Origin of the sequence: Paenibacillus sp. MMS18-CY102 (assembly GCF_009789195.1) — a bacterium.
Lineage (GTDB): Bacteria > Bacillota > Bacilli > Paenibacillales > Paenibacillaceae > Paenibacillus_T.
On the sequence record NZ_WSTC01000023.1, the window covers coordinates 57,672 to 99,472 of the forward strand.

Consider the following 41,801-nt stretch of genomic DNA (forward strand, 5'->3'; position numbering starts at 1 on the left):
AACAACGTTCCGTTCGGAAACCGACCAAGCCCAAAAAATGAAATACGACGCAACTGCAGATGTTGACCGGATTATCGCGGACCGGGTTACTGCTATTGCAGAACGGCGCGGTGTGCCGCGTGTTCAAATTGCGCTTGCCTGGCTGCTGCAGAAGGAAGCAATGACGTCTCCTATTATTGGGGCAACGAAAGTGTCCCAGCTCGAAGAGGCGGTTGATGCGCTTTCGATCGAGTTAACGCCTGAAGAAATTATCTATCTCGAAGAACGGTATGTTCCCCATCCAGTGGTTGGCGCGCTGTAAGCAGCCATCCATAACCAATATTAAAATCAAAGGAGTAATGAAACGAATGTGTAAAACGCATGTTTTAAGTGTCCCAAGCGCAAAAGCGCCTTTCGAAAAGACGGCAATCGAACGTAGGGAATTACGTCCAAACGACATCTTAGTCGATATTAAGTTTAGCGGAATTTGCCATTCCGATATTCACAGCGCATGGGATGAATGGGGCGGCGGCATGTTCCCGATGGTTCCGGGCCATGAGATTGCTGGCGTTGTCGAAGCAGTAGGAGCGGCGGTTTCGAAGTTTGCCGTTGGCGACCGCGTTGGCGTCGGTTGTTTTGTAGATTCCTGCGGAGAATGCGAATATTGTCTGCAAGGTGAAGAACAGTATTGTACAAAAGGCTTCGTCGGAACCTATAATTCGTTAGACTATGATGGCAATCCGACCTATGGCGGATACAGCCAGAAAATCGTCGTAACTGAGCGCTTCGTTGTCCGCATTCCAGACAGCTTGCAATTAGAAGTGGCAAGCCCTTTGTTGTGTGCGGGAATTACGACGTACTCTCCGTTGAAGCATTGGAAAGCCGGTCCGGGCAAAAAGGTTGCCGTAGTCGGGTTGGGCGGGCTTGGCCATCTGGCTGTGCAATACGCGCATACCCTGGGAGCAGAGGTAACAGTGTTGAGCCAGTCGATGAATAAAAAAGAAGAAGCGCATGAATTAGGCGCAGATTTCTATTATGCAACGAACGATTCGGCAACGTTTAAAGCGCTGGCTAATCGTTTCGATCTGATTTTAAATACAGTAGCGGCTAATCTTGATGTTGATGCCTACTTATCTTTGCTCCGCGTAGATGGTACGCTTGTGAATGTCGGTGCGCCTGCCGAAGCTGACAAGTACAACGTTTTTTCTCTTATTATGCAGCGCCGAAGCATTGCCGGTTCACTCGTCGGCGGCATTCGGGAAACGCAAGAAATGCTCAATTTCTCAGCGGAACATGGCATTGCTCCGAAAATTGAGCTCATTCGTGCGGATCAAGTCGATGAGGCTTACGAGCGCATTCTTAAGAGTGATGTGCGCTATCGCTTCGTCATTGATATCTCTACTTTGTAATTTCTCGCCAACGCGATTTCGTACGATTTAGGAGATGAAGTTCCATGCGAATGGCTGAAGTAAGCGCCAAATTTGACCTGTCACAAGATACACTTCGCTATTATGAACGAATCGGGCTCATTCCACCTGTTAACCGAAATAATAACGGCATCAGGGAATATACAGAAGAAGATTTAAGATGGGTTGAATTTATTAAATGCATGCGCAACGCCGGTCTTCCGATCGAAGCTTTAATTGAGTATGTGAAATTGTTCCAACAAGGCGAGGAGACCGAAGAGGCTAGAAAAGAGCTCTTAATAGAACAGCGTGAGCAGCTTTCCGCAAGAATTGAAGAGATGGGGAAGACGCTGGAGCGTCTTGATCGGAAAGTTGAGAGGTACGAAGAGACCGTTCGGATCAAGGAACAATCCTTACAGCGCCTGAATGATTGATAAACGTTAACGGACCGAGCGGCCCTTATTTGATCAGAATGAGCCAGATTTGTTTTCTAAAATGGCGAAATAAAGGCTGTGGAGTCCGTCCCTCGTATTTAAAGGTTTATCTCACAAATGCTCTGCCATTCACAGGATTTCAACAACTTAGATGGCAGATACGGTGCAGGGTTGTAGGGGGGAGACTAGTCGATGGCACCCTTCGGGCATGCAGGAACAAAAGTTACGCGTTTACGCACTTTTCTTGACGTTCTGCTGCACAACTCCACTTGTCCCTTGGAGGTTCACCCTCCCATGTCTCGACGGGTCATTGCCCTTACATTCCTTCGTTGTACCTGGCCAAGGCGTGGAGGCCGATAGCGTTTAGTTGACGGGTCATATGCCCTGGCGGACCACCATACTCGGTTTCTCTGTGCGTTCTTTGTCATTGAGTCCGTAAGCGTCAAACCTACCCCACCTTTAAAGTCCCATCCCCACATGAGAAAATGAGGGCACCCCAATATAGGAGGCTGCCTCATGACTACCAAAGAACAACGTCTTCACGAATGGATTGCGCGCATCGCGGATTATATGAACAGTGGCCTTACGATGTCGGCATGGTGTACAGCCAATCACTTCACCAAAGAAAAACTGAGATATTGGCTCCGTAAAACGAAAGCAGCTTCTTCCACAGCCGCACTAACTCCGCCTACTCACTGGGTACCGCTTGCGGTTGCTGATCAAACCGAATCTCCCAACTCAGCACCTTCACTTGTTGTTTGCGTCGGACAAGCCAGCATTGAGCTTCGAATAGGCTTCGACGCTCAACTCCTTCGTGAAATCGTGCAGGCATTGGAAGCGCTATGCTAACGCTATCTAACACTCAGCGTGTTTATCTCGCTTGTGGATCGACGAATTTGCGCAAGTCTATCGATGGGTTGGCCGCAATCGTTCAAGAAGGCTTTGGACTTGACCCATTCTCCACCTGCTTATTCGTGTTCTGTAACCGCGAGCGCAACAAACTCAAAATTTTGTACTGGGAGCACAACGGCTTCTGGCTGTTCTATCGTCGCCTTGAACGCGGGACGTTCCAGTGGCCAATCGGCAGCAGTGATCCGGTGGCAGTCTCTAACCGCGAGCTTCGCTGGCTGCTAGACTGACTTGCGCTAAGCCAACGGCAAGCTCACTCTCAAGTCACGGCTAGCACGGTGATCTAACGCAATCATTTGCCATTTCGCCATACCTAACGGCAGGAATAGGAGGCTTTTCAGCGAAAATCTAAGGTATGGATACTTAATCGAATTCCCCACTTACAATAAAAGATCTGGAACAGAAAACAGCCAAGCTGGAACAACAAAATGCGGAGTTAACGGCCAAACTTAACTGGTACCAAGAGCAGTTCCGGCTTGCACAGCTGAAGCGTTTTGGCACCTCAAGTGAGAAGACGCATCCGGACCAGCTCGCGCTGAATCTGTTCAACAAAGCCGAGGTGCTGGCGACGCCTGCCTCACAGGAACCGGATGTCGAAACGGTCACTTACAACCGCAAGAAATCTGCCGGTACCCGCGAGGCTAAGCTCGAGCATTTTCCAGTTGAGACCATTACCTATGAACTCCCGGAAGATGAGCAAGTTTGCGCGTGCTGCGGGGGCGCACTTCATGGAATGAGCACCGAGACGCGAAACGAAATCACGGTGATTCCTGCTGAAGTGAAGGTGACGAGGCATGTACGTCAGGTTTATGCGTGCCGTCACTGTGAGCGAGAGGAAATTCGTACGCCAATCATAACGGCATCACGGTGCAGACCAGTGGCTTTCACTGCTTACAGAACGTATGCGGGAGCATCTACTTGTCCAGGACATCGCGCATGCTGATGAAACGACGCTGCAGGTACTGCACGAGCCGGGCAAGTCCGCAGAAGCGAAATCGTATTTGTGGCTGTATCGAACCGGCCGCATGAGTTCGCCGACCGTCTTGTACAAGTATCAGCCAACGCGTGGCGGTGAGCATCCCCGAAACGTTCTGACGGGATTCAGCGGTTATCTGCACGTGGACGGTTATTCCGGGTACCACAAGGTGAAGAGCGTAACGCTAATTGGTTGCTTTGCGCATGCGAGGCGGAAGTTCGACGAGGCGATGAAGGCACTGCCTGCCTCACAGGACAAAACCTAAACAGCTGCCGAGCAGGGCCTTCAGTTTTGCAATCAGCTTTTTGCGATTGAGCGAGAGCTAAAGAACGCTACACCGGAAGAACGTTATAATGTCCGAATGGCGCGCAGCCGCCCTGTTCTGGATTCTTATTTGGTATGGCTACGTCAGCAGCGATCTCGTACATTGCCCAAAAGTTTACTTGGACAAGCAATTACCTACAGCTTGAATCAATGGGACAAGCTGATCGCCTTCTTACAAGACGGACGACTGGAGATCGACAACAATCGCAGCGAACGGGCGATCAAGCCGTTTGACATCGGGCGAAAGAACTGGCTGTTCGCCAACACACCTCGCGGAGCGAAGGCCAGCGCAATCATTTACAGCGTGATCGAAACGGCAAAGGAGAACGGACTAAACCCGTTTAAGTACTTGATGCACCTGTTGGAGCAACTCCCGCAGCTTCCCGATCCGAAAGATCTAGAAGCACTGGACAATCTGCTTCCATGGTCGTCAACGATTCCATTGACCTGCCGAGTATTCAAATCTTAATAGCAGCTTATCTGAGCCCTCATATTCGTTACAAGGGTGGGGGGCTATTTGACGCTTACGAATTCGCTAGATATATTAATTGCAGATGATAATAAAACGATGCATGGTGTAACTCCTGTGCAAGTAGATAAAAATGGCGAGCAAGGGTATCGCGATGTTCTTGTTGTTGCATTTACAAAAGAGCAATGACCTATAAGTGTAAAGGGTAATGTGCTAGTTTGAGGGGAGAAAAACAATTGCCAAACAGCGAAGTTATACGTAAGCCCAAAAGTCGTTTTCATATAAACAACTTTCCTTGGGCAGCAGATATTATTTTACTACTAGTGGCTTTAGCCTGGGGATCAAGTTATATCACCGCCAAAACGGTTTTGAATAATTACGAGCCATTTATGTTTTTATTTTACCGTTTCTTACTGACTGTTCTCATTATGCTGCCTTTTACATGGAGGAATTTAAAGAAGGCTTCATCGGAAACATGGATAACCGGTGTGATATTCGGCTTATTTTTGTTTTCCATTTTTTCTTTTGAAACATGGGGAATTCATTACACCTCAGCCTCAAATTCAGCTTTTATTATAAGTCTGACTCTTATATTAACACCTATATTGGATTGGATTGTGAACAAGAAGTTTACGGGTTTCACTTTCTTTATGGCGGTTGGTTTGTCTATTATTGGAACGGGGCTCTTAACCTTCAAGGACACCATTTTATTTAATATAGGAGATTCTCTAATTCTTGGAGCTGCACTTCTAAGAGCGACACAGATGACCTTCACCAAAAAAATGACAGAGGGGAAAGTTCTGGACAGCAGCGCATTAACGGTTATTCAATTGGGTGTAGTTGCTGTATTATCTGGAGTATTCAGTCTTTCCGCTGAAGGGACATCCTTATTTCACATCCCCCAATCCTTGGAATTTTGGTTGCTTACGTTGTATTTAGCTTTGTTTTGTACGATTTTTGCTTTCTTTGCCCAGATGGTGTTCATTCGAAGAACGTCGCCTACACGAGTTGGTTTGCTGATGGGAATGGAGCCTGTGTTTGGTGCATTCTTTGCAACATTAATAGGAGGCGAAATTCTCACGTCGATAAACTGGCTTGGCGGAATATGCATATTAGGAGCAACGTTCTGGGGACGTTATTTGCTAGACCGTAGACTTAAATACTCAACACCCTGAAAGAACGACTTTGAAAATATTGCTGAATATTAGCAAAGGGGATCATCTAAACGTAATATCTGACAGCACGATACAAACGTCTGCAACCGTCCCAAGGACGGCGAAGCCGTTTTTCTTAAAGCTGTGATCACGCATAATCCGAGCCTTAATGACGATATCCCTTCGACTCAGGACCGACTTGTTCAATTTATTCTTCAACTGAGCGAAGGGGATACCGTCATAAAGACACCTTTTGGTTAGGCATATACTTACATGATGTACACGCATTGTCTCGTTAATGTAGGGAGTGGAGAGCTCTAGGTAACGTAACTGTTGTCCTTCGGTATGGCGATTCGATCGAAAATCTGTGCCAGGCGGGCAAGTCCTTGCCGCAGCTGATTCCCAAACATGGGTACACCGTGCCCGGTTATGGCAGCTTGTGGCTTAAGTGCTTCTAGCTTCTTGACGGAATTCCATGCATCCTGCCAATCGAACATGAAGTAAGCGGGAGGACCATGAATTTCTTCCTCTTGCATGAGAACGGCAAAAGCGGATTCTTGCTTAACTGTGATGAACGCGTCGCCTGCAACAATCACGCGATCTGCATCTCGGAAGAGAGAGACGTGACCTTCTGTATGTCCAGGGGTATGAATCCAGCGCCAATCCGGCAACGCGGGGATACTTCCATCTGATGGCAAGGCTTGAACCCGTTGACTAATGTCTATCCCCTTATGAGGGTATAGGGGGGTATACTTGCTATTTGACGCTTACTTGAGTCCCGTGAACGGGAGAGCATTCGTAAAGCTATTCAATGTGACGGATGCTGTTCGTTATTAAGCTGCTACGGAATGGGACACGGAGCTCTGGTACGTTTCGCCTCGTTGAATCATGCCAATTAAGATGCGTGCTAGCTTCCCTATAAGCTTGAAAATGGAGGATATCTTTGACATCCCTTTGAGCTGGTTGCGTGCATGCCAATGTTTAAAATCCGCGTTTTGCCGTACAAGGTTTAACACGCCTAAGTACAAGTATTTGCACAGGCTGCTGTCTCCCCGCTTGGAAAGCTTAATCTGGCCTCTGTGCTTCCCTGACGTTCGCTCCGCTAGATTGAGGCCCGCACGGCGCAGCAGTTGCCTGCCATGGGCATAGTGGCGAAGGTCGCCTTCATAAACATGCAGAAGGCGCAAAATATCTTGCCGCGCAGCATCGTTTGTATTGGAATTTCCAATACTGAGTGCAGCGGCCTGTAACAGCTCGACTGCCTTTGCCTTGCCGCTGGCTCCCGCCACGCGCCGCATCCCTTGATTGCGCCAACCCTCCAACACTTCATCGGCATTCAAATGCCGCAGGTCCTCAGGCAATGCAAAAGCCTTCAGCGTAGCTAATGGCCGGACGCCATCCCATTGCGGGAAGACGCTCCGGAACTCGGGAAAGTACAAGTCGATCCAACGGACGATGCGGTTGCCTAAGCTAATGGACTGCCCCACCCAATATTCGCGCGCGCTCATCATCGCCTTGATTTGGTCGAATACAGGCTCTTCGGGCGAATAATCGGTGTAGTAGCCCCGGCAGGCGACATCGGCGATAACGAGTGCGTCTTTCGGATCGTTTTTGGAAGGGCTGTTGTCGCGGTTTTCCTTATTGCGATGCGTCGTCATCGGGTTCACCAGCACGACTTCGATGCCTTGCTCCAGCAGCCAGTCTGCGAGATTATGCCAGTAGTGGCCGGTGGGCTCCATGCCAACAAGAAAAGAGGTTTTGCCGTGTTTGTCACCCGCTTCGCGCATCCAGTTGAGCAACTTTTCGAATCCTGCCTCTGTGTTTGAGAAGGAGAAGTGGCGTGGCGTTATTATCCGCCCACGGAAATCTGTGATTTGTGCGGCATGAACATCTTTAGCGATGTCGATGCCTACAATGGCGTGATGGCTGGTAATTCGTTCAATGCGTTGATTTGCCTTGTCTTTTCGAGTAAAATTCATAGTAAGCGCCTCCTGATGGGTTTTTTAGGGCATCCGACCCGTACACCCCCATCATACGAGGCGCTCCTTTTTTTGTCCAAGCTCAAATCTTAGACTCTACAGGAATGTTTAGAGAAAAGGTGTCCCTAAAGCAGAACTGCTTTTAGGACACCTCTTTTTTGTTTGTTTCAACTATTATTTTTGCGGTGAAATGGTTTGCGGGTTGCCCTGTTTAGCCACGACAAATGTCGTTATTTCCGCACGCTTGCGTTGGTAGAAGAGCCAATTAAGCGCAATCGCTATGATATAGAAGCCGATGAAAATATAGAAAGCTGTGATGTATGAGCCAGTAGTTTTGACGGACCAGCCGAACATCTTCGGAATGAAGAAGGAGCCATAGGCTGCGAAAGCGGCAGTGAAGCCAAGCACTGGCGCTGCTTCCTTGGCTGGGAAGATGTATGGGATCATTTGGAACGTGGAGCCTGAACCCGTACCAGCCGCAAGGAATAAAATGAGGAACGAGATAAGGAAGCCTGCAAAACTGCCTTGCTGGATAAAATAAATAACCGACAGTGAGCCAAGCCCCATGATGAACAAGACGATGGAAGTGACTTTGGCACCGCCAAATTTATCGGAGATGAACCCGCCGACTGGCCGTGCTGCCGCTGCGAGAAAGGCACCAAGAAATGCGAGCGAGGTGTGGCTAGGGAATTGCGATTTTAGCAGAAGCGGGAAGGCTGCAGAAAATCCGATGAACGACCCGAATGTTGCGACATACAGGAAGGTCATTACCCACGTATGCTTGCGTTTAACGATGACGAACTGGCTGGCGAACGATTGCTTCGCGCCGGGCAGGTTATCCATGCCGAAGAACGCGATGATAGCCATTAAAATAATCGGAATAATCCAGATGAAGGCGGCATTTTGAAGCCAGACCTGCTGGCCGTCCTTGAGCAACTGGCCGTCTCCGCCAATCGCTGCGAATGTGCCTACTGTCATAATTAGCGGGGTGACGAATTGGACGACGGACACGCCCATATTTCCAAGGCCGCCGTTAATGCCAAGCGCTGTGCCCTTCTCTTTCTTCGGATAGAATAGTGAAATATTCGACAGCGAAGAAGAGAAATTGCCTCCGCCTAATCCGCAAAGCGCGGCAAGGAGCAGCATGACGGCGTAAGGCGTATCCGGATTTTGCACGGCGATGCCGATTCCGGCTGCTGGGATGAGCAGGACGGAGGTGGAGATAACGGTCCAGTAGCGTCCGCCAACGATCCCGACTGCGAAGGTGTAAACGAAACGGAGCGTAGCACCGACTAGTCCAGGAACTGCCGCCAACGTGAATAATTGATTCTCGGTAAACGAGAAGCCGACATCATTCAATCGAACGGCGACAACCGACCAGATTTGCCAAACAATAAATGCAAGCATGAGTGATGGTACGGAAATCCATAGGTTGCGTGATGCGTGGCGTTTGCCTTCCAACTGCCAGAAGTCAGGATTTTCTGGATTCCAATGATTTATTCTTGCCATCGTAATTTCCTCCCGTAAGTGCGAGAGCCTTCCTGCTGGCTGGCTCTCTTTGATTTGATGACCTGAGTGTAGCAGTGCTGGAAGCCGGTGGCTGTGCCTTTTGTCACAGTGATGCCAATCACAGACAAAGCAGAGGCACAGGCTTTACGATAGAACTGTTCGAGTCGCAGCTGTGTTATTAAGTGAAAATTTTCACAACATCTTAAAGGAGTTGGCCGTATGTTTCATTTGTCCATCGAAGGATTGTTGTTACGGTTTTTTCTTGGCGGCGGGGCTGTGGTTGCTGCTTCGATAATAGCCAAACGCGTTGGCGGGTCGTTTGGCGGCATTTTCGCTGCATTCCCGGCAGTATTTGTAGCTGCAATGCTGACAATGCGATTGGATTATGGCGGGAGCGATTTGATCCGTCGATCGATTGACTTGTCCAAGGGGGCGATGGTCGGCATGGGAATTAATATGTTATGTGCTGTTGCAGTCGGGGCATTATGTGCCCGTAAAGGCTGGAAGAAGGGGCTTTCCTTATCCGTATGTGGCTGGTTAATCGTGTCGTTGTCCATTTCGTATGTCCTGTTCAACACATGAAATTTACTAATCAGTTTAAAACAATGACAAGGAGTGATCATAATGGGTTTAAAAGAGTCAGCACTGCGTTTCTTGCTCGGCGGCATGGCTGTTGTCCTCAGTTATTTCGCTTCCATGGCGCTTCCGTGGAAATCGCTTGGCGGCATTTTTGCTACATTCCCAGCCGTAATGGTAGTAGCCGTCCTGATGGTTGGCATTAATCAAGGTTCTAAGAAGGCTGCCGAAATCGCCAACGGTTCCGTGTTCGGCATGAGCGGTTGTGCAGTATGTGTGATGGTTGTTCTCTTTATGCTTCAGGCGACAGGCATGTGGTGGATAAGCATTGGGCTTGGCCTAATCTGCTGGTTCAGCAGTGCATATCTCATTTATAAGCTACGTTCCGCGGTGAAAAGCAGAGCCTATCGACACGAATGAGCGCTAAGTTGGATGAAGAGGAAGAACCTTGTGATTTGTATCACAGCCGGGTTCTTTTCTTTTGTGGTCTAATACGTGCATAAGGAAACTTCGAGAGCGAGGGGCAATGGGAATGGAACGTGCATTTGCTTCAAGATGGGCACGGAATGTGTGTATAACGGTATGTGGCTTGATCGTCTTGATGTACATAGGGTCGCGTTTTTTTACGCACATCGACCTGGCGCTGTACGGTTATATGGTTGGCACGGTTGTATTTATTTGCGGTTTTTTCTACCGTTTTATGGCTTGGGGGGACCGCCCGCCGACGAGAATCATTTTGCGTAAAGGAATCAAGCTTCTATTCCGCAAATCGACGCCTGCGACAGCGGCCGACCACTTAGTCGTGTACCGATTTATATGGAATCGTGGATGGTACCGCTGGCTGCAGCATATTTTGCTAGGATGGGGCTGCATCTTGTCCGCGTTCGTCACATTCCCGCTTGTATTCGGCTGGATGTATTTCACGATGGAGGACAATGGCTATTATACCGTCGTGATGTTCGGAATTAATCTGATGCATATCGCCGCAGATGGCATAATTGCTTATTTGTTTTTTAATGCCTTGAACATAACGGCTTTCATGGTGATTGGGGGCGTATGCATGGCGTTAAACCGCCGGCTGCGCAACATGCAGGCACGGGCGGAGCAATCGTTCGCGTATGATTTCCTGCCCCTGTATCTGCTTTTATTCATCTCGATAACTGGGTTAATTCTCACGTTCAATAACTTATTCTTGGAAGGATTCGGGCATCCGGTCATGTCGATGATCCACCAGTGGTCCGTTATTATCACCTTGATCTACCTGCCATTCGGCAAACTTGCACATATTCCGTTCCGACCGATGAGCTTGCTTGCAAGAAACTACCGAGAGCATTACGGGGCGGCAGAACCGAAAGCATGCAAGGTTTGTGGGGCGTATTACGTGTCTGCTGAACAAGCACAGGATGTCGTTGATGTATTGAAGCATAGCGAAATGGAGTTTAAAACTGAAGAAGGCAACCATCTGGCTGAGCTGTGCCTGCCTTGCCGCCGCAAATATCGCATAGCACGCATTACCGGCGTTCCAACCCATCAAATTCGCGTCAAGGAGGCGAATCAGAATGCCAAAGGATAAATTTTTTAAGGTGATTGCCAATAAGGAGCATCCGGGCGAACGGCTCGTGCCGACTCATTGCTCTTATTGTGGCATGCAGTGCGGCATGAATTTGCGGGTGGATACCGGCTCTAACACAATTATCGGCGTCGAGCCTCGATATGATTGGCCGGTTACGCTTGGCAAAATGTGCCCCAAAGGGGTTACGGCTTATCAGCAAACGAATCATGATGACCGCCTGATGAAGCCGCTCATTCGGGATGACCGTTTACTTCGAGGAACGAAAGAAGGCTTCCGCGAGGCGACATGGGAGGAAGCATACGATCTCATCGTCCAGCGGTTTCAAGAGCTGCAGCAAGGCTATGGGCCAGATGCCTTATCCGTCTTCAGCGGCGTTTCCATGACGAATGAAAAATGCTACCTGACCGGCAAGTTTGCGCGAGTCGGCTTACGAACGAGATACATCGACTATAACGGCCGCTTCTGCATGTCGAGCGCTGCGGCCGGATTTTTGCGAACCTTCGGCATTGACCGAGGCTCGACGCTTCCATGGACGGATTTGCACGAGACGGACTGCTTGTTCATAGCGGGCAGCAATACGGCGGAATGCCACCCGACATCGATGTTCCGCATCTGGGAAGTTCAGAACCGTGGCGGCTATTTGATCGTCGTGGATCCTCGGGAGACACCCATTGCAAGACGGGCAGATGTGCATCTGGATCTTCGTCCCGGCACGGATCTGGCGCTTGCCAACTGTATGCTTCACTTGCTCATCAAGGGCGGTTATGCCGACGGGCAGTTTGTTGCGGACCATACAAGCGGTTACGCGGAACTGGAGGAGCTGGTGAAAAGCTTTACGCCAGAATATACGAGCGAAATTACGGGCGTTGCGCCGGAGAAGCTGATCCGCGCTGCGGAAATTTACGGGAAAGCGCCGAATGCGGTCGTCATGTTCGCCCGTGGCATTGAGCAGCAGCATAAAGGGTCGGACAATGTATCTGCTTATACGAATATGTGCTTAGTAACGGGCAAAATCGGCCGTCCCAAATCCGGCGTCGCCACCTTTACAGGCCAGGGCAACGGGCAAGGGGGCCGTGAGCATGGCCAGAAAGCGGATGCATTGCCGGGCTATCGGAAAATAACGAATCCAAAGCATGTGGAGGAAGTGTCCAAGGTATGGGGCATTGAGCCCGAGGAAATGCCGCAGCCGGGCGTCTCGGCCTACGAAATGTTTGGGCTCATGAAGGAGAAGACGATTCGCGGGCTCTATCTGCTCTGCTCGAATCCAGCGGTGTCCGCTCCGAATTTGAACGAGGTTCGCAGCGCGCTTATGAGCCTCGACTTCATGGTATGCTCCGATATTTTTCTGTCCGAATCAGCGGAATATGCCGACGTGGTTCTTCCGTCAACGACGTGGAGCGAAGATGAAGGGACCGTGACGAATTTGGAGGGCCGCATCATAAAAATCAATAAGGCACAGGAGCCGATCGGCCAATCGAAGCCGGATTGGCTTATGCAGATCGAGCTTGCCGAGCGGCTCGGCAGGGGCCAATACTTCCGGCATTTGCAGTCCGCCCGCGCTATCAATGATGAGTTTCGACTCGCCTCCAAGGGTGGGTATGCCGATTACTACGGGGCAACGTGGGAGAAGATCGACATACAGCAGGGCGTCTTCTGGCCTTGCAAGGATGAAGCGGACGAAGGAACGCCGCATATGTTTCTCGATAAGCAATTTTACCATCCCGATAAGAAAGCGAAGCTGTGCGCACTGCCGTATCGGCCGCCAGCCGAAGAGCCATGTGAGGAGTTCCCGCTGCGCCTGACGACGGGCCGGGTCGTCTATCACTATTTATCGGGCAATCAGACGAGGCGAATTCCGTTTCTGCATGCGATGTGCCCGGAGCCGTTCGTTGAAGTGCATCCTGATACCGCCCAGCTTTATCAAATTGAGCATGAAGAGACTGTGAAGCTGGTTACCCGCCGAGGGGAAGCGCATTTTAAGGTGAAAATGACGGAGGCGATTCGCCCGGATACGATCTTCGTGCCTTACCACTTCGGCCATGACGAATCGGTCAATTTGCTGACGATCGCCGCGCTTGACCCGATGTCTCGAATGCCGGAGTTCAAAGTGTGCGCCGTTCAAATTTACAAAATGAAGCAGCAAACGCAAAGCGAGGCGGTTACCCAATGAAACAGCATTTATATATTGAAATGGACAACTGCATCGGCTGCCGGAGCTGCTTGGCGGCATGCACGCAGTGCGGCGGGCATGATGAGCGTAACCGGAATTACGTATATGACGTGAACCCGCTTGTTAATCGCCAGACGATTCCGCTCATGTGCTTGCATTGTGTTAACCCGGCTTGTGCGCGCAGTTGTCCGGCCCAAGCGATTCAGGTGACGCCTGAGGGCGCTGTCCTTTCAGCGTTGGTGGAGAAGTGCATCGGCTGCCAAAACTGCACAATCGCTTGCCCTTATGGCATTCCAAAGTTCGACCAGGAGCAAAATCTGATGTACAAATGCGACCTGTGCTACGACCGCACGAAGGAAGGCATTCCCCCGATGTGTGCGTCCGTCTGTCCGACGAATACACTCCAATGGCTGACGGAAGAGGAATTAAAGCATAAGCAGGAGCAGCATCAGCTTGGCAAATGGACAGCAAGCCGCATGCCGCTGGGCCCTCTTGAAGGGGAAACGAATGTGAAGATTAGCCTTCCGGGCATTTTGCAAGGCAAACAAAAGCTGTTCTAAGGCGAAGAGGAGGGCTTGCGATGAGCGAAGACATGAAAGATGTGAATCGTAAGGCTACGGTTCCATACGACGAGGATAATTACACCCATAATATCCATAAAGATAATGAACGGAAGCTGGACCGGCGAAGCTTCTTGAAAACGATGGCTGGCGCCGCTGGCGTGTTCGCCATCTCGACGCTGCCGTGGGGGGCAATCGCGGCCAAACATTTGGTTAACGGGGATAAACGCATCTATCCAAAAAATAAAATAACGGCGCTCACCGACATTCCAGTAGGGGAAGCGGTTGAATTTGCCTATCCGGGAGAGCATGATACGGCGTTGCTGGTCCATATCGAGGAAGGAACCTTCAAGGCTTACCAGAATGCGTGCACCCATTTGAAATGCCCGGTCTTCTGGAGCAAAGAAAAGAGCGAGCTTGTATGCCCTTGCCATCATGGCTTATTCGATGTCCATACAGGCAAGCCGGTCGCGGGGCCGCCGAAGCGGCCGTTGCCCGAAATTGAGCTGGCAGTCGAGAAGGGGACGGTTTACGCAACCGGGGTGAAGCGCTATGAAACGTAGCTACAGGGGCGTCATCTATTTAAGCTTTGTGCTGCTCGCTAACATTGTGTTTACACAGCAGGTCGTGAATGCTTTTTTCTATGAGCAATACGAGAAAGTGCTCTTGTTCGCGGGCTTGAATGTGATCTTGTTTCCGCTCGCCATCTGGATTTACCGCCGGGAACGGAATGTGGGCTAGCTGCTCATGAGGAGGGCTTAGGATGGGAGAATACGATGTGGAGCTCTGCTTTATTCGCCCTCGCAATTGGGGGGAAGCATCGCTGCTGGAAGAGGTTCGCGAGCTAGTGTGCCACCTGTTTGCAGGAGCCCGAACAGATGTGGAGCATGGCGAAGAAGATGGATTGGACGTGGCCGTCGCCAAGGTGAACGGCCTTGCCGTGTGGGACAATGAAGAGGATTTACTGGACTGGTTGGATGATGCATTGCCGGAGTCGTGGTGGGATTGGCTTGCTGGATACAAGGTGAACGTGATGAAGAAGGAAGATGCAGGCCCATGCCTGATTAAGAGGAGGGGAAGCTGGAATGGATGTTGAAGCAGCGCTTAGGCCGCTTTGCGGAAAAGAGGTGGAAGCGGTCATCGAAGACCTCGCGGGCCATGATCCCGTTGCCCCTCCGCGTACGTTTGAGCTGATGCGTGTAAAGCTGCTCCCAGAAGGGACGCATTTGCAATGTTATTTGAATTTGACGCAATTTCTATCGATTCCAGTGTTCAGCGACGAACGGACAAGACTGACGCTGGACGGGCCTAACGGGACAACGTTCGTATCCGAGGATTTGCAAGGGCAACTTCGTTACATGTTGGCCTGGAAATCGCCATAACTATTGTGACTCGGCGCACAGTTGTGAAATTCCCGCTGGGATATGATGGGGTTGCAAAACACGGTTATATAAGAGGAGGCAGGCAAGATGGAAACCAGATTCGACGGATCGAATAAGATTGGCGACATCGTAACCGCTTTTCCAGGTGCAAGCAATCTGTTTAAGGCTAACCGTATTGATTTCTGTTGTGGCGGCAATGAACCGCTTGGGGCGGTACTTCAGCAAAAAGGGATGGATGAGCGGGCATTCCTTGCTTCGCTTCATGAAAGCTTTGTAAGCTGGGAGCAGCGCCAGCATGAAACTAGAGATTGGCGCGAGGCAGAATGGTCTGAAATCATTGAGCATGTTGTAGGCAAGCATCATGCATACCTACAGGCGGAATTGCCGCTGCTTAGTGAATTCGTAACGAAGGTGTTGCGTGTTCACGGCCATAACGAGGAAGAAGGCGGTCGCCTTGCGAAGCTGCATACGCTATTCCATCAGATGAAAACCGAGCTTGAACAGCACTTGATTGCCGAGGAGTCGATCGTCTTTCCGCTCATTCAAGCGTATGAGGCAATGCCATCGGCTGACCTGCTGGCAAGAGCGAACCGGAAGATCGAAGAGCTGGAGTCTGACCACAGCAAAGTGGGCGATCTCCTGAAGGAAATGAGAGCTGTCACGAGCGATTATACGCTGCCAGAAGGCGCTTGCCGGACGTATACGGTCACCTTCCAGAAGCTTGTCGAGCTGGAAAGCGATATTTTCGAGCATATTCATCTGGAAAATAATATTCTGTTTCGCCGGCTTGCCGAACTGGCGGCTCCTGCGGAAGAGATATTAAGCGCACCGCTCCAAATGCTGATGCAGGAGCATATTCCTTTGCTTGAACAGATGGAGCAGTTCTATGCAATCGCGCAGCAGATTGGGGGAACGGACGGCCTATCGGATTGGATGGCCTCGTTGTTCGTATTGCAGGAGATGGCGAGGGCATTCGTGCGTGATCTGGATCCGCATTCCGCTAAGGAAGAGGATATTTTGTTCCCGATGGTCGCCCGGTTTGTCGGGTACGGGACGGGACCAGTTGCAGTGATGGAATTCGAGCATGAGCAGGCGAAGCTCCACCTCCAACAGTTTCTTGAAGCCGTCTCGGCGCTAGAAACGGGAGCAGCTGTTACTGCAGCGGCAGCGGCGGGCATCGCAGCTGATTTGATCGAAGCTTATCACATTTTGACTAGCCACTTCATGAAGGAGGAGACGGTGCTGTTCCCTATGGCACAGCGATTGTTTACGCCAATGGATATGGAAGAGCTGGCCGCCAAGTTTAACGCACTTCGCATTCCGTCTGCATAAAACGATAGTCCCAAGTCCGCATATATCTTCCGTAAGGAAGGGCGAGCGGACTTTTTTCTGTAGGGTGATTTATGTCACAGGCAGACGGTTTTGCCTTCGTTATAATCAAGCCATAACCAACAACGAGGAAGTGAATAAGGATGGCTGATCCCAACTTGAAACGGCGCAAGCTGGTTCTCATCGGCAACGGCATGGCCGGCGTCAATACATTGGAACAAATCCTGAAGCTTACAAATGCATACGAAATTAATGTATATGGCGAGGAGCCTTATCCGAATTACAATCGCATCCAGCTCTCATACGTCCTTGAGGGCAGCAAACGCATCGACGATATTATTTTGAATAGCCGCGAATGGTACGAAGAGAATGGCATTGCGCTGCATACGGGAACCAAAGTAGAACGGATCGACACAGAGGAGAAGCGAATATACACAGCAACGGGCGAAACAACAGAGTATGATGTGCTGATCATTGCGACAGGTTCAAAACCATTCATTCTTCCAGTGCCGGGCGCAAATAAAAAGGGAGTGATCGGCTTCCGCGACATCGCCGATTGTGAGTCGATGATTGACGCTTCCCGCCGGTTTAAGCAAGCAGCGGTTATCGGAGGCGGATTGCTCGGGCTCGAAGCAGCCAAAGGCCTCGTACAGCTCGGCATGGAAACGACGGTCGTTCATCTGATGGGTTCGCTGATGGAACGCCAACTGGATGAAGTGGCTGCGGGCATGCTGAAGGCTGAACTGGAGCGCCAAGGCATTCGATTCAAAATGGCGGCGAAGACGGTGGAAATGCTTGGCGATGCGGATGTTAGCGGCATTCGGTTCGCGGACGGGTCGGAGCTTGATGCGCAACTGGTTGTTATGTCAGCAGGCATTGTACCCAACACCGAGCTTGCGAAGGCGAGCGGCATTGCGGCCGGGCGAGGCATTCTCGTTGATGATTTTATGCAGACGAGCGCACCGGGCGTGTATGCGGTTGGCGAATGCTGTGAGCACCGGGGTGTTTGTTACGGCCTTGTTGCACCGCTTTTCGAGCAAGGCGCTGTATTGGCCAAAAGGATGGCGGGTGTTGCCGCCGCACCATACGAAGGCTCTTCGGTTTCGACGAAGCTTAAAATTTCCGGCGTCGACGTTTTCTCGGCCGGCGAATTTATCGAAGGCCCAGAACATCAGGTGCTGCGCATTCACGACGATTGGCGCGGCCATTACAAGAAAGTGCTGCTTCGCGATAAACGAATTGTCGGCTCCGTCATGTACGGTGATGTGTCGGATGCGCCGCGCCTCACTCGCCTGATTCGGGATGGCGCCATCATGACAGATGAGCTATACGCCGAATTGTTCGGCGGCGGAACAGCATGCTGCAGCGGAGGCAATAAGGATTCGCTCGTGCAAGCGATGGCGGACGATGAAATCGTCTGCGGCTGCAATGGCGTGACCAAAGGTGATATCGTTCGCGCCATTCAAGCGGACGGCCTGGCTACCGTCGACCAAATCAAAATGAAGACAGGCGCAACCCGTTCATGCGGCGGCTGCAAACCGCTCGTAGAGCAACTGCTGCAATTCGTGTTAGGCGACAGCTATCAGGATCAGCAGCAGCCGGTTAAGCAAGGGATTTGCGGCTGTACGTCGCATAACCGGGATGAGATCGTTGCGGCGATTCAGAAGATGCACCTGACAAGTGTCCGCGAGGTCATGATGGTGATGGAATGGCAGCAGCCCGAGGGATGCTCGAAATGCCGCCCTGCCTTGAACTACTATCTTGGCATGGCGTGGCCGGCGGAATACGAGGACAGCCGGCAGTCGCGTTTTGTCAACGAACGGCTTCATGCCAACATTCAGAAGGATGGCACCTATAGCGTTATTCCGCGGATGTACGGCGGCGTGACGACGCCGGAGCAGCTACGGCAGATCGCTAATATCGCCGACAAGTACGATGCGAAGATGGTTAAAGTGACCGGCGGGCAGCGGATCGACCTGCTAGGCATCGAGAAGGAGCATCTGCCAGCGGTGTGGGAGGAGCTTGGCATGCCATCGGGTTATGGCTACGCCAAAGCGCTTCGTACGGTCAAAACTTGTGTCGGCTCCCAGTTTTGCCGGTTCGGAACGCAGGATACGATTACCATGGGCATTAACCTGGAGAAGAAGTTCGAACGGCTATGGATGCCGGCGAAATTCAAGATGGCTGTAAATGGCTGCCCGCGCAACTGCGCGGAATCGGGCACGAAGGATCTCGGCATTGTCGGCAATGAAGGCGGCTGGGAGGTTTACGTAGGCGGCAACGGTGGAATTCGCATGAAGGAAGCGGAGCTGCTGTGCAAAGTGAAAACCGATAGCGAGCTAGAGGAAATCTGCGGGGCGTTCATTCAATATTATCGGGAAACGGGCAATTATGGCGAACGAACGTCGGATTGGCTAGAGCGTCTAGGCACTGATCATGTGCGAGCGATCGTAATGGATGACTTAACACAGCGCCAAGCGCTAGTCAGGCGCGTCGAAGATGCGCTCGCAGAGCTTCAAGATCCATGGCAGGAAGTGGTCGAGAGTGAGAAGCTGCAGCGCGAGTATTATCAAGCGGTCGCTGTGGACGTAGCTAAGGGGCAGTGAAAAGAGAGAGATAGAAGATAGGAGATGGAGCCTGATGGCCATACAGGATCAACGGGATGATGTGGAAATTGGCAGGATAGATGATTTCCCGCAAGGGTTAGGGCGGCAAGTCCGAATCGGCATGGCTGACCTGGCCGTATTCCATACGACTAGCGGTGATGTCTATGCGTTAGAGAACCGGACGCCCCATCGCAAGGGCGGCACGCTCGCGGAAGCGATCGTCAGCGGCCATTATATCTACTGCCCGCTGCGGGATTTGAAAATCAACCTGAAAGATGGCATGGTGCAGGCGCCGGATACGGGGCAAGTGCGAACCTTCCATGCCAAGGTTGAAGCTGGTGCTGTCTACGTGGAACGAGCCGGGCAGCACGCCGCGTTAAGTGAGCTGGAACTAACCGATAGCCGAAGCGGGGGGCGATAAGATGATCGTAGACAGGAAATCGAGCGAGCTGCAGCTCGATCCAATCGATACAGCAAGGCCAAGCGAATATATGCAGCTGTTTATGAAATTGGAAGCGGACCATGAGCAACTGAAAGCGGCGTGCGATGAATTATGCGCGCTCAGCATGCGGGGAGCAGCCGTTTTTAGCAGAAGGGGGGCGAAAAATCTGCTAGCGGTGCTGCGCGAGCGAACGGCTGCGGTGATTGGCGATCTGTCCGCCCACGCCAGATGGGAGGATGAAGCGCTGTTCCCGGTGTTTACACGGTATTACAAACAGGAGATTGAACCGACGATTCAGCCATCCCTATGGGTGCTGGAAAAAGATTACGAGCTAGCGATGCAGTTTTTCGAGTCGTTCATGCAAGCGAGCTTCGCCCAGCTAAACCTACTGACGCTGGAGGATGGGGAGGTGGGTCTGAAGTTTTTTGAAGGCCTTAAGGAAGGCTGTAACTGTTTAACCCAAGGCTGCTTTATTTTGAATAGCCATTTTCAAATGGAGGAAGAGTTGATCTTCCCGTTGGCGGAAGCGATCTTGACCGATATCGATTATTTGTTTTCATAGAACGACCCCAATAACCGTTTCCAAGGAGGAGAGAAACATGGCGATGAAGCAAAGTAAACTAGAAGCCCAGCACTCCGCCCATGAAGAAGTAAACCAGTTGGTGGCACGTGCAAAAATAGCTTATGATGCGTTTCTGCAAATGGATCAAGGGCAAGTCGATACGATCGTCCACGCGATGGCGCTCGCGGGCCTTGACCAGCACATGAAGCTAGCGAAAATGGCCGTAGAAGAAACGGGTCGCGGCGTGTATGAAGACAAAATTACGAAGAACATTTTCGCGACCGAATATATTTACCACAGCATTAAGAATGACAAGACCGTCGGCGTTATCGAGGAGAACGCATTCGAAAATTACAAGTGCGTAGCGGAGCCTGTCGGGATTATTGCCGGCATTACGCCAGTCACGAATCCGACTTCGACGACGATGTTCAAGACGCTGATCGCGGCTAAGACGCGCAATCCGATCATCTTCGCTTTCCATCCTTCCGCCCAGAAGTGCAGTGCGCAAGCGGCGCAGATTCTTCATGATGCAGCGGTCGCTAGCGGAGCGCCAGAACATTGCGTCCAGTGGGTTGAAACCCCATCGCTAGAGGCAACCCAGCTTCTGATGAATCACCCGGATGTGGCGCTTGTACTGGCAACTGGCGGTTCAGCGATGGTTAAATCTGCATATAGCACAGGAAAGCCAGCGTTAGGCGTCGGGCCCGGCAACGTACCTTGCTTCATCGAGCAATCGGCGAACCTTGAACAGGCGGTAACGGATCTTATTTTGTCCAAAACGTTCGATAACGGCATGATTTGTGCTTCCGAGCAGGCGGTCATTATCGAGGAGCCCGTCTATGAACAAGTGCGCAAGCTGATGAAGGGCAGTGGCTGCTACTTCTTGAATAAAACGGAAACCGAGGCGGTTTCGAGTCTTGTCATTAACAGTGACAAATGTGCAGTTAATGCGGTCATCGTCGGCCAGCCTGCGGTGAAAATCGCGGAGATGGCAGGGATCAAGGTCCCGCAAGACACGAAGATTTTGGTAGCCGAGCTGCAAGGGGTCGGGGTGCAATTCCCGCTGTCCGCCGAGAAGCTTAGCCCAGTTCTGGCTTGCTATCGCGTCCAAACGGCGCAGGAGGGCATCGAGCGGGCAGCAGAAGTTGTCGCTTTCGGCGGCCTTGGGCATTCCTCGGTCATCCATTCGAGCAATGATGCGGTTATCCAAGCGTTCGCGAACCGGCTCAAGACGGGACGCATTATCGTCAATTCGCCTTCGACCCACGGTGCAATCGGCGACCTGTACAATACGAACTTGCCGTCGCTTACACTAGGCTGTGGCTCGTATGGCCATAACTCGACGACATCGAACGTGTCAGCTGTAAATTTAATCAATATTAAGCGAGTCGCTTACCGGACAGTCAATATGCAGTGGTTCAAAATTCCGCCGAAAATTTATTTCGAGAAGGGCGCTACCCAGTACCTTGAAAAAATGCCGGACATCTCGCGCATTCTCGTCGTGACGGATGCGATGATGGTGAAGCTCGGTTATGTCGAGAAGCTGGAGTATTATTTGCGAAAACGGGCTAATCCGGTTGTAATTGAATTGTTTGCCGACGTGGAGCCGGACCCTTCGGTCGAGACGGTCGAACGTGGCACGAAATTAATGGAAAGCTTCCAGCCAGACTGCATCATTGCGCTTGGCGGCGGATCGCCAATGGATGCTGCGAAAGCGATGTGGCTGTTCTACGAATACCCAGATACGAGCTTCCATTCCCTCAAACAGAAGTTTTTGGACATCCGCAAACGTGTTTATAAATATCCGCGCCTCGGAGATAAAGCGAAGTTCGTAGCTATTCCGACGACCTCGGGAACAGGCTCGGAGGTTACGTCGTTCGCTGTCATTACCGATAAGAAGGAGGGGGATACCAAATACCCGCTTGCGGATTACGAGCTAACGCCGGATGTGGCGATTATCGATCCTGAATTTGTTTATAGCTTGCCGAAGCGGGCAGTAGCAGACACGGGAATGGATGTCCTCACGCATGCGATTGAAGCTTATGTGTCGGTCATGGCAAGCGACTACACGGACGGCCTTGCGCTTCATGCGATCCGCTTAGTTTTCCAAAATCTAGAGAATTCGTACCACACGGCTGATCCGCTCGCTCGTGAGAAGATGCATAATGCATCGACGATCGCCGGCATGGCTTTCGCCAACGCTTTCCTCGGCATTAACCACAGCCTTGCGCACAAATGGGGCGGGCAGTATCATACCGCTCACGGGCGGACGAATGCTATTCTGCTACCGCATGTGATTCGGTACAATGCCCAGAAGCCGACCAAATTCGCTTCGTTCCCGAAATATAGCCACTTCATTGCCGATCAGCGTTATGCAGAGATTGCCCGTATGCTCGGGCTTCCGGCGAAGACAACGGAGGAGGGCGTGAACAGCCTAATTGCGACGATTCGCAAGCTGAACCAGTCGCTTGGCATCCCTGAGAAATTCCAGGAACTCGGCGTGAATCCGGCAGATTTCGAAGCGAACGTTGACCAGTTGGCTGACCGCGCCTTCGAAGACCAATGCACGACCGCTAATCCGCGCATGCCGCTCGTTACGGAATTGGCAGACATTTATCGCAATGCGTTTTACGGAAAATTTTAGGAACGGCCATGTGCTTATGAGGGCGTCCCGAAAGCCGTGTCGGCTGAGGGATAGCCCTGTTTTTGTACTGGAGCAGTTGGCGCTGTGTTTGATAGCGTGCGTGTGCGAGTGTGGGTGCGTCGTGCTTCGGATTTGAGGTAGAGCTGGTGCATGCGGACTGTTGTGTGCATCGTATTGAAGTGGTGTTGGTGTATGCGGGAGTGTTGCATTTTGGATTAGAGTGTGGTGCTGGAGTGTATTAGCCTGCTCATTGCAGTTTGTTATGAATTGCAATGGGAACGTGCAGGGCCGTCTGATGATACCTATCTCATTGTACAAAGTGCAATGGCGTGATGCATCTCACTGCGGCGTTGCCCAAACAATGGTGTAATAACGTTATCGAAGAACATTCGACATATTGACGAAGAAAGGAGTGGTTCGAATGCTGTCTGGCGTTATTCTGGCAGGAGGCGATCACCAAGCAACGAAAGGGGAAAACCGCGCGTTCCTTGAACTGGATGGCGAGACGCTGCTTCAGCGGCAAATCCGGGAAATGGGCAGCTGCTGCAGCGAAATTACAATTGTCACGAATGAACCACGCCCTTTTCTTCGAGCTGTCGATCGGGAGATAAGAATTATTACCGATTCCTTCGCTGGCAAAGGGATGCTTAGCGGCATTCACGCAGGGCTTTCACTTTCGAAAAACCACAAAGTCTGGATTCTCGGTTGCCATATGCCTTTTCCTTCTGCAGGAGCGGCGCAGTTGTTGGCGGCTCAGAAACAGGAAGGGATTGAAGCAGTTCTGCCTTGGATCAACAACCGTGCTTATCCTTTGCATGGCATCTATGACCGGTCTTGTGCGGATAAGATTGGAGCACTGCTTGGCGGCGGGAACATGAGGGCTGCCTCCCTGTTGCATACACTTCGTTGGTCGGAAGTTTATGAGCCTGCCTTTGCTGAGCATGGAATCGATAGCCGATTCGTCGAGTCGATCCACGCCACGAAGGATCACGAACGGTTAATTGCACAAGCTTCCCGATGCAGCTGATGGCAATCAAAAAAAGATGTCGAAGTGTGAGCAATGTCATAGTGGACCATCGGAGAAACAAGTAACCTAAAGATAGAAAACGGAGGTGCTTGATCATGGCGATGAAGGAAAGCGAAGCAAAAGATCGGGTAGGAATCTTGGGCGCCTGGCGTGGATTCGCCTCGGGAAACTGGCAGGAACAGATCGATGTCAATTCATTTATCGAAAATAATCTGACGCCCTATACTGGCGATGAGTCGTTTCTAGCAGAAGCAACTGACGACACGAAGGATTTATGGGCGCAGCTGTGCGTACTGTTGAAGGAAGAGCGCGAACGCGGCGGCGTACATGATGTAGACGTCAATACCGTCTCGACTATCCTGTCCCATAAACCCGGATATATCGATCAGGAGAAGGAGAGAATCGTCGGGCTGCAAACGGATGCTCCGCTCAAGCGGGCTGTTCAACCATTCGGCGGAATTCGGATGGCTGTCGATGCATGTGAAGCCTATGGCTACAAGCTGAATCCGGAGTTGGAACGATTGTTCACAGAAATTCGCAAGACGCATAACCAAGGGGTATTCGATGCCTACACAGCTGAGATGCGTGCTGCCCGCAAAGCTGGGATCATTACCGGTCTCCCAGATGCCTATGGCCGTGGCCGCATCATAGGCGATTACCGCCGGGTTGCGCTGTACGGGGCAGACCGGTTGATCAAAGGCAAGAAACAAGAGCTAACGGAGCTTGAGGCCAAAACGATGACGGAAAGCGTAATTCTTCTCCGCGAAGAATTGTCAGAGCAAATCCGAAGCCTCACAGAGCTGAAGGCGCTGGCGGCTGAGTACGGCTATGACCTGTCCCTTCCGGCTGCGACGGCAAAAGAAGCCGTGCAATGGCTGTACTTTGCTTACCTTGCAGCGATCAAGGAGCAGAATGGCGCAGCGATGAGCCTCGGGCGCGTTTCCAGCTTCCTCGACATCTATCTGGAGCGTGATCTGCAAGAAGGTACGCTGACGGAAAGCCAAGCGCAGGAGCTTGTTGACCATTTCGTTATGAAGCTGCGCATTGTGAAGTTCTTGCGAACGCCAGATTATAATGAACTGTTCAGCGGCGACCCGACATGGGTGACGGAGTCTGTCGGCGGCATGGGCCTAAACGGCAAGACGCGCGTCACGCGCAATTCCTTCCGCTTCCTCCATACGTTATATAATCTTGGTCCCGCACCAGAGCCGAATTTAACAATCCTTTGGTCGGCGAAGCTGCCGGACAATTTCAAGCGCTACTGCGCTCGCGTATCGGCTGAGACGAGTTCCATCCAGTATGAGAATGATGACCTGATGCGTCCGCATTTCGGCGACGATTACGGGATCGCCTGCTGCGTATCCGCTATGCGAATCGGCAAACAAATGCAGTTTTTCGGCGCACGCGCCAACCTCGCTAAAGCGCTGCTCTATGCGATCAACGGCGGTGTGGATGAGAAGCTCGGCATTCAGGTTGGCCCGGCAATCGCGCCAATTGCATCGGATATTTTAGATTATGAGGAAGTGAAGGCTAAGTTCGATGCGATACAAGATTGGTTAGCGAAGCTGTATATCAACACGCTAAACATTATTCATTACATGCATGACAAATATAGCTACGAGCGGATTGAGATGGCGCTGCATGATAGAGATATTTTGCGCACGATGGCTTGCGGCATCGCGGGCTTGTCAGTCGTCGCTGATAGCTTGAGCGCTATCCGATATGCGAAGGTGCGTCCAGTACGTAACGAGCGAGGGATTGCGATCGGGTTCGAGATCGAGGGCGATTATCCGCAATACGGCAATAATGATGACCGCGTTGACCAGATGGCCGTCGAGCTGGTAGAAGGCTTCATGAACCGGCTGCGCAAACATAAAACGTACCGTGAGGCACTCCCTACGATGTCGGTGTTGACGATTACTTCGAACGTTGTTTATGGGAAGAAAACGGGCAGCACGCCGGATGGCCGCATGGCTGGGCAACCGTTCGCGCCTGGGGCAAATCCAATGCATGGCCGTGACCGCAAAGGTGCTCTCGCATCGTTGGCATCGGTCGCCAAAATCCCGTACACGCATAGCCTGGACGGCGTCTCAAATACATTTTCGATCATACCAAAGGCGCTGGGCAAAGAAGATGAAGCCCGTTTCAACAACTTAGCCGCATTGCTCGATGGTTACACGGCAAGCGGAGGGCATCATCTGAACATTAACGTGTTCAACCGTGAGCAACTCATGGATGCGATGGAGCATCCGGAAAATTATCCGCAATTGACGATACGTGTATCGGGTTATGCGGTTAACTTTATTAAGCTGACCCGTGAGCAGCAGTTGGACGTTATTAATCGCACGTTCCACGGTGAAATCTAACCATCTGCAAGCTGAATGTTCGAGTTAGGAAAGGAGCGTGGCCTGCATGAAAGGGCGCATACATTCGATGGAAACGTTCGGGACGGTGGACGGGCCAGGCATCCGCTTTGTCCTGTTCATGCAGGGCTGCGCGCTGCAATGCCAGTTTTGCCACAACCCGGATACATGGGATCCAACCGCTGGGCGACAGGTGACAGTTGAAGAAATATTGAATGAGATTGAGCCCTATCTAGCTTATTACAAAGGCTCAGGAGGCGGCATAACGGTGACGGGAGGGGAGCCGACCTTGCAAGCGCCATTCGTCGCACAACTGTTTAAGGCGTGCAAGGAACGTTACGGCCTCCATACGGCACTGGACAGCTCCGGGTTTTGCGAACCTTCACATGCAGCAGAGCTGATGTCTTATACGGATCTCGTGCTGCTCGACCTCAAGCAGATGAATAAGGCGAAGCATGAATGGCTGACATCACAGCCTAATGACCGGATTCTCGCGTTCGCCCGTTGGTTATCTGACATCCATAAGCCAGCTTGGATTCGGCATGTATTGATCCCTGGCATTACAGACAACGCCGAAGATCTGGCAGCGCTTGGGGCATTCATCGGACAGTTGGCGAATATCGAGAAGATTGAATTGTTGCCCTATCATCGAATGGGTGTATACAAGTGGCAGCAGCTTGGCCGCGCTTACCCGCTCGAAGGCGTTCCTACGCCATCCGATCGCGAAGCCAGCCGGGCTAGGGCACTTATCGATACAGCGATAATCGCATGCCGGGAACAAACCATAGGAAACCAATGAAGAGGCGTAGCGATACGCCTCTTCTTCTGCACACACGGAGGAAGTGTAGTGATATTCCTCACAAATTACAAGGGTTTTTCCCCGCTAAAGATCAGTGCACTCCCCGATGGTTTGTATTGGCATGCCGCGATATGATGGTAACAAATGAACGATCGGAAGGGGAGCAAGTGATATGGCAAACCCAATCATGCGAGCGGATGGTTTAGGGCCGGTCTTATCCCAGGAAAGCTTCGAGAAGCTGCAAAGCATCATGTATGTGAAACAGAAAGAAAAAGGAAGCGCCCTGTTCTGGGAAGGCGATCCGGCGGACAATTTGTTTTACTTGCTTAGTGGGCGTGCCAAAACGACCAAAACGTCCGAGAGTGGCAGGGCGCTAACGATGTACTTGCATCAGCAAGGGGATTTGATCGGCCAGATGGACCCATTCCAAGATTCGGTTCATAGCTTTACCGTGGAAATTACAGAAGACGCCAAAGTGGGCATTATTCAGCGCAAGGATCTGGAAGTGTTGCTGTGGCAGCATGGCGATTTAGCGGTTGAGTTCATGAAATGGATGGGAATGATGCACCGGCTGACCCAAACGAAATTTCGCGATTTGATGATGTTTGGCAAACCCGGTGCGCTATGTTCGCTGTTAATCCGGCTGGGCAATTCCTATGGGAAAGTCAAAGATGGACTGATCTATATCGAGTTGAAAATGAATAACACTGAAATGGCTGATATGATTGGAGCAACGAGAGAGAGCGTCAACCGGATGCTGAGCGACCTGAAGAAAGAAAACGTCGTTGAATATGCAAACGGCCATATCATTATTAAAGACCTCCACTACTTGCGTGAAGTTTGCCATTGCGAAAATTGTCCCAAAGAAATTTGCCGCATGTAAGGAAGGAGGCGTACAATTGAAGGAATCAGGGATGCATGATCGAATGATGTTGGAGCTTGAACGTGTGCGCCAATGGAGCAGCAGTGACTTTGTCGCTTATGCAATGCCCGCTAAACATTACCGGCTTATGCGCTGGAACTTTGTTATCGGCAGCCGTAATGGCAAAGTGGGCCAAATGAAACTAAAACCCGGCATTGGCATGGGAGGCATGGTGCTTCGCCATGGGGTGCCGTATGCGATCAATGATCGTGACAACCGCACATTGCTGCGGGAATGTCCTATTATGCTAGCAGAGAAGCTAGCGTTTGGGCTCGCATTCCCAGTACCGGCTCAATCTCTAGGATCCTTGAATGGGATACTGCTTCTTGGACGAAGAGGGGACCTAAAGTACGATAATCGCGTAGTTCAAGGGCTGCATCCTTACTTGCAAATGTTAGTCGAGAGTTATTAAACAATAGAGCGTGCCTAACGCGAGTCTGGGAGAAGAGGGTGTAGGATGATTAAAATCATAATTGTCGATGATCATGCAATGGTTCGTTCCGGGCTGCGCCTGCTCCTTAACGGCCAAGCGGATCTTGAAGTTATTGCGGAGGCTTCCGACGGGGATGAAGGCATTCAAGCTGCACTTGAGCTTCAGCCGCATGTGGTGCTTATGGATTTGAGCATGCCCCATGGCAAGGACGGGCTTACTGCAGCTTCCGAGCTCAAGGAGAAACTGCCCGATCTAGCCATTCTGGTGTTGACGATGCATGATGACGATGAATACTTGTTCCGTGCGATTCATGCTGGAGCAGCCGGCTATGTGCTCAAGAGTGCGCCGCACGAGGAGCTGCTTACAGCAATTCGCTCTGTTGCCAAGGGCGATGCCTACTTGTACCCGACAGCAACGAAACGTTTGATGAATGAATATGTGGAACGAATAAAGCGTGGCGAAAGTGGCGACGTTTACCAATCGTTATCGGATCGCGAGAAGGAAGTGCTTGGGTTAACGGCGAAAGGCTACGCGAACAAAGAAATTGCCGAGCAGCTTGTCATTAGCGTCAAGACAGTTGAAACACACAAGAGCAACGTTATGGAGAAGCTGGGGCTGAGGACAAGGCCTGAATTAATCAAATATGCGATGAAAAAGGGGTTGCTTCAATTTGAATAACGAAATGCCTCTGCATAAAAACGTTATCGCCGAGCATGTCGAATCGCTTCTGTCACAACTAGACGGCAGAATAGAGGACATGCAATTTCGCGCGGAGCTGAGGCATTCTTTAAAGCAGCTCGCAGATGTTAAATTTGCGCTCGATGAGTCATCGATTGTCGCTGTTACGGATCATAAAGGGAAAATTCAATACGTAAACGATAAATTTTGCGAAATATCCAAGTATGGGCGGGAAGAACTGCTCGGAAAGGATCACCGCATTATTAATTCCGGCTATCACGGCAAACCGTTTATGGACGAGATGTGGTCGACGATTTTAGCTGGGAACGTATGGAGCGGTGACATTAAGAACAAAGCAAAGGACGGTTCCTATTACTGGGTGAACACAACGATTGTGCCTTTCATCAGTGAAGAAGGAACCCCCTATCAGTATCTCGCGATTCGTAACGAAGTGACCCGGCTTAAGAAAGTCGAAGAAGAGCTTCAAGAGACGTTAGCCAAAGTGATGACCATTCAAGAGGACGAGCGCCGCAAATTTTCCCGGGAACTTCATGATGGCATTGGCCAAAGCCTTTTCTCGCTTCTGATCCAATTAGACCGTGTCATCGCTTCACCTAGCCAAGAGAAAGAAGAGTTAAACGGGATTCGCGATCATGTAGCAGGCATTATAGAAGAGGTGCGCGGGTTAGCTTGGGAGCTTCGCCCATCGGTGCTGGATGACCTAGGCATCGTGCCTGCTATCCGGACTTATATCGAAAATTTTGCTGCCCACTACGGAATTAGAGTAGTTTTCAACTGTAATTTGCGGAGAAGGCTTGGCATTCAGAAGGAAACGGTCATTTATCGAATAATTCAGGAGGCGCTGACGAATGCTGCGAAGTATGCAGACGTTGCGGAGGCGGCGGTTTCCATTCATGAATATGAATCTGAAGTTGTTGTTCTTGTCGCCGATCAAGGCAACGGATTCGACCTGAACGTGAGAACCCAGGGCGTAGGCCGCTTTAGCATGGTTGAAAGAGCCAAAATTGCCGGTGGCAGCTTGAAGCTGGAATCCGCGCTTGGACAAGGCACTGCTGTAACGCTCACGATCCCGATATAAACCAAATGGAGGCATTTAAGATATGGATATCAAAAAAATTGGTACGCAACCTTCCAGCAAAGGGCATGCTGATTATTTCACAGGCATGGTTCGCATTGATCCGCTGTTCGAAGCAACTGAACCTGCACGTGCAGCCGGGGCCAGCGTTACATTCGAGCCCGGCGCTCGAACAGCATGGCATACGCATCCGCTCGGCCAGACATTAATCGTAACGTCGGGAAGCGGACGCGTGCAGCGCTGGGGCGGTCCAGTCGAAGAAATTCGTTCCGGAGACGTTGTTTGGTTCCCGCCTGGAGAAAAGCATTGGCATGGCGCAGCACCGAACACGGCGATGACTCATATTGCCATTCATGAACGGATGGACGGCAAGACGGTTGACTGGATGGAAAAAGTGACGGATGAGCAATATCACTCATGAACGAATTGATGGGCCGCGAGAAATCGCGGCTTTTTTTTTGTACGAGTTTAGCTGGAGATGGTGATGAATGATAGAGTTGACATACCCCCACGGGGTATATATAATGCTAGATATACCCCTTATGGGTATAATTACATCTCAAATAAAATAATGCGTTTTAATTGGAGGTTAATTGATGAGAGGTCTTAAGTTACTAATAATTGTTGCCGTCGCAGCAGCGTTAGCCGGATGTGGCAAATCAACGGATCAAGGCCATATGAGCCATGGCAGCGAGCACAGTGATACAGCTACAGCTAACACAGAAGCAGTATGGACGTTGTCAACCGATCATCCTAGCCCTAATACAGATATTACGATTAAGGTGAAGATTCGAGATGGCAGCGGCAAGCCTGTTGAACAATTCGACATCAATCATGAGAAGAAAATGCATCTTATTATCATGAGCAAGGATTTATCGTACTTCGGCCATCTCCACCCTGAATATGAAGAAAACGGTGAATTTACGGTCACTACGCAGCTCCCAAGCGCAGGAGAGTTCAAAATGTACGCAGATTACATACCTGCCGGCGGAACTGAAACAACGAAAAGCAATTGGGTAACGGTGCAAGGAACCGCTCCAGCGCCTGCATCGATTACGCCTGATCTTGATAAGGAGAAAGTGATTGATGGCAAAAAAATAACGCTTGAATTCGATCAAATACAGGCGAACAAGGAATTAAATTTAACCTTTAACATTGTAGATGCCAAAACAAACTTGCCCATTACGGATTTGCAGCCCTATTTGGGTGCGGTTGGCCATGTCGTCATCGTGAGCGAGGATACCGAAAACTATTTGCATGTTCACCCAACAGAGGAGAATGCGACAGGTCCAGATGCCAAATTTATGACGAGCTTCCCTGCAAGCGGAAAGTATAAAATTTGGGGGCAGTTCAAGCAAAACGGGAAAACATTCATAGTACCATTCGTTGTAAATATTCCATAAGGGAGAAGCAACAAAAGAGGAAGATGCACCCTTCGGGCGCGCATCTTCCTCTTTTGTTTTGAAAACATCTTTTTCCAATGTGTGGTATCTTAATACCAGGAATATTATGTATTTCGATTCGGAATGGAGACATATAGGATGAGAATGTACACAGATCCTAAAGGCGAGGCATACGAGCAGGTAATCGATTTGGCGATAAGGAACTCGGAATGTTTTGTGCTTGGGGAGAAAATGTTAGATGGCGTGGGACGGAGCCAATACACAAGCGAATTGGAAGCGTTGGAACCTTTTCTGGTGAAGTCAATCGTTATCCAAGGCGATATAATGGATGACGTTACACAAATAAGAAATACATATCGCAGCCATGCCTTTTATTCCGCGGGAACCTACTATTTTTATAGATGCTGCGAAGAAAGCGGGAACCTGCTGAAGCAAATGGCAAACCGCTTGTCGGATTGGATTTATCCTAACCTGCCGGAAGACTTGTGTTTCTTGAAAGAAGATGGCGGAGACTACCTATATTCGGTTGTGCATGAACGGATGTATGGCCTTGAAGTAACGGAGGAAGAAGCAATCGATCTGATGGATCAGATTACTGGGCTTTTTTTGGAATTAAAAGCTCACCGGGACCTGGATCGTCTGCTAGATGATGCTATAAAGCATAAAACCGACTGGTTGTATATAAGCGGACATGGGCTGACAGAACTGCCCGAGCGAATCCGGGAGCTTACAGAACTGCGTGATCTGGAAATTTTTGAACAGGATCTTTATCGCCTGCCCGAAGGGCTGTTCGAGTTAATAAAGCTTGAACGCCTGAGTATCCTGACGGCTGATTTGGAGAGTATCCCCGCTTCCATAGCCAGGCTGAAAAAACTGAGAGTGCTTAACATCCAATGTGCGAGCTCGGATCGTCCGGCTCCTGGTTATCGGGCCAAGCCAAAGGATAAGATCAGCCTAAACCGCATCCCGCCGGAGATCGGAGAGCTGGATCAACTGGAGCAGCTAACGATTCAATATACCTCGATCCATGAGCTGCCGCCTGAGTTAGAAAAGCTGAAGCATTTGCAAATCTTGGATTTAGGCATGTGTATGATCAAACGCAAGCCTGATTTCCTAAATAATATGAAACAACTGAAGTACATCAATGTGTCACAGGATTCGTTATGGGAAACGATTGAAACAGAACAGTGAAGATCGTATTGGAGAAGTGGTGAAAATCCTGTTGACTATGAACAGCTTAATGACGTATCATTGCCCAGATACGTAAGGAGGATTACAGCAATGGCAAAAGCAAAAGTGCCCAAACGGCCCACGCGGGACGAGTTTGTGTTAGAGGAAATAGGAAACCAAATCACTGAGGCGTATAATGAGAAATCAGATATACTTTTGACTATTTGGGGCTGGGAAGAGCCGTTGCGTGGACAAATCGTTCACTTGGACTCGAGAACAGGCAAAGTACATGTGCAGAAGAAGGAAGAGACTGTCAAAGTTCCGTTTATGGATATTATGAGTTTGGATTACCCGAGAGATTAGTATGCTTCAACATAACGTAAGCCCCCTCATGCTGAGGGGGCTGTTTGTTTTGTTTGAATTATTGATGAGCGCTAGGGCAAATCGATCGATCTCCATGCGGCTAATGCGTGTAAGATTTCGATATCCGGGCTAATGGGATTAGGGTTGGTTGTATTAATATACATAATATTGTATAGTTATTCATTATGTTGAAGGAGGCAAGCGCTATGAAAGTATTTGTAGATGGCCAGTACGGGACGACAGGTTTAAAAATACATGAAAGGCTTAGCGAACGAAACGACGTTGAACTGCTTTCGATTCCAGAGGACCATAAGAAGGATCCCCAGATCCGAATACAGCTGATGAATGAAGCTGACATTGTATTCTTATGCCTGCCAGACCAAGCTGCCCGAGAAGCGTTAACGCTAATTACGAATCCTAATACGCGAATTATTGACAGCAGTACAGCTTTTCGCACGAATGTAGACTGGACCTATGGTTTGCCAGAATTATCGGAACAACAAAGGGGCGCAATTGCTAGCGCAGCTCGAGTGTCCGTTCCCGGCTGCCACGCTACAGCATTTGAGCTGGCGATTCATCCGCTTGTCCACAAAGGCATTCTTCCACGGGATTATCCGGTAAGTTGCCATTCTTTAACAGGTTATAGCGGTGGAGGCAAGGCACTGATTGAACGATACGAGTTAGGCAACACGGTCGAATCAAACGATGTACTAAATCACACTAAGCACTACAGCTTAAACTTGGACCATAAGCATTTGCCAGAAATGCAGAAATTTACGGATCTTGCTTTTCAGCCCGTATTCCTTCCGACTGTATGCAATTTCTACAATGGCATGGTTGTGACTGTTCCATTGGTGACACGCCTGCTTCCAAATCAACCTAACCTCCAAAATATTCATGCTGCCCTCATCGATTATTATCAAAGCGAAACGTTCGTAAAAGTCATCCCTCTGGAGGGCACCAAGGGAATGAATCAATCAAACCTTGATCCGACATTATGCAATGGAACGAATAATGCTGAGATTTTTGTTCTAGGGAACGACGATCAAGTTCTTATTGCATGCAGATTAGACAATTTGGGAAAAGGTTCCTCTGGAGCCGCGATTCAATGTATGAACATCATGCTGGGACTTGAGGAGGGATTAGGGCTTAGCTCATAGAATTTACGGTGCTTATTTTAGAGGTGAGGGGGCAGAAGTGATAGATGCGTTCGTTGAAGAACAGGTTAGGCAATGGAACAATTCAGGCATGATTACTAGTTCTACAGGCCCATTCCATGCGGCCAAAGCTTCTACTATAATGAGCATGCAAGAAATAGGATGGCGCTTCCAGAGATGCCAATTGAGAGAGGGGAAATTTATGAACCAAAGCCAACCGATTGCCGGGGTCCGCGACCTCCATTATGACCTCCGGTTTCTAGGCGAAGAAGGAACAGGGGGGCCTTTTGTTCTAAAGGCAGGCAACGTCTCCTATCCGCTTATCGAGCACACCAGCGATACTCTAAGTTCGAGCGGCTTTCATGCCGAGTCAGCAGTCCCGTATCCTACTCATTATTGTGCCGCAGTTCCACATGATCGTTCTAAGGTAAAACTTATTCGCGTTTATGGTCCAGCAGACGATCAAGGGATTCCCTCGCTCAAGGCAACAGCCATCTCCACTTCTGCACCTGATAAAGTGTATTCTGCAGCCGATATTGCCAAATCCATTCTTTTTCTGAATCCTAGCATTACCGTTCTAACCGCCGAACACTCCGATATTATCCTCGACCATATGAATGACACTCCAGAGATTAGCCAAATGGCATTTATGCTAGAACAGCTCAAGGACAATTGGAATACGACGAAGCTCATCATAGGCGATGACGGCAAGCCCGTTCTTGACAAAACAGGGAAGCCTTTCTACACCTACGAGCTGCATCCATACTTGCTCAATCTAACGGTAGACGCGGCTGCTGATATCAAGAAGAAAGCCTATAGCGATGAAACGTTGCGAGGCGTACGCTGGAATGTTCAACCGGGCGTCAGCCATATTTCAACGAACCATTCGAATTTGGCAGCCTCATCTGTGAGCACAGGTGGCTATCACTATAACCTGAAGGATGGTGGGCCGCAATACGGGGTTTCTGTACAAATAGAGAAGCTCACCGATAAATTCGAGCTTGATCTGAGAGTCACGAATTCCTATATTCGGCACATGTCGATCTACGCAACCTTCTATAAGGGTGATGGCGTCACTCCGATTGAAATTAGCACGGATGAATTGCTGGCGATTCTAAGGGGGGAAAACCTAACTGACGTTCAGCAGTGGAAGGATGCGTTGGGAGAAGCGGGGCAGCTGCTGCTAGGGTCCAAATCGTTGAAATTCATCAGTACGGTCAGCGCGGAAGGCACCTTCCTTGGCATTCCAGTGAGCGATGCAACCTCTATGGTTTCTTTACAATTGCCTTCCGCTGAGCCGATCGGCAAGCTTCGCCTGTCGATTGGCAGCCTTGGAAACGGCAATTCCCATTCCGATGCTGACCCTACTGCGGCATGGATTGGAATCGGAGCGACCTCACTGATGGATCTCGTTATTCCTACCATATCTCTGGTCATGACAGTAGGAACCGAGAGCAGCAAGATGTTCGACACGCTGTTCAAAAAGATCACTTTCATCGCTCCTACTGTTTACTCCATCTACACGGTCGTCAAAGATATCATCAACAACTCAAGCAACACGGGCAATGACGTGAGAGATATGCTTACTTCGTTTGCAGACCGGATCGTATCCAAGCTGCTTACAGGGACAGAGTTCGCTGCCGAGCTTGCGGCTATTTTATCTGCCGAAGAGGTAGAAGAAGCAATTCCAGTCGTAGGCTGGGGGCTAAAAGCTTTAGCGATTGAAGGCACGGTCGTACAACTTGCCCAAACGGTTAGCGAAGTGATCACATCGCCGCGAGTAGTCGATTTTGAACTGACTGTAAGCATGGACGCATCGATCACGCTGGTTCCCGGGGCAGAGAACGGACAACAAGCTGAATTTGCGGCTACCGCTGCGTATTATGTTGTGACGGCACAGTATAGCGACAACACAACGCGAACGTATAAAGGCGATATTCCGGACCCTAAAGTATCCAGCCTATCGTTCGAGCTGAAGAACATTCCGGTTGGCGGCAAAGTAACCTTCTTAGCAGCGATCTACTCTCATGAAGGATGGCTGGTAGGTGGAGGAACGTCGGCATTATTGGACAATATGCTTACGCCAGGGAAGGAGCAGTTGGTCGCTTCTGTAACCGTCAAGCAGATGCTATATCCGCTTACGGAGCAAACCACTTACAAGCACAGCCAACTGCTCGTGCAACAAAATGGGCGATATGCATGGCAGCATACTTCCGAAGCTCCTAAGGAAACAGCGGAAGACCTCGGCACAGGAGGAAGCGGCCATGAATTGGAGAGCCTGGCAGGGATTACGCTGAATTCGAACCTCGGGCTGCTCGGCTATACGTGGCAGGCATCTGGCATGCATATTCCGCCTGTCGATGGCGGCGATGGGGAAAACCTGCAGCTTTATGCCTTCAAGAACATCGCCTATGGACCGGATCCGAATGCCGGCATCATGAATACGCCTAAAGGCTATAACAAAGCGCCGCTGCTCGCGTATCCCCAGTTTGGTGAGGATAACGGTGCCGCTGTTTATTTCTACTTGGATCCGACAGGCGATACAAAAGACGGCTTCCACCTCAGGCAGATCAAACCGATCAATGACGCTTCGGTCCCGCAGGACAGCCCGCAACGGGCATTCGATCTATCAGCTAGCGAGAGCTGGGGCCGATTCAACTTGATTCCGACATCGATGGCTTATCATTCGAATGGGTACATCGTTGCAGTGAACCCTGCATATCCTGTCATGCAAATTTTGCAAGTGCCTTCAAGCGGCAAACCAGATGGCGAAGCGCCATGGGCGACGATCAAGCTGGGACCAGGCACGAGGGAAGGCCTGCTGTTGGAACCGGAACTAGTGGCGATTGCACCGAACCAAACCATCTATGTGCTCGAGAAAGGCAATCAGAGAATCCAAGCGTTCAGCCGCGGCGGCCATCCTGTATCGGCGTTCTCGAACGCTGAACATCCATATTGGATCAATTTGGCCATTCACGATACGACGCAAGATATCAAATACCTCGCGATGAGCGTTGAAATTCAAGGGCATATTTATGTGCTGAGCCAGTACGGCAACGGATATGATGCGAATCAATACTATTTGGATATATACACGCCTGCGGGAAGCCATTTGCTTACGCAGCAGGGCTTAGTTGCATCATCACTTGCCGTTGACCTGTGGCGTAATTTGTATACCCTTAATTTCCAACAAATCAGCTCGCCAGCTGGACACACGGAGCCCTCGGTCAGCGAATGGATTCCGAATACGCCTAAAAAGGAAGGTTCACTATGAGCCCTATAACAACATGGAGTTTACAAGCATCTCCATACGGATATGCAGGAAGCTACTATTATGAATTAGGCTATGCCGGCGGATTAGCTGTCATATGCGTTGGCAACAATGCTAGCAATTATAATTATGAAATCAATAACCTAGGCGGCGGACTAGTCGCACTGAAGGATACGAAAACAGGCTGGTACTGGAACAGCCATTATAATGACGGCATGATGTTATGGAATAACCGGGATCATAATTTTACTTCCGATCAAATCGGAGACGAGCAGAAGTTTAAGCTTATTAATTGCGGACATGGCGAAGTAGCGTTTCAATGCGCTGCTGGCCACTTCGCCGGACAGTACATCGAAGTGAAAAATGAGGGCTGGTATCCAGTCAACTGGGGTTTTGGGAAAGCAACTGTGAGCATTGGGCAAGAATCCAAATTTAAGGTGGATGGCGATCTTCTGCCGATCTTGATCGTGACGAATTCAGCACGGGATCTGGATTTGTCCGGCAAAGACTTATCCGGTTTGACCCTCGACAACGCCGATCTGACGAATGCTGTTTTCCGCAATGCAAACTTTAGCCAAGTCCGATCCTATGAAAATGCGCAATTCGTCTCTGCTAATTTGCAGCAAGCCATCTTCGACGGCAAGAGCTTGCATGGGGCGAACTTCACGCATGCCGATTTCACTGGGACGAACCTGACGAAGATTTTGCCATCATCTGCGCAGCTGTCCTCAGCCATACTGGCTGGAGCTAATCTAACTGGCGTTAATCTGTCTACATCTAACCTGACAAACGCAAATTTGACAGGCGCGATTTTGGATGGAGCCAATCTGAGCGGAGCGGACTTGTCAGGCGCTGACCTGACTGGCGCGTCTTTGATCAACACGATATTTGATGGCGCAATCATGCATCATACGAAGTTTAACCGTTGTGATCTAACGACAGCTTCCTTCAGCTATCCGCCTGACTTTACCCGCGCCGAGACTGACCGCACTTCTTTCTTGCAGGCTACCGTGCCTTATAAGATTTTAGGCAATAACTGGTCTTATCTAGATTTGTCCGATGCCAAGCTCACGGATATCCCAGACACTGTATCAGACTTGAACGCGGATTATGCGTTGCTGCCAGACGGACTTGATTTGAGCAAAAAAGACCTTAAAGGCGCTTCATTCAAAGGCACCCGCATGTATGAGCTTCAGCTCCAGCATGCTAACTTGGAGAAGGCCCAGCTCACGCATGCGAAGCTGAAAGGGGCAAAGCTAATTGGCGCCAATCTGACGCTCGCTAACTTAGACAGTGCATACTTGATCTCTGAGAGTAAAACTCAGCTGCATAAGGATTCGAACAAGCATGAAGCCGCTGTCATGTCGGAAGCGTTCATGATTAATACGAATCTCACAGGTGCTTTCTGTGATGGCGTTGACTTCTCCGGCGCTTTGTTCTTCACTTATGCGGGGCTTGATCCTGATAAAAAAGCGACAGCGAAGGGCGCAACGATGAACCAAGCGAAATTCAATAAGGCGATTTTGATTCAGGCAGAATTTGATGGCACTCAGCAGGGGGGCAGCGATTTTAGCGAAGCGACGATGGTCGGAGCGAGCTTCAAGCAAGCACAATTGATTCCAGCCTCATTGCCGCCTAATCCGGATGCAAGCTTCTATGGCGCTGACATACGAGGGGCTGACTGTACCGGCGCGAACATGGATGGGCTCGATTTGCGGTCTGCGCAGATCTCCACCCAATCCGGGGAATATAACAATGTTTATAAGGATTTTTATGGAAATCCGATTCCAGTTATTTTACAATATTCGGTCACAGTGCTAGGCAACACGACTGGCAGCACCACATGCGCGGATGGCTCCAAAGGGCCTTGCCATCTGTAGCAGTCTAGTGCATTGCAAGCTACAAAAAACAGGAAGATGCGTTCCAGTCGGGCGCAGCTTCCTGTTTTTCTATTAAATGCCTTCAGCTCTTAACAGACCCGCTTAACAATCATTCAAATGAATTAGCCGACGGCAACGAAAAAACAAAGTATTATGTGAGCATGAATCTCCTCGACAATGATGACAAACTTGTAAGCTTTTTCATGATAGCAGACGCCCAATTCGCTATGTTATCAAAGTAAATCAAGGATTCAGCTTGCCTACGAATTGTTGAACAAATGTAAAATGAACAAAGGCTGCCGATTGCAATCGGCGGCCTTTGTTCATTTCAATTCATTTTAATGAGCCATCAGAGTTTGACTAACGTCCATTTTTGCGCGCCAGTTCCATTGTCAGTCCAGATTTGGACGTTCGTTCCGTCGGCTGTGCCCGAAGAGGAGACATCGAGCGCTTTGCCGCTATTCGTGTTTATGAGCTTATAGGTGCCGTCCCCGTTCTGGACGATATTCCACTTCTGAGCACCGTTCCCTAAGTCAGTCCAGGCTTGCACATTGGTTCCGTCGGATGTCCCGGCACCTGAAACGTCGAGTGCGAGGGTGCTGTTTACATTAATGAGTTTGTAGGAACCGTCCGCGTTTTGGTACAGCGTCCATTTTTGCGCACCAGATCCGTTATCCGACCAGATTTGAACGTTCGTGCCTGGCGCCGTGCCAGCTCCAGCTACATCTAACGCTTTTCCGCTAGTTGCGTTAATCAATTTGTACGTGCCGCCATTGACGATGCCGGAGGAGGGAGGAGTTGTGCCGCCGTCTTGGTACACTCTGACGTAATCGACGAACATTTTGGCAGGGAAGGCGGTTGAGCCGTCCGGTGAGCCCGGCCAATTGCCGCCAACCGCCATATTCAGCAGAATGAAATGGTTTTTGTGGAACTCTTCAGTTGAGTTTACATTGTTCGCAATATTGGCTTCCTTGAACTGGACGCCGTCGATGAACCATTTGATCGCGCTTGATGTCCATTCGATGGAATAGACATGATATTGTGTAACGTCAACCGAATGGCTAGCGCCGCCATAGGATGCGTGGCCATTAACGTCCCAATGGATATAGCCATGCGTGTTGTTCTCGTTATTGACATGTTCCATGATATCGATTTCACCGCTCTTCGGCCATCCGACTGTTCCGATGTCCGAGCCGAGTGTCCAGAAAGCAGGCCATAAGCCTTGCCCTTTGGGCATTTTAATTCTTGCTTCGATCTTGCCATATTTAAAGCTTTGCTTCCCTTGCGACTTCAGCCGGGCAGACGTGTAGTTCATGCCGCCGTATGATTCTTTTCTGGCCTCAATGACTAAGTTGCCGTTCTCGATCCTAGCGTTCTCCGAACGGTTCGTGTAATACTCCAGTTCGTTATTGCCCCAGCCGCCGCTGCCTGTGCCCGTCTCGAATGACCAATTGTTCCCATCAATTGCAGTGCCGTTAAATTCATCGCTCCATACGAGATTATAGGCTGCATTTGCTGTCGAGATGGGAACTAATGCTGCAATAAGGGAAAGAATAAGCGTAAAAACAAACAGCCTCGTGCCTTTAAATAAACGATTCATAATGAGCCTCCTTTAGTATGATGGCCATTCAACATTGAGGTTCCATCTTCGCTGAGAGGATTTCAGTTTCACCTCCGATTCCAGATTTAAATCGTTTTCATAATAATGAAGCGCTTTCACAAAGAGTTTACCATGTGGCAAGCTATGATCTAAATAGGATATAAAACCTAAACTTGAACTGTTTAGTTTAAGCATTCCGGCCTGGCTGCTGTCGAAATGTCGAGAAAACTAATAAATTGCACCAACTGAATAAGATGAGTGAAATCCACCATAATAGTCAAGTACACCCAGCTCTAGAATGGAGGATAAAGCATGTTTGAAAACCTTGAAAGCAACTATGATTGTGCGAATGCAAGCGAGGATCTGCATCAGCTTAAGCAGCAACTTGAAGCGCTTCGTGAACAGCAAGCGGATAGCAAAGAGTCCCAGGAAGCGATCAACCGTCTTGAAAATCAAATCTCGTTCATTTTTAACAAATGCGATATTAACCATTAGTGTAATTTTGAACAAGAGGCCGCATCCTTGCGGCTTTTCGTATTATCAGGTCAGCCAGACATTTCTGGTTGGCCTATTTTTATAGGCGGTCTATGATGGCGATAGCCGGGAGAACGTGCGGCTTTTAGGGGCGCTGACTCCGTAATAAAAACTGTTCTCCC

The 41,801-nt window shown here is 50.1% G+C and carries 40 protein-coding genes and 1 pseudogene (1 of these 41 only partly in view); 37 read left to right on the top strand and 4 right to left on the bottom strand.

Annotation, left to right across the window (positions count from 1 at the left end):
* The 8 genes and pseudogenes from GON22_RS17380 to GON22_RS17415 form a co-directional block, all read left to right on the top strand.
* On the top strand, positions 1–301 hold the end of the coding sequence (locus GON22_RS17380) for an aldo/keto reductase (protein ID WP_160397378.1). The gene continues 680 nt to the left of window position 1, outside the view; 301 of the gene's 981 nt are visible here — the last part of the coding sequence; its start codon lies beyond the left edge, outside the window; its stop codon occupies positions 299–301.
* 46 nt (positions 302–347) lie between these two features.
* Entirely contained in the window at positions 348–1,388 is a 1,041-nt protein-coding gene (locus tag GON22_RS17385; RefSeq protein ID WP_160397379.1) for an NAD(P)-dependent alcohol dehydrogenase, read from the top strand.
* A gap of 44 nt (positions 1,389–1,432) precedes the next feature.
* A complete protein-coding gene (locus GON22_RS17390; protein WP_160397380.1) occupies positions 1,433–1,819 on the top strand; it encodes a MerR family transcriptional regulator in 387 nt (128 codons plus the stop codon).
* 516 nt (positions 1,820–2,335) lie between these two features.
* On the top strand, positions 2,336–2,668 hold the full coding sequence (tnpA, locus tag GON22_RS17395) for an IS66 family insertion sequence element accessory protein TnpA (protein WP_160397381.1): 333 nt from the start codon (positions 2,336–2,338) through the stop codon (positions 2,666–2,668).
* Entirely contained in the window at positions 2,662–2,958 is a 297-nt protein-coding gene (gene tnpB, locus GON22_RS17400; RefSeq protein ID WP_160397382.1) for an IS66 family insertion sequence element accessory protein TnpB, read from the top strand. The genes tnpA and tnpB overlap by 7 nt, the downstream gene beginning before the upstream one ends.
* 155 nt (positions 2,959–3,113) lie before the next feature.
* Positions 3,114–4,497 (top strand): annotated as a pseudogene (gene tnpC / locus GON22_RS17405) (IS66 family transposase).
* A gap of 48 nt (positions 4,498–4,545) precedes the next feature.
* Positions 4,546–4,686, top strand: coding sequence for a 2OG-Fe dioxygenase family protein (locus tag GON22_RS17410; protein WP_160397383.1), 141 nt, complete (start codon positions 4,546–4,548; stop codon positions 4,684–4,686).
* A 47-nt stretch (positions 4,687–4,733) separates the two neighbouring features.
* On the top strand, positions 4,734–5,672 hold the full coding sequence (locus GON22_RS17415; protein ID WP_237179222.1) for a DMT family transporter: 939 nt from the start codon (positions 4,734–4,736) through the stop codon (positions 5,670–5,672).
* A gap of 296 nt (positions 5,673–5,968) precedes the next feature.
* Here the strand turns inward: GON22_RS17415 and GON22_RS17420 are convergent, their stop codons facing one another.
* The 3 genes from GON22_RS17420 to GON22_RS17430 all read right to left on the bottom strand — a co-directional run bounded on the left by GON22_RS17420 (position 5,969) and on the right by GON22_RS17430 (position 9,139).
* Entirely contained in the window at positions 5,969–6,376 is a 408-nt protein-coding gene (locus tag GON22_RS17420) for an MBL fold metallo-hydrolase (RefSeq protein WP_160397415.1), read from the bottom strand.
* A gap of 108 nt (positions 6,377–6,484) precedes the next feature.
* A complete protein-coding gene (locus tag GON22_RS17425; protein WP_160397384.1) occupies positions 6,485–7,630 on the bottom strand; it encodes an IS110 family transposase in 1,146 nt (381 codons plus the stop codon).
* Positions 7,631–7,804: 174 nt separating this feature from the next.
* The gene (locus tag GON22_RS17430; protein ID WP_160397385.1) at positions 7,805–9,139 is read right to left on the bottom strand and encodes an MFS transporter; all 1,335 of its coding nucleotides are present in this window, start codon (positions 9,137–9,139) and stop codon (positions 7,805–7,807) included.
* A 219-nt stretch (positions 9,140–9,358) separates the two neighbouring features.
* Between GON22_RS17430 and GON22_RS17435 the strand changes: the two genes are divergently transcribed.
* The 28 genes from GON22_RS17435 to GON22_RS17570 all read left to right on the top strand — a co-directional run bounded on the left by GON22_RS17435 (position 9,359) and on the right by GON22_RS17570 (position 39,545).
* The gene (locus GON22_RS17435) at positions 9,359–9,721 is read left to right on the top strand and encodes a DUF3147 family protein (protein ID WP_160397386.1); all 363 of its coding nucleotides are present in this window, start codon (positions 9,359–9,361) and stop codon (positions 9,719–9,721) included.
* Positions 9,722–9,763: 42 nt separating this feature from the next.
* Positions 9,764–10,135, top strand: a complete 372-nt coding sequence (locus GON22_RS17440; RefSeq protein ID WP_160397387.1) for a DUF3147 family protein — start codon at positions 9,764–9,766, stop codon at positions 10,133–10,135.
* A gap of 112 nt (positions 10,136–10,247) precedes the next feature.
* Complete coding sequence (locus GON22_RS17445; RefSeq protein ID WP_160397388.1) at positions 10,248–11,288, top strand: hypothetical protein; 1,041 nt, start codon at positions 10,248–10,250, stop codon at positions 11,286–11,288.
* Positions 11,275–13,458 carry a molybdopterin oxidoreductase family protein gene (locus GON22_RS17450; protein WP_160397389.1) on the top strand — a complete coding sequence of 728 codons (2,184 nt, stop codon included), beginning with the start codon at positions 11,275–11,277 and terminating at the stop codon, positions 13,456–13,458. Before GON22_RS17445 ends, GON22_RS17450 begins: the two co-directional genes overlap by 14 nt.
* Positions 13,455–14,018 carry a 4Fe-4S dicluster domain-containing protein gene (locus GON22_RS17455; RefSeq protein WP_160397390.1) on the top strand — a complete coding sequence of 188 codons (564 nt, stop codon included), beginning with the start codon at positions 13,455–13,457 and terminating at the stop codon, positions 14,016–14,018. The genes GON22_RS17450 and GON22_RS17455 overlap by 4 nt, the downstream gene beginning before the upstream one ends.
* Positions 14,019–14,038: 20 nt before the next feature.
* Complete coding sequence (locus tag GON22_RS17460) at positions 14,039–14,581, top strand: Rieske (2Fe-2S) protein (RefSeq protein WP_202113293.1); 543 nt, start codon at positions 14,039–14,041, stop codon at positions 14,579–14,581.
* Positions 14,571–14,759: a hypothetical protein gene (locus GON22_RS17465; RefSeq protein ID WP_160397391.1), complete on the top strand. Its 189-nt coding sequence runs from the start codon at positions 14,571–14,573 to the stop codon at positions 14,757–14,759. Before GON22_RS17460 ends, GON22_RS17465 begins: the two co-directional genes overlap by 11 nt.
* Positions 14,760–14,781: 22 nt before the next feature.
* The gene (locus GON22_RS17470; protein WP_160397392.1) at positions 14,782–15,114 is read left to right on the top strand and encodes a hypothetical protein; all 333 of its coding nucleotides are present in this window, start codon (positions 14,782–14,784) and stop codon (positions 15,112–15,114) included.
* Positions 15,104–15,400: a hypothetical protein gene (locus GON22_RS17475; protein ID WP_160397393.1), complete on the top strand. Its 297-nt coding sequence runs from the start codon at positions 15,104–15,106 to the stop codon at positions 15,398–15,400. The genes GON22_RS17470 and GON22_RS17475 overlap by 11 nt, the downstream gene beginning before the upstream one ends.
* A gap of 87 nt (positions 15,401–15,487) precedes the next feature.
* On the top strand, positions 15,488–16,732 hold the full coding sequence (gene ric, locus GON22_RS26595) for an iron-sulfur cluster repair di-iron protein (protein WP_160397394.1): 1,245 nt from the start codon (positions 15,488–15,490) through the stop codon (positions 16,730–16,732).
* 140 nt (positions 16,733–16,872) lie between these two features.
* Positions 16,873–19,335: a nitrite reductase large subunit NirB gene (gene nirB / locus GON22_RS17485; protein ID WP_272898809.1), complete on the top strand. Its 2,463-nt coding sequence runs from the start codon at positions 16,873–16,875 to the stop codon at positions 19,333–19,335.
* Between the two features lie 34 nt (positions 19,336–19,369).
* On the top strand, positions 19,370–19,756 hold the full coding sequence (gene nirD / locus GON22_RS17490) for a nitrite reductase small subunit NirD (protein WP_160397395.1): 387 nt from the start codon (positions 19,370–19,372) through the stop codon (positions 19,754–19,756).
* A 1-nt stretch (position 19,757) separates the two neighbouring features.
* Positions 19,758–20,339 (top strand): hemerythrin domain-containing protein, encoded by a 582-nt coding sequence (locus GON22_RS17495; protein WP_160397396.1) that lies wholly within the window; start codon positions 19,758–19,760, stop codon positions 20,337–20,339.
* Positions 20,340–20,376: 37 nt separating this feature from the next.
* On the top strand, positions 20,377–22,983 hold the full coding sequence (adhE, locus tag GON22_RS17500; RefSeq protein WP_160397397.1) for a bifunctional acetaldehyde-CoA/alcohol dehydrogenase: 2,607 nt from the start codon (positions 20,377–20,379) through the stop codon (positions 22,981–22,983).
* Positions 22,984–23,404: 421 nt separating this feature from the next.
* Positions 23,405–24,010 carry a molybdenum cofactor guanylyltransferase gene (gene mobA / locus GON22_RS17505; RefSeq protein WP_160397398.1) on the top strand — a complete coding sequence of 202 codons (606 nt, stop codon included), beginning with the start codon at positions 23,405–23,407 and terminating at the stop codon, positions 24,008–24,010.
* Positions 24,011–24,105: 95 nt separating this feature from the next.
* Complete coding sequence (gene pflB, locus GON22_RS17510) at positions 24,106–26,376, top strand: formate C-acetyltransferase (RefSeq protein ID WP_160397399.1); 2,271 nt, start codon at positions 24,106–24,108, stop codon at positions 26,374–26,376.
* 46 nt (positions 26,377–26,422) lie between these two features.
* Positions 26,423–27,172, top strand: coding sequence for a pyruvate formate-lyase-activating protein (gene pflA / locus GON22_RS17515; RefSeq protein WP_160397400.1), 750 nt, complete (start codon positions 26,423–26,425; stop codon positions 27,170–27,172).
* A gap of 172 nt (positions 27,173–27,344) precedes the next feature.
* Positions 27,345–28,055 (top strand): Crp/Fnr family transcriptional regulator, encoded by a 711-nt coding sequence (locus GON22_RS17520; protein WP_160397401.1) that lies wholly within the window; start codon positions 27,345–27,347, stop codon positions 28,053–28,055.
* A gap of 16 nt (positions 28,056–28,071) precedes the next feature.
* Positions 28,072–28,506, top strand: a complete 435-nt coding sequence (locus tag GON22_RS17525) for a hypothetical protein (protein ID WP_160397402.1) — start codon at positions 28,072–28,074, stop codon at positions 28,504–28,506.
* A gap of 45 nt (positions 28,507–28,551) precedes the next feature.
* Positions 28,552–29,205, top strand: coding sequence for a response regulator (locus GON22_RS17530; protein ID WP_160397403.1), 654 nt, complete (start codon positions 28,552–28,554; stop codon positions 29,203–29,205).
* A gap of 4 nt (positions 29,206–29,209) precedes the next feature.
* Positions 29,210–30,304 (top strand): PAS domain-containing sensor histidine kinase, encoded by a 1,095-nt coding sequence (locus GON22_RS17535; protein WP_160397418.1) that lies wholly within the window; start codon positions 29,210–29,212, stop codon positions 30,302–30,304.
* A gap of 22 nt (positions 30,305–30,326) precedes the next feature.
* Complete coding sequence (locus GON22_RS17540) at positions 30,327–30,722, top strand: (R)-mandelonitrile lyase (RefSeq protein WP_160397404.1); 396 nt, start codon at positions 30,327–30,329, stop codon at positions 30,720–30,722.
* A gap of 175 nt (positions 30,723–30,897) precedes the next feature.
* Complete coding sequence (locus GON22_RS17545; protein ID WP_160397405.1) at positions 30,898–31,704, top strand: hypothetical protein; 807 nt, start codon at positions 30,898–30,900, stop codon at positions 31,702–31,704.
* A gap of 138 nt (positions 31,705–31,842) precedes the next feature.
* Complete coding sequence (locus tag GON22_RS17550) at positions 31,843–32,895, top strand: leucine-rich repeat domain-containing protein (protein ID WP_160397406.1); 1,053 nt, start codon at positions 31,843–31,845, stop codon at positions 32,893–32,895.
* Between the two features lie 90 nt (positions 32,896–32,985).
* Positions 32,986–33,237, top strand: a complete 252-nt coding sequence (locus GON22_RS17555) for a YolD-like family protein (protein ID WP_160397407.1) — start codon at positions 32,986–32,988, stop codon at positions 33,235–33,237.
* Positions 33,238–33,443: 206 nt separating this feature from the next.
* Positions 33,444–34,397: an N-acetyl-gamma-glutamyl-phosphate reductase gene (gene argC, locus GON22_RS17560; protein ID WP_160397408.1), complete on the top strand. Its 954-nt coding sequence runs from the start codon at positions 33,444–33,446 to the stop codon at positions 34,395–34,397.
* Positions 34,398–34,596: 199 nt separating this feature from the next.
* The gene (locus GON22_RS17565; protein ID WP_160397409.1) at positions 34,597–37,668 is read left to right on the top strand and encodes a hypothetical protein; all 3,072 of its coding nucleotides are present in this window, start codon (positions 34,597–34,599) and stop codon (positions 37,666–37,668) included.
* A complete protein-coding gene (locus tag GON22_RS17570; protein ID WP_160397410.1) occupies positions 37,665–39,545 on the top strand; it encodes a pentapeptide repeat-containing protein in 1,881 nt (626 codons plus the stop codon). The genes GON22_RS17565 and GON22_RS17570 overlap by 4 nt, the downstream gene beginning before the upstream one ends.
* Positions 39,546–39,894: 349 nt before the next feature.
* Here the strand turns inward: GON22_RS17570 and GON22_RS17575 are convergent, their stop codons facing one another.
* Positions 39,895–41,145: an RICIN domain-containing protein gene (locus GON22_RS17575; protein WP_160397411.1), complete on the bottom strand. Its 1,251-nt coding sequence runs from the start codon at positions 41,143–41,145 to the stop codon at positions 39,895–39,897.
* Between the two features lie 312 nt (positions 41,146–41,457).
* On the opposite strand from GON22_RS17575, the gene GON22_RS17580 reads away from it, so the two are divergent.
* The gene (locus tag GON22_RS17580; RefSeq protein ID WP_160397412.1) at positions 41,458–41,640 is read left to right on the top strand and encodes a DUF2524 domain-containing protein; all 183 of its coding nucleotides are present in this window, start codon (positions 41,458–41,460) and stop codon (positions 41,638–41,640) included.
* The last annotated feature ends 161 nt before the right edge of the window (positions 41,641–41,801 follow it).

Excerpts from the sequence above, each read along its gene's own strand:
- pflB (WP_160397399.1), top strand. The coding sequence starts at position 24,106 with ATGGCGATGAAGGAAAGCGAAGCAAAAGATCGGGTAGGAATCTTGGGC.
- GON22_RS17540 (WP_160397404.1), top strand. The coding sequence starts at position 30,327 with ATGGATATCAAAAAAATTGGTACGCAACCTTCCAGCAAAGGGCATGCT.
- GON22_RS17455 (WP_160397390.1), top strand. The coding sequence starts at position 13,455 with ATGAAACAGCATTTATATATTGAAATGGACAACTGCATCGGCTGCCGG.
- GON22_RS17565 (WP_160397409.1), top strand. The coding sequence starts at position 34,597 with ATGAACCAAAGCCAACCGATTGCCGGGGTCCGCGACCTCCATTATGAC.
- GON22_RS17495 (WP_160397396.1), top strand. The coding sequence starts at position 19,758 with ATGATCGTAGACAGGAAATCGAGCGAGCTGCAGCTCGATCCAATCGAT.
- nirD (WP_160397395.1), top strand. The coding sequence starts at position 19,370 with ATGGCCATACAGGATCAACGGGATGATGTGGAAATTGGCAGGATAGAT.
- GON22_RS17520 (WP_160397401.1), top strand. The coding sequence starts at position 27,345 with ATGGCAAACCCAATCATGCGAGCGGATGGTTTAGGGCCGGTCTTATCC.
- GON22_RS17450 (WP_160397389.1), top strand. The coding sequence starts at position 11,275 with ATGCCAAAGGATAAATTTTTTAAGGTGATTGCCAATAAGGAGCATCCG.
- GON22_RS17435 (WP_160397386.1), top strand. The coding sequence starts at position 9,359 with ATGTTTCATTTGTCCATCGAAGGATTGTTGTTACGGTTTTTTCTTGGC.
- tnpA (WP_160397381.1), top strand. The coding sequence starts at position 2,336 with ATGACTACCAAAGAACAACGTCTTCACGAATGGATTGCGCGCATCGCG.
- GON22_RS17390 (WP_160397380.1), top strand. The coding sequence starts at position 1,433 with ATGCGAATGGCTGAAGTAAGCGCCAAATTTGACCTGTCACAAGATACA.
- GON22_RS17555 (WP_160397407.1), top strand. The coding sequence starts at position 32,986 with ATGGCAAAAGCAAAAGTGCCCAAACGGCCCACGCGGGACGAGTTTGTG.
- tnpB (WP_160397382.1), top strand. The coding sequence starts at position 2,662 with ATGCTAACGCTATCTAACACTCAGCGTGTTTATCTCGCTTGTGGATCG.
- argC (WP_160397408.1), top strand. The coding sequence starts at position 33,444 with ATGAAAGTATTTGTAGATGGCCAGTACGGGACGACAGGTTTAAAAATA.
- nirB (WP_272898809.1), top strand. The coding sequence starts at position 16,873 with ATGGCTGATCCCAACTTGAAACGGCGCAAGCTGGTTCTCATCGGCAAC.
- GON22_RS17470 (WP_160397392.1), top strand. The coding sequence starts at position 14,782 with ATGGGAGAATACGATGTGGAGCTCTGCTTTATTCGCCCTCGCAATTGG.
- GON22_RS17475 (WP_160397393.1), top strand. The coding sequence starts at position 15,104 with ATGGATGTTGAAGCAGCGCTTAGGCCGCTTTGCGGAAAAGAGGTGGAA.
- GON22_RS17550 (WP_160397406.1), top strand. The coding sequence starts at position 31,843 with ATGAGAATGTACACAGATCCTAAAGGCGAGGCATACGAGCAGGTAATC.
- GON22_RS17570 (WP_160397410.1), top strand. The coding sequence starts at position 37,665 with ATGAGCCCTATAACAACATGGAGTTTACAAGCATCTCCATACGGATAT.
- GON22_RS17580 (WP_160397412.1), top strand. The coding sequence starts at position 41,458 with ATGTTTGAAAACCTTGAAAGCAACTATGATTGTGCGAATGCAAGCGAG.
- GON22_RS17575 (WP_160397411.1), bottom strand. The coding sequence starts at position 41,145 with ATGAATCGTTTATTTAAAGGCACGAGGCTGTTTGTTTTTACGCTTATT.
- GON22_RS17460 (WP_202113293.1), top strand. The coding sequence starts at position 14,039 with ATGAGCGAAGACATGAAAGATGTGAATCGTAAGGCTACGGTTCCATAC.
- GON22_RS17535 (WP_160397418.1), top strand. The coding sequence starts at position 29,210 with ATGCCTCTGCATAAAAACGTTATCGCCGAGCATGTCGAATCGCTTCTG.
- adhE (WP_160397397.1), top strand. The coding sequence starts at position 20,377 with ATGGCGATGAAGCAAAGTAAACTAGAAGCCCAGCACTCCGCCCATGAA.
- GON22_RS17425 (WP_160397384.1), bottom strand. The coding sequence starts at position 7,630 with ATGAATTTTACTCGAAAAGACAAGGCAAATCAACGCATTGAACGAATT.
- GON22_RS17430 (WP_160397385.1), bottom strand. The coding sequence starts at position 9,139 with ATGGCAAGAATAAATCATTGGAATCCAGAAAATCCTGACTTCTGGCAG.
- GON22_RS17445 (WP_160397388.1), top strand. The coding sequence starts at position 10,248 with ATGGAACGTGCATTTGCTTCAAGATGGGCACGGAATGTGTGTATAACG.
- GON22_RS17530 (WP_160397403.1), top strand. The coding sequence starts at position 28,552 with ATGATTAAAATCATAATTGTCGATGATCATGCAATGGTTCGTTCCGGG.
- pflA (WP_160397400.1), top strand. The coding sequence starts at position 26,423 with ATGAAAGGGCGCATACATTCGATGGAAACGTTCGGGACGGTGGACGGG.
- mobA (WP_160397398.1), top strand. The coding sequence starts at position 23,405 with ATGCTGTCTGGCGTTATTCTGGCAGGAGGCGATCACCAAGCAACGAAA.
- GON22_RS17545 (WP_160397405.1), top strand. The coding sequence starts at position 30,898 with ATGAGAGGTCTTAAGTTACTAATAATTGTTGCCGTCGCAGCAGCGTTA.
- GON22_RS17465 (WP_160397391.1), top strand. The coding sequence starts at position 14,571 with ATGAAACGTAGCTACAGGGGCGTCATCTATTTAAGCTTTGTGCTGCTC.
- GON22_RS17440 (WP_160397387.1), top strand. The coding sequence starts at position 9,764 with ATGGGTTTAAAAGAGTCAGCACTGCGTTTCTTGCTCGGCGGCATGGCT.
- GON22_RS17385 (WP_160397379.1), top strand. The coding sequence starts at position 348 with ATGTGTAAAACGCATGTTTTAAGTGTCCCAAGCGCAAAAGCGCCTTTC.
- ric (WP_160397394.1), top strand. The coding sequence starts at position 15,488 with ATGGAAACCAGATTCGACGGATCGAATAAGATTGGCGACATCGTAACC.